The sequence below is a fragment of the Lentisalinibacter orientalis genome, assembly GCF_040706535.1.
In the GTDB taxonomy this organism is placed as follows: domain Bacteria; phylum Pseudomonadota; class Gammaproteobacteria; order Steroidobacterales; family Woeseiaceae; genus Lentisalinibacter; species Lentisalinibacter orientalis.
Genome location: NZ_JAPDRJ010000007.1, coordinates 1 through 56,855, shown reverse-complemented (window position 1 = coordinate 56,855; position 56,855 = coordinate 1). Strand labels below are relative to the sequence as shown.

51 protein-coding genes, 2 tRNA genes and 1 riboswitch (1 of these 54 running past the window's edge) are annotated in these 56,855 nt (G+C 58.1%); of the genes, 39 read left to right on the top strand and 14 right to left on the bottom strand.

Annotation, left to right across the window (positions count from 1 at the left end):
• Window positions 1-415, bottom strand: the 5' portion of a protein-coding gene (locus ACJMK0_RS19015; protein WP_405240834.1) for an acyltransferase family protein. Its footprint begins 599 nt before the window's first position; only the first 415 of its 1,014 coding nucleotides appear in the window; the start codon lies at window positions 413-415; its stop codon lies beyond the left edge, outside the window.
• Window positions 416-493: 78 nt separating this feature from the next.
• On the opposite strand from ACJMK0_RS19015, the gene ACJMK0_RS19010 reads away from it, so the two are divergent.
• Window positions 494-2,011 carry a lipopolysaccharide biosynthesis protein gene (locus tag ACJMK0_RS19010; RefSeq protein ID WP_405240832.1) on the top strand — a complete coding sequence of 506 codons (1,518 nt, stop codon included), beginning with the start codon at window positions 494-496 and terminating at the stop codon, window positions 2,009-2,011.
• A gap of 28 nt (window positions 2,012-2,039) precedes the next feature.
• On the opposite strand, the gene ACJMK0_RS19005 is transcribed toward ACJMK0_RS19010, so the two are convergent.
• Window positions 2,040-2,765, bottom strand: a complete 726-nt coding sequence (locus ACJMK0_RS19005; RefSeq protein ID WP_405240830.1) for an SDR family NAD(P)-dependent oxidoreductase — start codon at window positions 2,763-2,765, stop codon at window positions 2,040-2,042.
• Between the two features lie 192 nt (window positions 2,766-2,957).
• Here ACJMK0_RS19005 and ACJMK0_RS19000 point away from each other — a divergent pair, with 192 nt between their 5' ends.
• Window positions 2,958-4,205 carry a methyltransferase domain-containing protein gene (locus tag ACJMK0_RS19000; RefSeq protein ID WP_405240828.1) on the top strand — a complete coding sequence of 416 codons (1,248 nt, stop codon included), beginning with the start codon at window positions 2,958-2,960 and terminating at the stop codon, window positions 4,203-4,205.
• Here ACJMK0_RS19000 and ACJMK0_RS18995 read toward each other — a convergent pair.
• Entirely contained in the window at window positions 4,171-5,235 is a 1,065-nt protein-coding gene (locus ACJMK0_RS18995; protein WP_405240826.1) for a hypothetical protein, read from the bottom strand. The two genes, ACJMK0_RS19000 and ACJMK0_RS18995, sit on opposite strands and share 35 nt — an antisense overlap.
• Window positions 5,236-5,420: 185 nt before the next feature.
• Between ACJMK0_RS18995 and ACJMK0_RS18990 the strand changes: the two genes are divergently transcribed.
• From ACJMK0_RS18990 to ACJMK0_RS18965, 6 genes are read left to right on the top strand one after another with little or no spacing between them, the layout of a single operon-like run.
• Window positions 5,421-6,455 carry an NAD-dependent epimerase/dehydratase family protein gene (locus ACJMK0_RS18990; RefSeq protein ID WP_405240873.1) on the top strand — a complete coding sequence of 345 codons (1,035 nt, stop codon included), beginning with the start codon at window positions 5,421-5,423 and terminating at the stop codon, window positions 6,453-6,455.
• On the top strand, window positions 6,455-7,012 hold the full coding sequence (locus tag ACJMK0_RS18985) for a dTDP-4-dehydrorhamnose 3,5-epimerase family protein (protein ID WP_405240824.1): 558 nt from the start codon (window positions 6,455-6,457) through the stop codon (window positions 7,010-7,012). Before ACJMK0_RS18990 ends, ACJMK0_RS18985 begins: the two co-directional genes overlap by 1 nt.
• Before the next feature lie 23 nt (window positions 7,013-7,035).
• Window positions 7,036-8,295: a DUF4910 domain-containing protein gene (locus ACJMK0_RS18980; protein ID WP_405240871.1), complete on the top strand. Its 1,260-nt coding sequence runs from the start codon at window positions 7,036-7,038 to the stop codon at window positions 8,293-8,295.
• Between the two features lie 9 nt (window positions 8,296-8,304).
• Window positions 8,305-9,087, top strand: coding sequence for a sugar phosphate nucleotidyltransferase (locus ACJMK0_RS18975; RefSeq protein ID WP_405240822.1), 783 nt, complete (start codon window positions 8,305-8,307; stop codon window positions 9,085-9,087).
• An 11-nt stretch (window positions 9,088-9,098) separates the two neighbouring features.
• Window positions 9,099-9,764 carry a PIG-L deacetylase family protein gene (locus ACJMK0_RS18970; RefSeq protein ID WP_405240820.1) on the top strand — a complete coding sequence of 222 codons (666 nt, stop codon included), beginning with the start codon at window positions 9,099-9,101 and terminating at the stop codon, window positions 9,762-9,764.
• 19 nt (window positions 9,765-9,783) lie between these two features.
• Window positions 9,784-10,665, top strand: a complete 882-nt coding sequence (locus ACJMK0_RS18965; RefSeq protein WP_405240818.1) for a hypothetical protein — start codon at window positions 9,784-9,786, stop codon at window positions 10,663-10,665.
• 44 nt (window positions 10,666-10,709) lie between these two features.
• Here the strand turns inward: ACJMK0_RS18965 and ACJMK0_RS18960 are convergent, their stop codons facing one another.
• Window positions 10,710-11,933, bottom strand: a complete 1,224-nt coding sequence (locus tag ACJMK0_RS18960; RefSeq protein ID WP_405240816.1) for a pyridoxal-dependent decarboxylase, exosortase A system-associated — start codon at window positions 11,931-11,933, stop codon at window positions 10,710-10,712.
• Window positions 11,934-11,936: 3 nt separating this feature from the next.
• A complete protein-coding gene (locus tag ACJMK0_RS18955) occupies window positions 11,937-13,517 on the bottom strand; it encodes an acyl-CoA ligase (AMP-forming), exosortase A system-associated (RefSeq protein ID WP_405240815.1) in 1,581 nt (526 codons plus the stop codon).
• 193 nt (window positions 13,518-13,710) lie between these two features.
• Here ACJMK0_RS18955 and ACJMK0_RS18950 point away from each other — a divergent pair, with 193 nt between their 5' ends.
• Entirely contained in the window at window positions 13,711-14,829 is a 1,119-nt protein-coding gene (locus ACJMK0_RS18950) for an NAD(P)/FAD-dependent oxidoreductase (protein ID WP_405240813.1), read from the top strand.
• Here ACJMK0_RS18950 and ACJMK0_RS18945 read toward each other — a convergent pair.
• A complete protein-coding gene (locus ACJMK0_RS18945; protein WP_405240811.1) occupies window positions 14,822-15,526 on the bottom strand; it encodes a putative Ig domain-containing protein in 705 nt (234 codons plus the stop codon). The genes ACJMK0_RS18950 and ACJMK0_RS18945 overlap by 8 nt on opposite strands.
• 88 nt (window positions 15,527-15,614) lie before the next feature.
• A riboswitch (cyclic di-GMP riboswitch) is annotated at window positions 15,615-15,699 on the bottom strand.
• Window positions 15,700-16,177: 478 nt separating this feature from the next.
• On the opposite strand from ACJMK0_RS18945, the gene ACJMK0_RS18940 reads away from it, so the two are divergent.
• The 11 genes from ACJMK0_RS18940 (at window position 16,178) to dmpG (ending at window position 27,732) form a co-directional block, all read left to right on the top strand.
• Window positions 16,178-19,066 (top strand): PQQ-dependent sugar dehydrogenase, encoded by a 2,889-nt coding sequence (locus ACJMK0_RS18940; RefSeq protein WP_405240809.1) that lies wholly within the window; start codon window positions 16,178-16,180, stop codon window positions 19,064-19,066.
• Window positions 19,067-19,308: 242 nt separating this feature from the next.
• A complete protein-coding gene (locus ACJMK0_RS18935; RefSeq protein WP_405240808.1) occupies window positions 19,309-19,995 on the top strand; it encodes a PEP-CTERM sorting domain-containing protein in 687 nt (228 codons plus the stop codon).
• A gap of 151 nt (window positions 19,996-20,146) precedes the next feature.
• Window positions 20,147-21,562: a glutamate--tRNA ligase gene (gene gltX, locus ACJMK0_RS18930; RefSeq protein ID WP_405240806.1), complete on the top strand. Its 1,416-nt coding sequence runs from the start codon at window positions 20,147-20,149 to the stop codon at window positions 21,560-21,562.
• Between the two features lie 110 nt (window positions 21,563-21,672).
• Window positions 21,673-21,748 (top strand) — tRNA-Ala (locus ACJMK0_RS18925).
• Window positions 21,749-21,763: 15 nt separating this feature from the next.
• Window positions 21,764-21,839: transfer RNA gene (locus ACJMK0_RS18920), tRNA-Glu, on the top strand.
• Window positions 21,840-22,206: 367 nt separating this feature from the next.
• A complete protein-coding gene (locus ACJMK0_RS18915; protein ID WP_405240804.1) occupies window positions 22,207-22,785 on the top strand; it encodes a hypothetical protein in 579 nt (192 codons plus the stop codon).
• 107 nt (window positions 22,786-22,892) lie between these two features.
• On the top strand, window positions 22,893-23,024 hold the full coding sequence (locus tag ACJMK0_RS18910) for a hypothetical protein (RefSeq protein WP_405240802.1): 132 nt from the start codon (window positions 22,893-22,895) through the stop codon (window positions 23,022-23,024).
• A 757-nt stretch (window positions 23,025-23,781) separates the two neighbouring features.
• On the top strand, window positions 23,782-24,606 hold the full coding sequence (locus ACJMK0_RS18905) for an HAD hydrolase family protein (RefSeq protein WP_405240801.1): 825 nt from the start codon (window positions 23,782-23,784) through the stop codon (window positions 24,604-24,606).
• A gap of 258 nt (window positions 24,607-24,864) precedes the next feature.
• The gene (locus ACJMK0_RS18900; protein WP_405240799.1) at window positions 24,865-25,653 is read left to right on the top strand and encodes a 2-keto-4-pentenoate hydratase; all 789 of its coding nucleotides are present in this window, start codon (window positions 24,865-24,867) and stop codon (window positions 25,651-25,653) included.
• Between the two features lie 28 nt (window positions 25,654-25,681).
• Window positions 25,682-26,644, top strand: a complete 963-nt coding sequence (locus ACJMK0_RS18895) for an acetaldehyde dehydrogenase (acetylating) (protein ID WP_405240797.1) — start codon at window positions 25,682-25,684, stop codon at window positions 26,642-26,644.
• A 17-nt stretch (window positions 26,645-26,661) separates the two neighbouring features.
• Window positions 26,662-27,732 carry a 4-hydroxy-2-oxovalerate aldolase gene (gene dmpG, locus ACJMK0_RS18890; protein ID WP_405240795.1) on the top strand — a complete coding sequence of 357 codons (1,071 nt, stop codon included), beginning with the start codon at window positions 26,662-26,664 and terminating at the stop codon, window positions 27,730-27,732.
• A gap of 87 nt (window positions 27,733-27,819) precedes the next feature.
• Here dmpG and ACJMK0_RS18885 read toward each other — a convergent pair whose 3' ends face one another.
• Window positions 27,820-28,527 (bottom strand): aspartate racemase/maleate isomerase family protein, encoded by a 708-nt coding sequence (locus tag ACJMK0_RS18885; protein WP_405240869.1) that lies wholly within the window; start codon window positions 28,525-28,527, stop codon window positions 27,820-27,822.
• Between the two features lie 218 nt (window positions 28,528-28,745).
• Between ACJMK0_RS18885 and ACJMK0_RS18880 the strand changes: the two genes are divergently transcribed.
• Window positions 28,746-31,022 (top strand): TonB-dependent receptor, encoded by a 2,277-nt coding sequence (locus ACJMK0_RS18880; protein WP_405240793.1) that lies wholly within the window; start codon window positions 28,746-28,748, stop codon window positions 31,020-31,022.
• Window positions 31,023-31,104: 82 nt separating this feature from the next.
• On the top strand, window positions 31,105-32,541 hold the full coding sequence (locus ACJMK0_RS18875) for an amidohydrolase family protein (protein WP_405240791.1): 1,437 nt from the start codon (window positions 31,105-31,107) through the stop codon (window positions 32,539-32,541).
• 59 nt (window positions 32,542-32,600) lie between these two features.
• Here the strand turns inward: ACJMK0_RS18875 and ACJMK0_RS18870 are convergent, their stop codons facing one another.
• Window positions 32,601-32,894 (bottom strand): hypothetical protein, encoded by a 294-nt coding sequence (locus ACJMK0_RS18870; RefSeq protein ID WP_405240875.1) that lies wholly within the window; start codon window positions 32,892-32,894, stop codon window positions 32,601-32,603.
• Between ACJMK0_RS18870 and ACJMK0_RS18865 the strand changes: the two genes are divergently transcribed.
• From ACJMK0_RS18865 to ACJMK0_RS18820, 10 genes are read left to right on the top strand one after another with little or no spacing between them, the layout of a single operon-like run.
• A complete protein-coding gene (locus ACJMK0_RS18865; protein WP_405240867.1) occupies window positions 32,826-33,959 on the top strand; it encodes a metal-dependent hydrolase family protein in 1,134 nt (377 codons plus the stop codon). The two genes, ACJMK0_RS18870 and ACJMK0_RS18865, sit on opposite strands and share 69 nt — an antisense overlap.
• Window positions 33,960-33,975: 16 nt before the next feature.
• On the top strand, window positions 33,976-34,737 hold the full coding sequence (gene fabG / locus ACJMK0_RS18860; protein WP_405240789.1) for a 3-oxoacyl-ACP reductase FabG: 762 nt from the start codon (window positions 33,976-33,978) through the stop codon (window positions 34,735-34,737).
• A 49-nt stretch (window positions 34,738-34,786) separates the two neighbouring features.
• Window positions 34,787-36,061, top strand: coding sequence for a peptidase dimerization domain-containing protein (locus ACJMK0_RS18855; RefSeq protein WP_405240787.1), 1,275 nt, complete (start codon window positions 34,787-34,789; stop codon window positions 36,059-36,061).
• Between the two features lie 16 nt (window positions 36,062-36,077).
• Window positions 36,078-37,193, top strand: coding sequence for a Rieske 2Fe-2S domain-containing protein (locus ACJMK0_RS18850; protein ID WP_405240785.1), 1,116 nt, complete (start codon window positions 36,078-36,080; stop codon window positions 37,191-37,193).
• The gene (locus ACJMK0_RS18845) at window positions 37,190-38,023 is read left to right on the top strand and encodes an alpha/beta fold hydrolase (RefSeq protein ID WP_405240783.1); all 834 of its coding nucleotides are present in this window, start codon (window positions 37,190-37,192) and stop codon (window positions 38,021-38,023) included. Before ACJMK0_RS18850 ends, ACJMK0_RS18845 begins: the two co-directional genes overlap by 4 nt.
• Before the next feature lie 15 nt (window positions 38,024-38,038).
• Window positions 38,039-38,317, top strand: a complete 279-nt coding sequence (locus ACJMK0_RS18840; RefSeq protein ID WP_405240781.1) for a hypothetical protein — start codon at window positions 38,039-38,041, stop codon at window positions 38,315-38,317.
• Between the two features lie 2 nt (window positions 38,318-38,319).
• The gene (locus ACJMK0_RS18835; protein WP_405240779.1) at window positions 38,320-39,138 is read left to right on the top strand and encodes a DODA-type extradiol aromatic ring-opening family dioxygenase; all 819 of its coding nucleotides are present in this window, start codon (window positions 38,320-38,322) and stop codon (window positions 39,136-39,138) included.
• 25 nt (window positions 39,139-39,163) lie between these two features.
• A complete protein-coding gene (locus ACJMK0_RS18830) occupies window positions 39,164-40,252 on the top strand; it encodes an ABC transporter ATP-binding protein (RefSeq protein ID WP_405240777.1) in 1,089 nt (362 codons plus the stop codon).
• A gap of 45 nt (window positions 40,253-40,297) precedes the next feature.
• Entirely contained in the window at window positions 40,298-41,929 is a 1,632-nt protein-coding gene (locus ACJMK0_RS18825) for an ABC transporter permease (protein WP_405240776.1), read from the top strand.
• A gap of 17 nt (window positions 41,930-41,946) precedes the next feature.
• Entirely contained in the window at window positions 41,947-43,089 is a 1,143-nt protein-coding gene (locus ACJMK0_RS18820) for an ABC transporter substrate-binding protein (protein ID WP_405240774.1), read from the top strand.
• A gap of 44 nt (window positions 43,090-43,133) precedes the next feature.
• Here ACJMK0_RS18820 and ACJMK0_RS18815 read toward each other — a convergent pair whose 3' ends face one another.
• Together ACJMK0_RS18815 and ACJMK0_RS18810 are read right to left on the bottom strand one after the other, a co-directional pair.
• Window positions 43,134-44,357 carry a M20 family metallopeptidase gene (locus tag ACJMK0_RS18815; RefSeq protein ID WP_405240772.1) on the bottom strand — a complete coding sequence of 408 codons (1,224 nt, stop codon included), beginning with the start codon at window positions 44,355-44,357 and terminating at the stop codon, window positions 43,134-43,136.
• Between the two features lie 42 nt (window positions 44,358-44,399).
• Complete coding sequence (locus ACJMK0_RS18810; protein WP_405240770.1) at window positions 44,400-44,798, bottom strand: cupin domain-containing protein; 399 nt, start codon at window positions 44,796-44,798, stop codon at window positions 44,400-44,402.
• 101 nt (window positions 44,799-44,899) lie between these two features.
• On the opposite strand from ACJMK0_RS18810, the gene ACJMK0_RS18805 reads away from it, so the two are divergent.
• Genes ACJMK0_RS18805 through ACJMK0_RS18795 form a run of 3 tightly spaced genes read left to right on the top strand, consistent with a single transcriptional unit; the run spans window position 44,900 to window position 47,507 of the window.
• Entirely contained in the window at window positions 44,900-46,057 is a 1,158-nt protein-coding gene (locus ACJMK0_RS18805) for a DUF2817 domain-containing protein (RefSeq protein ID WP_405240769.1), read from the top strand.
• A 24-nt stretch (window positions 46,058-46,081) separates the two neighbouring features.
• Window positions 46,082-46,462 (top strand): RidA family protein, encoded by a 381-nt coding sequence (locus ACJMK0_RS18800; protein ID WP_405240767.1) that lies wholly within the window; start codon window positions 46,082-46,084, stop codon window positions 46,460-46,462.
• Between the two features lie 34 nt (window positions 46,463-46,496).
• Complete coding sequence (locus tag ACJMK0_RS18795; protein WP_405240765.1) at window positions 46,497-47,507, top strand: ornithine cyclodeaminase family protein; 1,011 nt, start codon at window positions 46,497-46,499, stop codon at window positions 47,505-47,507.
• A gap of 24 nt (window positions 47,508-47,531) precedes the next feature.
• Here ACJMK0_RS18795 and ACJMK0_RS18790 read toward each other — a convergent pair whose 3' ends face one another.
• Window positions 47,532-48,299, bottom strand: a complete 768-nt coding sequence (locus tag ACJMK0_RS18790; RefSeq protein WP_405240763.1) for an IclR family transcriptional regulator — start codon at window positions 48,297-48,299, stop codon at window positions 47,532-47,534.
• Between the two features lie 265 nt (window positions 48,300-48,564).
• Between ACJMK0_RS18790 and ACJMK0_RS18785 the strand changes: the two genes are divergently transcribed.
• The 3 genes from ACJMK0_RS18785 (at window position 48,565) to ACJMK0_RS18775 (ending at window position 51,750) form a co-directional block, all read left to right on the top strand.
• Complete coding sequence (locus tag ACJMK0_RS18785; protein ID WP_405240759.1) at window positions 48,565-49,152, top strand: RNA polymerase sigma factor; 588 nt, start codon at window positions 48,565-48,567, stop codon at window positions 49,150-49,152.
• A 28-nt stretch (window positions 49,153-49,180) separates the two neighbouring features.
• A complete protein-coding gene (locus tag ACJMK0_RS18780) occupies window positions 49,181-50,392 on the top strand; it encodes a CaiB/BaiF CoA transferase family protein (protein WP_405240757.1) in 1,212 nt (403 codons plus the stop codon).
• Between the two features lie 119 nt (window positions 50,393-50,511).
• A complete protein-coding gene (locus ACJMK0_RS18775; RefSeq protein ID WP_405240755.1) occupies window positions 50,512-51,750 on the top strand; it encodes an NAD(P)/FAD-dependent oxidoreductase in 1,239 nt (412 codons plus the stop codon).
• 625 nt (window positions 51,751-52,375) lie between these two features.
• Here the strand turns inward: ACJMK0_RS18775 and ACJMK0_RS18770 are convergent.
• Together ACJMK0_RS18770 and ACJMK0_RS18765 are read right to left on the bottom strand one after the other, a co-directional pair.
• The gene (locus tag ACJMK0_RS18770; RefSeq protein ID WP_405240753.1) at window positions 52,376-53,281 is read right to left on the bottom strand and encodes an alpha/beta fold hydrolase; all 906 of its coding nucleotides are present in this window, start codon (window positions 53,279-53,281) and stop codon (window positions 52,376-52,378) included.
• A gap of 457 nt (window positions 53,282-53,738) precedes the next feature.
• The gene (locus tag ACJMK0_RS18765; RefSeq protein WP_405240751.1) at window positions 53,739-55,022 is read right to left on the bottom strand and encodes an MFS transporter; all 1,284 of its coding nucleotides are present in this window, start codon (window positions 55,020-55,022) and stop codon (window positions 53,739-53,741) included.
• A 431-nt stretch (window positions 55,023-55,453) separates the two neighbouring features.
• Here ACJMK0_RS18765 and ACJMK0_RS18760 point away from each other — a divergent pair, with 431 nt between their 5' ends.
• Complete coding sequence (locus ACJMK0_RS18760; RefSeq protein WP_405240749.1) at window positions 55,454-55,684, top strand: hypothetical protein; 231 nt, start codon at window positions 55,454-55,456, stop codon at window positions 55,682-55,684.
• A 979-nt stretch (window positions 55,685-56,663) separates the two neighbouring features.
• Here the strand turns inward: ACJMK0_RS18760 and ACJMK0_RS18755 are convergent.
• Window positions 56,664-56,855: hypothetical protein (locus ACJMK0_RS18755; protein WP_405240747.1), on the bottom strand; the 192-nt coding region annotated here is incomplete at its 5' end.

The window sequence follows — 56,855 nt, the reverse complement described above, 5'->3', positions numbered from 1 at the left end:
TATCGAAATGCTCATAGCCCAGAAACTCCTGCAGCATTGTGGCGTTCACAGCGACGCCTGTGAGCCATACGTCATTTCCGAATGCGAAGACAGTGATCAGGGTCACTCCGAATAGTGCCGCCCAATAGGTAGGATAGAGGCGAGTGAAGCGCAAATACAGGAAATGGAAGCTCGACTTGCACTTGTTCAATGTATTGAAAATGACGATGCCGGAAATGACGAAGAAGAGCTGCACCGCGTAATAGCCATATTCACCGGGAGCGATCAGCGGGATATCCGCAACATATCGGTCCCACCAATTCAGATAATGACTGAAGACCACGGCCAGAGCGGCGAAGCCGCGCAGTACGTCGATACCGGCGATACGAGCCGAACGCTCGCCGTGTTTTGGCGTTGGCAAGCTGGACCGTGACATGGCCTTGTTATTTGTAGCAGAAGTTCGATGGTCTAGACGGCACCCTGCGCCGATTATACGGCCTGCACAGGAATCGATGTGAGCATCAACCGGCAGATGGCGAAAAATGCGGTATGGACCGTCGGGCTGCGGATGTTCGATCGGGGTGTCGGGGTCATGAGCACGCTGATCCTCGTCCGGCTACTCATGCCCGAGGACTTCGGGCTCGTGGCGATGGCGACGGTGTTTTTTCACCTGCTAAGCGCAGTTAGTGATTTCAGCGTCCACGTGCCGCTGATCCAGAGGGCGGAGATCGATCGGCAAGATATGGACAGCGCGTGGACGCTTCAGTGCCTGGTCGGCTTTGGCCAGGCCGTGATCCTGGTGGCCGTGGCGCATCCCGTTTCGGTCTTCTACCAGGAGCCCCGGCTCGTCTCGGTGATGTATGTACTCGCACTGACCGCGGCTATTACCGGGATCGCCAACATCGGCGTTGTGATGTTCCAGCGTGAGATGGCCTTTGACCGTGAATTCGTGCTCAAGGCGACTCAGCGATTGGTCGGTTTGGTCGTCACGGTGGCTGCTGCATGGGTCTGGAAAAGTTACTGGGCGCTATTGGTGGGGATGCTCTCGAACAGTATGGTTGGCGCAATTCTTAGCTACGGAATGCATCCTTATCGCCCACGAGTCTCGGTTAGCAAGGCTCGGGAGCTGATCCATTTCTCCAAGTGGATGCTGCTGAATAATCTCTTCACCTTTCTCGGGACCAGGGCGCCGGACTTCTTGCTGGGCAGATTGTACGGAGCCCGGTCAGTGGGCCTGTACTCGGTGAGTTACGAAGTGGCCATGCTGCCGACCACCGAATTGGTCGCGCCGATCAATCGGGTGGCGCTGCCAGGCTATTCTCGGATGCGAGATACCGAAGGCGGACTGCAGCATGGTTTTCTCGATGTCATAGGGCTGATCGCGTTAATCGCGTTGCCTGCAGCGATGGGTATTGCGGCGACGGCGGATGTGGTCGTACCGATCCTCCTCGGAGACAAATGGCGAGATGCGATCCCGGTGATTCACTATCTTGCCATCGGGGGAGCACTCGGTGCGCTAATTACGAACTCCTGGTCGGTGATGCTCGCGCTGGGGCGGCCGGCATTATTGACAGTGCAGCAGTTCGGCCGGATGGTACTGCTATTGCCGGCCATCTATTTCGGCGCTGTATGGGCAGAGGTTGAAGGCATTGCTATCGCCTATTTGATCGTGACGGCGGTAATGCTGTCGGTGAACGTGGCTATCACTCTGGGCGTGCTTGCGCTCTCGTTCTGGGCTTATCTCCAAGTGGTCTACCGGCCCCTTGTGGGCGTGATCGTCATGTATCCCCTGGTACGAATGGTGTTCCTGCCATGGCTTTCCGATACCTGGGGGGAATGGGAGATCGTCGTCGCGCTATGTGCCGTGGGGCTCGGTGCCGCGGTGTTCGTGGTCTGTGAACTTCTCTTATGGGTTCTGGCGGGGCGACCGACGGGTGCCGAGACGCGCTTCCTGGAGCTGATGAGTCAAGCGTCAGGTAATCGTCTGCCCTGGTTGAGCGCATGGGTTCGGAAGCAGAAGGAGAGCGCATGACTCCCGATCTGCTCCGCTGCCGCAGTCCTCAGGTTTTCAGCCTGGGGCGGATGTATAGATCGGTGATTTCGGCCGTCGCAGGCATCGACAGGCAGGAGAGGACGGCGTCGGCGACGTCCTCGGGCTGCAGCAGGCGTTCGGGACGGTAGTCACGACCCTCGTCACGGTAGATTTCCTGCTGTCGGGGTGTGGCCGTTCGGCCGGGATAAATCGACAGCACGCGGAGTCCCTGCGCATTCAGTTCCGTGCGAAACGTATCAGCCAGTGCCTGAAGGGCGTGTTGGGTCACCTTGAAGTGACTGGCGTGCATTCCCTGGGAGCGCGTGACGGTGGAGTTGACGAACACGACGTCTCCTCGCGCGACAACCAGTCGCGGCAGCAGCTGGCGGGTCAGCGTGTAGGGGCCGATGACGTTTGTGTCCAGCAGGTTGCTGAAAGCCGGGGGATCGAGTTCGTCCCAGTCGCCCCGCAGGTAGGCGCCGCCGCAGTGGATCAGGATGTCGACTCCCGGCAGGACCTCCGAGATCTTGTCGGTGGCGGCTTGCAGACTACCGGGGTCACCAAGGTCCGCCTGGAGCATGTGCGGAGGGGGCGCTTGTGTACCGAACGAAGAAACTGCGCTCTGCAACCGGTCCAGGTCGCGACCGATAAGGACGAGATTCACCCCCGCAGCGTGCAGCGCACCCGCAATAGCTTGACCGATGCCTTGCGATGCCCCGGTGATGACAGCCGATTTGCCGACGAGATTCGCCATATATGTATCCAGTCAGAAGTTGATGGCAGGATTCTCCGCGGCTTCCGCGGAAAACCCAATTGTGATTCCCGGTTCAGCTATTGCACCAGAAACCGGGGAGAAGAACTGTGAAGCGGTTATCGACTGCGCCGCCAGATCCCCGTTACGATTCGGATTCCCGGCTGAATCTGGATCGCAGGACCCTGAAAGACCATGAGTAGTACCGATCGTGGCAGTCTCTGCCGCTTCTGCAAAGCGCCGCTTCATCATAGCTTCGTCGATCTCGGCGTCACGCCCCTCTGCCAGACGCATATTTCTCCCGGGCAATTGAATGCGATGGAGCCATTCTATCCGCTGCATGCGCTCGTATGCGCCGAGTGCTTTCTGGTGCAGCTCGACGAGTACGTGGCGCCCGACGATATCTTCTCGGAGTACGCCTATTTCTCGTCTTATTCTGATTCCTGGTTGCGGCATGCTGCAGACTATTGCGCGATGATTGCCGACCGACGTGGACTCGGTCCGGACAGCCTGGTTGTCGAACTGGCCAGCAATGACGGTTATCTCTTGAGGAATTTCGTTTCGGCCGGTATTCCGTGCATCGGGATTGAGCCTGCAGCGAACGTCGCGGAAGCTGCGCGTGCCAGGGGCATCACGACGATTACCGAGTTCTTTGGCGCCGAGACGGCAGAGCGTGTAAGAACCGAACACGGTGCCGCCGATCTGATCGTGGGCAACAACGTCCTCGCCCATGTGCCGGATATCAATGATTTCGTGGCGGGAATATCAGTGCTCCTTTCTCCGGATGGTGCGGTAACGATGGAGTTTCCTCACCTTCTCCGGCTGATTGCAGAGAACCAGTTCGACACGATTTACCACGAGCATTTCTCCTATCTATCGTTGCTGACCGTGACGGAGATATTCCGTCATCATGGCATGTGCATCTTCGACGTCGAGGAACTCCCGACCCACGGCGGATCGTTGCGTATCTACGCTGCGCACGAGGGCCGGGAGGAAATCAGCGACAGAGTCAGGGAGTTGCTCGAAGCTGAGCGCGACGCCGGACTCGACGGCCTGGAAGGGTATAGTGGCTTCCAGCCCCGGGTGGATGCCGTCAAGCGAGACGTCCTCGCGTTTCTCATCGAAGCGAAGCGCGCCGGTAAGACAGTGGTCGGATATGGCGCGCCGGGCAAGGGCAACACGCTACTGAATTACTGCGGCATCGGCCGTGACTTCCTCGACTATACGGTCGATCGGAATCCCTACAAACAAGGAAAGTACACGCCGGGGTCCCGGATACCCATTCTGGCACCAGAACACATTGACGAGACGCGCCCCGATTATGTCCTGATTTTGCCATGGAACCTGCGCGACGAAATCGTCACCGCAAATTCCCGTGTTTTCGATTGGGGCGGCCGCTTCGCCGTGCCTATCCCGGGGCTTGAGGTGATCGATCGGGTGTAGGGCTGGCATCCTCGGCCCCGACTCGTTCCAGCCAGATCTCGCGCCAGTAGGAGGGGATGGCTCGGGGGCAGAAGAGGCGGCACGAGCTCATTTCGGAGCGGCATACGACGCCGTCCAGGATCACGCTCGGCGTCTTTATCTCGATCATCCGGCCGGTGGTCTCGTGGATAATCCGGTCTACCCTGCGCCTGACGGTATAGGTCTTGCCGCAGTAAGGCACCATCTCCACGTCGAAGTACATGCCGCGGTTCTTGTTGGCGCGATTCAACGTTGCAAGAATCTCCTGGTGGGAGCGTATCCGGACTTTTTCGCCCGGCACTAGATCGAGCTGCCGAGCCGGTGTCTTTTCGCCCTCAGGGATGGAGCCGCTGCGGAAAGGATTTTCGTATCCGCCGATACGTCGCTGGAAGAAATCATAGACCCGCACCGAGAGACCGTAGCCCACCCCGAGGCCCATGAGTTTACGAAGCCCGTTGAAGAACCAGACGCGCAGCATGTGCCGCAGACCCGTGTTTCCGCTGGTCAAGTCCTCTGCATACTGGCGCACGTCATACCACGCGAGGGGCCGGGATGCATCGTATAGGGCGGTTGCCTGGCAGCGGTAGACGATGTCTTCGCTGCGCGCATCGTTCCTTTTCGTCCCCTTTGAGACGAGAGAACGGAGGGCGGTAAGCTCCTCTACGGAGCCGCCTGGCGTGGAACCGTCCAAAGCGGATCCGGCCGGGACAGGACGGAGCCATGCGGTCTTCCAGAAAAGCAGGCAGGATGCCTTGCAGCCGTCATGACCGTCGCCGTCACAGCGCAGGTCTTCCAGATGCACGCAATTGCCCAGCCATCGGCCACCGGTCTGGTGTACGGTATCGCAGGTCTTGTGCGCCCGCCGGGAAACGCGGAACCGTTTCCCGACGTAGGGGAGCATCTCCGGCATGAACGGCAGGTTTTCCAGGGAACCTTCCTCGTCCAGTGTCGCAAGAATCTCGCCAGCGGGCCGTACTTCGACCAGGTCGCCGGCCTTGAATTTATTGGACATAAATCAGGGTATTAGCTCGGGCACATCAAAAGCGAAGCATGGCAGGCATCGCCCATCCTGGCAATGACCGGTGTCACGGCCGGCGCTCGGCACTCAGTGCACGCCGGCAAGTGTGAGTCAGCGCATGGATCGATCCTGTTTCTGGCATTAGAGTATTGAGTTGGCGAATGGAAGGGGCGAAGGCAATGCGTGTACTGGTGACCGGTACGGATGGTTATATCGGTTCGGTGCTGGCTCCGCGGCTGATGCGGGAAGGGCATGACGTGACAGGCCTGGATACCGGCTATTACCGCAATGGCTGGCTGTTTACGGATCCCACGCAGCCCGCAGTAATGCCTCGCCTGATCTGCGCGGACATTCGGCGTGTGACGCCGGAGATGCTCGAGGGTTTCGATGCGGTCGTCCACATGGCGGAGCTCTCCAATGACCCTCTCGGTGAATCCAACCGGGAAGTGACTTTCGACATCAACCATCGGGGCTCCGTTATCCTGGCGGAAGCGGCAAAGGCGGCCGGCGTGCCCCGGTTCGTCTACACCTCGTCCTGCAGCGTCTACGGGGTGGCCGAGGAAGACGTCGTCGACGAGTCCTCACCCGTCAATCCCCAGACCGCCTATGCAGAATGCAAGGTCCGTGTCGAGCAGGACGTGGGTTCGATGGCGGATGACGGTTTCGCGCCGGTGTTTCTGCGCAATGCGACGGCCTACGGCGCTTCGCCGCGGATGCGATTCGATATCGTTCTCAACAACCTCGCCGGACTGGCGTGGACCACCGGCAAGATCGCGATGATCAGCGACGGCACGCCCTGGCGGCCCATCGTACATATTGAAGACATTGGCACTGCCATCAGTCACTGCTTGACGGCGCCGATCGAGGCGATCTCCGGTGAGATTTTCAACGTGGGGGCTAATGACGAGAATTACCGCATCCGTGAGATCGCCGAGATCGTGAAGGAAGTCTTCCCTGAGTGCGAACTCACGTTCGGGCCGAGCGGCGGGGACAATCGCAGCTATCGGGTGGCCTTCGACAAGATCGACAAGGGACTGCCGGGGTTCAGCTGTCGCTGGACGGCACGCGAGGGGGCACGTCAGCTTCGCCGGGTCTTCGAGCGTATCCGAATGCAGCCGGAGGACTTCGAGGCACCGCCTTACACCCGTCTGCGTCGTCTGAAGCAACTGATCGCCACGGGACAGATTGACGAGAATTACTACTGGGCGGTCTGATGCGTTTCGTCGAGACGGAGCTCGTGGGAGCCTGGGTCCTGGAGCCGGACAAGAAGGCGGATGAGCGCGGGTATTTCACGCGTCTGCGCTGTGCTCGCGAGTTTGCCGAACGGGGACTGCCGCGGGAGTTCGTACAAACCAATCTGTCCTACAACCGCGCGGCCGGGACTTTCCGTGGCCTGCACTACCAGTTGCCGCCATCGAGGGAGGGCAAGCTCGTGCGGTGCATCCGCGGGGCGATCGACGATATCATCGTGGACCTGCGGCCGGGGTCCCGCAGTTTTCTGCGTCACCAGTGGTTCCGGCTGGATGCGGAGGGCCTGAAGGCGCTGTTCGTTCCCGCCGGCTTCGCCCATGGTTTCCGCACCCTGGAGGATGGTTCGGAAGTGCTCTACGAGATGAGCGACTATTACGCCCCGGACCTCGCCTGCGGCATTCGCTGGGATGATCCCGCACTCGGCATTACGATGCCGGGCGAAGTGGTTTGCATCAATCCCCGGGATGCCGCTTATCCCGACCTGGATACCGCCGGTCTGGCGGTATTCGACGAACGATAGCCGTGACTGCCAACCGCAAACTCATGCCGCTGGTGGAGTCGCTCTATCCCCTCTGCCGCAGTATCACGGGCAACGGAGTGAGACAGAGCCTGGATATCCTGGGTAGCCGGGTACCACTGGAGCTGACGGAGGTACCGAGCGGCACGCAGGTTTTCGACTGGACCGTCCCCGACGAGTGGAACGTGCGCGAGGCGTGGATCGAAGATCCGCAGGGTCGGCGTATCGTGGATTTCCGGGACTCGAATCTCCACGTGCTCAATTACAGTATGCCGGTGGATGCGGAGGTGAGCCGCTCGACGCTGGACGAGCACCTGCATTCCCTGCCTGAGCACCCCGACTGGATTCCCTACCGCACGAGCTATTACGCCGAACAATGGGGCTTTTGTGTGCCGCACCGCCTGCGCGAGTCGCTGCCGGAGGGCCGGTACCGCGTGCGCATCGACGCCGAACGCGCAGCCGGAAGCCTGACCTACGCCGAGTGCCGGGTGCCCGGCGAACTGGACCGGGAGATATTGCTCTATACGCATACCTGTCATCCTTCGCTCTGTAACGACAACCTGAGCGGCATGGCGGTGGCCGCGGCTGTCGGCGCACGCCTGCTCGCCGGTGAGAAGCCGCGGCACAGCATACGGTTCGTGTTCGGGCCGGGGACCATTGGTTCGATAGCCTGGCTGAGCCGAAACAGGGAGCAGCTGGACCGCATCGCGCACGGGTTCGTGATCGGACTGCTCGGGGACGACGCCCCGTTTACCTGGAAGCGTTCGCGACGGGGCACGGCGGAAGTCGACCGGGTTGCCGAACACATCCTGGGCCGGCGATCGCCGGAGAATCGCGTCATCGGGTTCTCACCCTACGGCTACGACGAACGGCAGTTCGGCTCGCCGGGCATCGATCTGCCGGTGGGCAGACTCACGCGGTCCGTGAATGGCGGGTATCCCGAGTATCACAGCTCCGCGGACAATCTGGATCTCGTCACGGAAGAGCGGCTGGCGGAATCGGTGGAAGTTGTGACGGAAATCGTGCGTACGCTCGATGCAAACCGTTATTTTGTCAATCAGGAGCCCTATTGCGAACCGCAGCTGGGACGGCGGGGCCTTTATCGGACCACCGGCGGGAGTGGAATACCTGACCGGGAATCGGCGATGCTCTGGTTGCTGAATCAGTCGGATGGCGACAATTCCTTACTGGACATCGCCGAAAAATCGGGGATCGGCTTTGATTCCATTGCCGCGACGGCGGAAGAATTGCGCGAAGCAGGCCTGCTCGCGGAGAAGACGGGTTAAGGTGACAGTATGAAGGTCGTTTTATTCTGCGGCGGATTCGGCACGCGATTGCGCGAGCACTCCGACGTCATTCCGAAGCCCCTGGTCGACGTCGGTAACCGGCCGATACTCTGGCACCTCATGAAGTATTACGCGCATTTCGGGCACAAGGATTTCATCCTCTGCCTGGGCTACAAGGGGGAGATGATCAAGAAGTTCTTCCTCGATTACGACAGCTATTTGTATCGGGATTTCGTGATGCAGCAGGGCGGGCGTGCGCTGATGCCGTCAGAGAGCGATATCGCCGACTGGACCATCCGTTTCGTGGATACCGGACTGCACTCGAATATCGGTGAGCGATTGCTGAAGGTGCGCCACCTGCTGGAGGGGGAAGAGGCCTTTCTCGCCAATTACAGCGATCAGCTATCGGATTTTCCGCTCCCGGAACTGATCGACTTTCACCGTGAGAAAAACATGGCTGCCAGTTTCCTCAGCGCCAGACCCGCTCATTCGTTCCACCAGCTCGAAGTCGACGATGACGGGCTGGTGACCCGCTTCGGGCCGGCCTCGGAAACGGATCACTGGATAAACGGCGGCTACATGGTTCTGAATCGCGAGATATTCGACTATATCGAGGAGGGAGACGAACTGGTGGAGGCGCCGTTTGCGCGGCTCATTGCCGAGCGCCGGCTGGGCTCGATGAAGTACACCGGCTTCTGGGCCGCCATGGACACGTTCAAGGACAAGATCATGTTCGACCGGATGCACGGTCGCGGCGAGCGGCCATGGGAAGTCTGGCCGAACGGGACCTAGAGACAGCCAGGATGATCGGACTGGACTTCAGCGGCTCGCCTGATCGGGAACTCGGCATACTCTGTCTGGGGGCTCACAGCGACGACATCGAGATCGGCGCGGGCGGGACCGTCCTGGAGCTCGCGCGGCGATATCCCGGTGCGCGGATTGCATGGCACGTCTTGTCCGCGGAGGGGAGGCGAGAAGACGAGGCGCGGGAGAGCGCCGGGTTCTTCACGAAAGGTTTCGCGAGCGTCGAGGTGCACGTGCACGGTTTTGCCGACGGTACCTTCCCGTCGCAACTTCCCGGCATAAAGCAGGCCTTGCAGGAGATCAAAGAGCACTTCGACGCGGACATCGTCATCACGCATAACCGTGAAGATCTGCACCAGGACCACCGCACCGTTGGTGAGGTCACCTTGCAGACATTTCGCGATCACCTGATTCTCGAGTATGAGATTCTCAAATACGACGGCGATATCGGCAGACCCAACGCGTTCTTCCCGCTGTCCGACTCGGTCAGGAGGGAGAAGCTCGAGGCCTTGCAGAGATATTTCGGCAGTCAGCGTGCCAAGGACTGGTTCAGCGAGGAGGCGTTCTCAGCCCTGATGCGCATACGCGGTGTAGAGTGCCGCTCCCCGAGCGGATATGCGGAAGCTTTCTATTGCCGCAAGGCGCTCTTGTCCCAACTGTTTTAGCTGCAGGATTGACGCTCAAATGGCAGAGATATATTTCGATTCGCCAATGACGGACGCGGAGCGCAGGGAGGCTCTCTACGCGGGGGCTATATTCGTATACCGACCGACGGCGGTAGCGCGAGAGTTCTGCGCATTCGCGGACGGGCTGATCAGGGAGGCGTTCGGGGGTCTGGATCCGGAGACGGCCCAGTACGAGCTGCCAGTCGAGCGCTACATCGGCATTCTTCAAGAGTTGAAGCCGCACTTTATTCATCATCCGGAATCGAAGCGGCTTGTTGCCGAGATTCTCGCCGAGCGCGGCTGCAATTCGACCGATACTTACTTCGACGTGCCGCGGATGCGATCCTCTACCAGCGATGGTTACCTGACCTCCGGGATCGCCTATGCGTGGCACCCGCATCGTGATACCTGGTACTCGGCGCCGGGCTGTCAGATCAATTGGTGGACGCCGATTTATCCGATAACTCCGCGCAACGGCATGTCTTTCTATCTGGAATTTTTCGATAAGGTGGTTCCCAACGACAGTGATGGCTACGACTATGCTGTCTGGAACGCCAGGCATCGATTCGCCGCTGCGAGCCAGGTCAAGAAGGATACCCGGCCGCTACCAGGGCCGAAGAACGAGATCGACGAAGGAAAGGGGACAATCCTGGTCTGTGAAGTCGGAGGACTCATCGTATTCTCTGCGGCCCAGCTGCATGCGAGCGTTCCGAACGACTCCGGTAAGACCCGTTTCAGCATCGATTTCCGTACGGTGAATCTGGGCGATTGCCGCAAGGGGGTTGGTGCGCCGGCGCAGGATGTGGCCTGTACGGGGTCCTCGATACGGGACTTCAAGCGAGCCCGGGACCTCGAGGATATTCCCGACGAAGTTGCTCTGGCCCTGGAAGGTGGCGCCTAGAGCGGAAGCATGCCCCCATGCGGCCCCGATGGTCCCGCGCCGATCTACAGGAGAATTTCGCTGCAGGCGGGGTGCGACAGGAAACGCTCCGGGCTGGCGGTTTTTCCGTAGGCGCCTGACTGCAGGATCCCCACGAGCGACCCGGCCTCCAGTTTATCGATCGACACTTTGTCGCCGAGCAGGTCCAGCGGCGTGCAGAGAGGGCCTACGACAGTGACCGGTTCCATGGCGTCACACCGCTCGATCGCGACGACAGGGTAATTCTTCCGAATGATCTGACCGAAATTGCCGGAAGCGGCCAGATGATGGTGGAGGCCGCCGTCGGTGATGGCGTAGCGGGTGCCCCGTGATTCCTTGATGTCGATGACCCGGCAGACGTAGATGCCCGCCTCGCCGACCAGGTACCGGCCCAGTTCCATGAGAATCTCGGGGTCTCCAAGCGCCTTCCTGAGCCGGGAGACCGCCTCGTCGGCAGGCGTGGAGATTGCCGCCAGATCGAGCGGCTGCTCCTTCGGGAAATACGGGATGCCGAGGCCTCCCCCCAGGTTCACGAAGGAGATTTCCAGGTCCGTCGAGTCGGCGAGCTGTAACACTAGGTCGACCGTGCTGGTCATCGACTCGATGATGGCCTCCGCCCGCAGGTTCTGGGAGCCCGAGTAGATGTGGAACCCGCGGAAATGCAGGCCGAGTGACTTGAGTTCCGCGAGCATGGCGGGCACTCGCTCGGCGTCGACACCGAACGGCGACGGCCGCCCGCCCATCTTCATGCCCGAGGTCTTCAATTCGAACGGCGAATTCACCCGGATGGCGACGTGCGGGCGGCTGCCGTGCTTGCCGGCCAGGGCCGCGATGCGGCGCATCTCGCCCTCGGATTCCATGTTGATGGTAATGCCCGCACGGATGGCTGCCTCGAGTTCGAAGTCCTGCTTGCCGGGGCCGGCGAAGCTGACATCGGCGGGGTTCACACCAGTGGCCAGTGCCACCTCGAGTTCACCGGCCGAAGCCACATCGAGGCCGTCGACGAGCCCGACCATGTGCCGGACGACCTCCGGCATCGGATTGGCCTTCATCGCGTAGTGGAGGTGCAGCCCCTCGGGCAGGGCTTCCCTGAGCTCGGCGACCCGCGCGGACATGCGCGCGCAGTCGTAAGCATAGAACGGCGTGCCGGTCTCGTCCGCGATATCGGTCAGCTTGCGGCCACCCCACAGGAGGATGTCATCCTCGTACCGGAGGCTGGCTAAAGCCGGGTGTTCTTGCGTATCGGTCATCGGTCAATCGGTTTCCTGAAACAGATCCTCGAGCTCGGTCGCGAGCCGCTTTCGATCGATCTTGCCATTGGGGTTGCGCGGCAGAGCTTCGCGGAAGACGATCTCCGCCGGCACCATGTAGTTTGGCAGGGACTGGCGGCAGGCCGCCAGTATCGCCTCTTTCGTCTCGTCCCCGGCGGCTTCCGAGTGGCAGGCGATGACGACCGCCTGTCCCAGATCGAAGTGGGGTATGCCCAGTGCCGCGCACTCGTTCACGCGTCCCGTGCCATAGATCACTTCCTCCACTTCCGTCGGGCTGATGCGGTAGCCGGAGGACTTGATCATGTCGTCCTTCCTGCCGACGAAGTAGAGGAATCCGTCCTCGTCCTTCACGACCGTGTCGCCGGACCAGACGGCGATTTCCCTGAAGGGCAGACCGGCCGGCTGATTGGGCGCGGGGCGGAAGCGGGCTGCGGTGCGCTCCGGGTCGTTCCAGTAGCCCAGGGAGACCAGGGCGCCGCGATGCACGAGTTCCCCGGGTTCGCCGGGTGCGCAGGGCGAACCGTCCTCGCGCACGACCATGATCTCGGCGTTGGGAATGGCCTTGCCCATCGAGGTGGGCCGTGCGTCCAGTTCTTCAGGCGGCAGATAAGTGGATCTGAAAGCCTCGGTGAGACCGTACATGAGGTAGACGCGGGTGCCCGGCAGCCGCTGCCGCAATTCTCCGAGCGTGGCCGTGGGCATGGCGCCGCCGGTGTTGGTGATGTAGCGCAGGCTCTGTACGGCCTCTTCCGGCCAGTCGAGTCGCGCGAGCTGGGTCCAGAGAGGCGGCACCCCCGCCAGGCCGGTCGCGCGGTGGCGGGCGGCGGCCTTCAGGACGTCGCGCGGCAGCAGGTAGTCCATGAGAACCACCGAGGCGCCCACCGAGAAGGCCGTGGTCATCTGGCTGAAGCCGGCATCGAAGGAGAAGGGTAGTACGGCGAGGATGACGTCGTCCGCCGTGTTCTCGAGGTATTCCGCCACGCTGAGCGCGCCCGCCACCATATTCCGGTGGGACAGCACCACGCCCTTGGGTTTGCCCGTGCTGCCGGAGGTATAGAGGATCGCTGCCATGTCGGTGTCGATGCGGCGCACAGGGGTGCCGGGTTCGGCGGCCGTCAGATGTTCCCATGCCAGGGTCTGGACGTGCGGCGGCGCTTTCAAGCCATCTGCACTGGCGTCCAGGACGACGAGATGCCGCAGGTCGGTGCACTCGCCGAGTACTTCTGTAACGCTGCGGGCCTGGGCCTCGGTCGTCACGAGCGCCGCGACGTTGCAGTCGCGCAGGATATGAGCTACCTGGGCGGGTTTGAGCGACGGGTTGATGGGAACGAACACACCGCCAGCGTGCAGGGTACCGAAGTAAGCCTGTACGGCTTCCAGGCGTTTGTTGAGGTACACGCCGACGCGCTCGCCGGGGCGGATGCCCAGGGCGCACAGACCAGCGGCCGTGCGCGTAACGCCGCTGGCCAGCTGGCGGTAACTGAGTTCATCGCGGCCCCGAACGAGGGCAGGCGCGTCTGGCGTCCGCTCGGCAGCGGAGAAGATAAGGTCGTGCAGAAGCATGGTGACTGATTGCCCTGGAGCAGGCCCATGGAACGATGCGAAAAGATTAGCAGAACGATCCGTATTGTACGTGACGCCCTCCGCAGAATCCGCTGTGCACCACGTCCTGCGGCTGCGGGCGTGAACCGCGCACTTGATCCGGAGTGCGGCTCAGCCGAGACTGACTCGCGCAAGGGATGGTTGGCATTTGAGCATGGCAGAAAAACTCGATTGCGTCGTCATTGGGGCAGGGGTCATCGGGTTGGGCGTTGCGCGGGCGCTGGCGATGCGCGGCCGCCAGGTCCTGGTGCTGGAGGCAGAGGAGGAGATCGCCGCGCACACCAGCAGCCGTAACTCCGAGGTGATCCACGCGGGTATCTATTATCCCCGCGGCTCGCTGAAGGCTGCCGCCTGCGTTGCCGGCAAACATGCCCTCTACGCCTATTGCGAGGAGCGGGGTATCCCCCACCACCGCCTCGGCAAGCTGATTGTTGCGACCGCCGATGACGAACTGGCGCTATTGGAGCGCTACCTGGCCAGTGCCCGGGGCAACGGTGTCCATGACCTGGAGATGCTGAGCGCGCAGGAAGTCCGGGCGCTGGAGCCCGCGGTGCGGGCGGTCGGGGGCCTGCTGTCGCCCTCCACGGGTATCGTGGACTCCCATGCCCTCATGCTTGCGTTGCGAGCCGATCTGGAGGCCTGCGACGGCCTGGTGGTGTGCCGCAGCCGCGTGACCCGCGTGGATCGTGGCGCCGCCGGCTTTACCGTGTACCTGGATGATGACGCCGGGTTCTCCGTCGAGTGCGAGAGTCTGGTCAATGCTGCGGGGCTCTGGGCGACCCGGGTCGCCGCCACCATCGGCGGCTTCCCGCGCGAGGCAATCCCGCGCCTGTACCTGGCCAAGGGTCACTACTTCACGCTGCAGGGGCGCTCGCCTTTCAGCCGGCTGGTCTATCCGGTGGCCGCGGGCGGCGGCCTCGGTATTCACGTGACGCTGGATCTGGGGGGGCAGGCGAAGTTCGGCCCCGATGTGGCCTGGATAGAGAGCGTCGATTACAGCTTCGACGAGAGCCGGCGAACCGCCTTTGCCGCCGCCATCCGGCGCTATTTCCCGGATCTGCGGGATGAGGCGCTGGCGCCCGGCTACACCGGCATCCGCCCGAAGCTGAGCGGGCCCGGAGAGGCCGCAGCAGATTTCCTGATCCAGGGACCGGGCGACCACGGGATCCCGGGTCTGGTGAACCTCTTCGGCATCGAATCGCCGGGGCTGACGGCGGTGTTCCCGCTGGCGGAGCGGGCGGCCGCTGCGCTCCTGGGCCCCGCCGTCAGTTGACGGACTTGACCGCTTCGCCGGAGAAGTCGCTCTCGATACCCGTTGAATTGAACGCCGTTGCCGAGAAGTAGTAGGTGTTCGGGCTCAGGTTGTCCACCACGTAGGTGGTCAGTCCCGGATTATCGATTGTGACCGAATTGCCGTAGTTTCCGGAACTCGTGCCGTAGTAGATCTTGTAGCCGGCGAGGTCGGTCAGCGCCGAACCGTCGGTGTTCTCTGCGGGCGGCGTCCAGGACAGCGTCACCGAGCCGGTGGCCACCTGGCTCACCGTCACCGAGAAGCTGAGCGAATCGGTGTCAGAGCCGTCGCTCGCGGTGATGCGGATGTTGCCGTAGGTGCCTTCGTCGCCAGACCGGGGTGTCCCGCTCAGGGCTCCGCTGGAGGTATTGAAATCAGCCCAGGACGGTTTGTTCTGGACCGTAAAGGTGATGGTGTCGCCGTCCGGGTCCGAGGCATTCGGCTGGAAAGAATAGGTCTCGTCCACCTTGACGGAGGAGGGCGGGTTGCCGCTGATCGTCGGCGGGTTGTTGGCCGAAGAGCCACCGCTTGGCGGGGGCGTCTGACCCGATCCGTCTGCGGGTGCGTCGGAGCCGCCGGACGAGCAGGCGGCCAGCCACATTGCCGCTGCGACGATGGCAGCGGTTCGCGAAATTGTCCCTTTCGCCTGAGTGCGTCTGTGCACGGTCTCGATCTCCACCTGAGTTCAGATCCAAAGCCGGTCCTGGCTGAGCTGAAGGGAGTCGGTGGAAACCGAGTCGGCCGGCGGGTATGCCCGGCCCGAGCAATTCGGTAACCCCGCTATCCTAGGCGTTCGCCCTTAGACCGGAAGCTTTGCGTCCCCGCCTTTCGGCGGGTTTGCCCTTTTCGGGTTCCCAGTCTCCCTGACATAACCCGATTCGGCAATCGGCATGCGACATAAGCGGGACCCCAGTTGCCGGAGTGTGACGAGGGTCACAGCTGACTTCTCGAACCCGGTCCGTTGCGCAAAGGGGGCACCTGTCCCAGCCGGGTGCGATTAAACCCCAGTCAACTTCTTGGCACAAGGGATGGGGTAAAAATTTTCTTATATAAATCAGCGCCTTGGTGTCGCTGATTGGCGACACCACAGCTAGAATCTACATTAAGTCACAATCGCAAGAATGGGCCGATGCTCGTCAAAGAGGAGGTTAGTGCCCGGTGGTGAATTGACTCACCAGAACCACTCTGACGAACAGCCTGGGGATGTTGCGCGGAGGGGCGTCATCGCGGTCCTGCGAGCCGGCGCGGGCGTTCTGCGCAGGCACGGCTTGCAACGGTGCCGATCCGGGCATAGTTTCGATGCACTGACACGGTAGTCGAGGGTGACGTGATGATGGATATCGGCGGAGTGCGGCATACATGGCTCGTCATCGGCTGCCTGCTGGTGGCGGCCTGCGGCGGAAGTTCCGGCTCGGATTCGGGCGCGCCGGACCCCGACCCGGATCCCGGCCTGCCCTCGGCGAGCATCGACGGCCCGACGGTACAGGAAGGGGATGCCGGCACGGTCGACGCCACCTTCACGATCACACTCTCGGAGAGCGCGCCCGGCGCCGCCTCCGTTCGTTATGAGACCGCGGGCGGCACTGCCACCGCCGGAGAGGATTACACCGCCGTGTCCGGCACGCTCGACATCGGCGCCGGGGCGACCAGCGCCACGGTGACCGTGCCGGTGCTCGGCGATAGCCTGGACGAGCCGGACGAGACGTTTACGCTGCAGTTGAGCGATGCGACCGGTGTGAGCCTGGCCAGCGCCACCGCCCAGGCGACCATCCTGGACGACGACGATCCGCCGGCGCTCGGCATCGCGGATGCTTCACTGGCCGAGGGTGACGCCGGCTCTGCGCCGATGGTTTTCACTGTCTCGCTGGACGCCGAATCCGGGCGCACCGTGACGGTGGACTATGCAACGGCGGACGGCTCCGCCGTTGCCGGTGAGGATTACACGGCCAGCTCCGGCTCGTTGAACTTCAGCCCGGGCACCACGGAACTCACGATCGAGGTGCCCGTGCTCGGCGACACCGCCGACGAGGGCGACGAGACCTTCACGGTGACGCTATCGAACCCGGGGAACGCGACGCTGGCGGACGCCGAGGCTACCGGTACGATCCAGGACGATGACGACGGCAGCGGCGGACCGGTCTCCGGCCTCAACCAGCGCCCCTCGAACACCACCTGCCTCGCCGGCGATGCACCCACCGAGGTCACCGGCATCGACACTGCCGTGGCGTTCCCCGATCTGCCGTCCGTGAGTCAGCCGATCGCACTCCGGCAGGTGCCGGGAGATGCCAGCCACTGGTACCTGGCGGAGAAGGGCGGGCGCATCGTGCGGTTCGAAAACCGGGCGGATGTGGATGCTTATACGACATTCGTGGACATCAGTGCGCGGGTGAATGCCGGACCCAGCGAGGCGGGCCTGCTAGGAATCGACTTCCACCCGGACTTCGCGACCAATGGCGAGGTGTACCTCTCGTACACGACCGGCAGCCTCACCTCCCGCATCTCCCGCTTCACCAGTCCGGATGGCGGCGTAACGCTGGACCCGGCCAGCGAGGAGATCCTGCTGACTCTCGATCAGCCCTACAGCAACCACAACGGCGGCAATATCCTCTTTGGACCTGACGGGTATCTTTACATCGGCTTCGGCGACGGCGGCAGCGCCGGTGACCCCCAGGACCTGGCACAGAACACCACCACCCTGCATGGCGCCATGCTGCGTATCGACGTGGACAACGGCAGTCCCTACGGCATTCCGTCCAACAATCCCTTTGCACCGAATGCCCTGTGTGCCGACGGCGATGGACTGGCCGACTGCCCCGAGATCTACGCCTGGGGGCTCAGGAATCCCTGGCGCTGGAGCTTCGACTCGGCCAACGGGGAGCTGTGGGTGGGCGACGTCGGCCAGAACTCGTGGGAGGAGGTGGACATCGTCGAGCTGGGCGGCAACTACGGCTGGCGCTGCCGGGAAGGGGCGCATGACTTCGACACTTCCGGTAACTGCCCGGCGGGGCTGATCGATCCCGTGATCGAGTATAGCCACACTGTCGGGAATTCGATCACGGGCGGCTACGTGTACCGGGGCTCGGCAATCCCCGAGCTGGCGGGCCGCTACGTTTTTGCCGACCTCAACGGGAAGATCTTCGCGTCGGTCGATGATGGCGCCGGCGGCTTGGATTTCGAGACGCTGCTCAATACCGGCAACACCATCGTGTCGTTCGCGCAAGACCAGGACGGCGAGCTGCTGTATCTGTACTTCGGTGCGGAAAGCGTGCGCCGGATCGTGCAGGCCGGGGGCAGCTCCAGCGGTTCCGTGGCAGACGCCCTCTCCGAGACGGGGTGTGTCGATCCCGCCGATCCAACACAACCGGCCGCGGGCCTCATTCCGTATGAGCCCATCGCCCCGTTCTGGTCCGACGGGGCGGCCAAGGAGCGCTGGTACGCGCTCCCGGATGGCGCCACCGTGGACGTGGACGGCGAGGACGACTGGGTGTTCCCCTCCGGCACGGTGCTGGTCAAGAATTTCCGCCTGGGTGGGGATCTCATCGAGACCCGCCTCTTCATGCGCCACAACGACGGCGACTGGGCGGGCTACACGTACGAGTGGAATGACGCCCAGACCGAGGCCACCCGCGTGGTCGGTGGCAAGACCAAGGATATTGGCGGGCAGGAATGGATCTATCCGAGCGGTCCGCAGTGTCTGGAGTGCCACACCGAGGTGGCCGGCTTCTCGCTGGGCCTGGAGCATGCGCAGCTCAACAGTGAGCTGCAGTATCCCTCCACGGGTATTACGGCCAACCAGCTGGTGACGGCGGACGAGATCGACGTGCTGACGGCACCGCTGGCCGATACGCCGGTCAACCTGCCGCGGCTGGCTGACCCGGCCGATACCTCGGCGTCGCTGGAGGAGCGGGCGAGGGCGTATCTGCATACGAACTGCGCCAATTGTCATCAGCCGAACAACGGCATACCGTCCAACATCGATCTGAGGTACTCGATTGCCCTGGCGGACACCAATACCTGCGACGAGGTGCCACAGCAGGGTGACCTCGGCATAACCGACGCACGGATCATCGCGCCGGGGGATGCGGCGCGCTCGCTCTTGGTCGTGCGGCCGAATCGGCGGGATGTGCACGGGATGCCGCCGTTGGGGAGTAATCTGGTGGATAGCACCGGCGTCCAGCTGATATCCGAATGGATTAACTCGCTGGCCGGGTGTCCCTGAGCGTTACAAGCCTGTGCAGGGAGCGATCTCGCCACCAGTTGGTACCAGGCTGTCGAAGATTTTTACAGGCAGCGTATGTGAGACAATACGTCTCAGAGGTAAAATCTTTTTAGATCAGTAAGTTGTGATCTTGGCATGGCATTTGCTTTATTCCGCATGAGAGTCAGCAGGGCACGGATCGATGGTCAAAGCCGCTGGCAGGGAAAACAGAGAATATAAACATAATGTTAGGAATTGGAACCATGGGCAAGACATTCAGAAACCTGGCGGCCTTGGCTGCCTTCGCGTTTGCCGGTACGGCTTTCGCGGACCCGATCTCAATAAGCGCCGGATGCCCGGGCGATACGGATTGCGATGCGACCGTAGATGACACCTACAGCTTCTTGTGGACCGTGGCCGGTGGTACGGGTAACGAGACGGATGGATTTACAACGTTCGACGTCACGCTCGAAAACACCTCGCCGGACACCACGCCGGAGGCGCTCATAGACGCGTTTGCCTTTAATCTGGCGGAGGACTTCCTCGAGACGGAACTTACGTTCAGTGACGTTACGCCTGACTCATGGGAGGTCACGTACGCGACGGGCGGAATCAAGTTCGATTATGTAGGCGACACTCAGGGCACGCCTGCTAATCGTTTGGGCTCTGGTGACATATTGTCGTTCACCATGAATTTCACCAGCGCACAGACGTACGACCTGTTCCTGAACGCAGGAGCATCGTCCGGTTCCGGTTTTGGCGGCGGTGAAGACTCCGGACAAGTCTGCGTGAGTTTCCAGCAGCTTGGTGGCGGTGGTGGACAGAGTGACCTGGTTTGCGGTGAGTACGGAGACACCCCGACGAAGGTGTCGGAGCCCGCAACGCTCGGTCTGCTCGGACTTGGCCTCCTCGGCGTTGGATTCGTCCGTCGCCGTCGGCTTGCCGCCTGACGTCTGACAGCCCTTTTCCGGCCTGCCTCAAGCCCCGGTCTTTGACCGGGGCTTTTTCTTGTCCGTAGGAGGGCCTTCAGGCCCGATTCTCCATTCAATCGGGCCTGAAGGCCCTCCTACATGTCGTGCAGGCGTGTAAAATCTCCGCCCCATGAACGTACGCACCCGCTTCGCCCCCAGCCCTACCGGCACCCTGCACATCGGCAGCGTCCGCACGGCCCTCTTCAGCTGGCTCTATGCCCGCCACCACGCCGGCCAGTTCGTCCTGCGCATCGAGGACACGGACAAGGAGCGCTCCACGCCCGAGAACGTGGACGCCATCCTCGATGGGATGGCCTGGCTCGGCCTGGACGCCGACGAGGGGCCTTACTTCCAGAGCCAGCGCATGGAGCGCTACGAGGCCGTCATCGAGCGCTTCCTCGAAGAAGGCCACGCTTACCGTTGCTACTGCACGAAGGAGGAACTGGAGGAGCTCAGGGCGGAGCAGATGCGCAACGGCGTCAAGACCCGGTACGACGGCCGCTGCCGGTCGCGCACCGAGCCGCGGGAGGGTGTAAACCCGGTCGTCCGGTTCAGGAATCCGCAGGACGGCGTCGTCGTGGTCGACGACAAGGTCCGCGGCCGGGTCGTCTTCCAGAATGCCGAACTGGACGACCTCATCATCGCCCGCTCCGACGGCAGCCCCACCTACAACTTCACCGTGATCGTGGACGATCACGATATGGAGATCACCCACGTCATCCGCGGGGACGACCACCTGAACAACACGCCTCGGCAGATGAACATGCTGCGGGCTATGGGCGTGGAGCCGCCGGTCTATGCCCACTTGCCGATGATTCTCGGTGAGGACGGAGCGAAGCTCTCCAAGCGCCACGGGGCGGTGGATGTGCGCGAGTACCGGGCGGAGGGCTACCTGCCCGAGGCGTTGCTGAATTATCTCGTGCGCCTGGGCTGGTCCCACGGCGACCAGGAGGTGTTCACGATCGACGAGATGATCGAACTCTTCGACATCGCCGACGTGAACCACTCGGCCTCCGCCTTCAACCCGGAGAAGCTCCGCTGGCTCGACCAGCAGCACATCATCGCCATGCGGTCGGAGGAGCTGGGGCATCGGCTGCTGCCGTATCTCCGCCAGGCGGGGCTGGACGTCGAAAATGGTCCGGATCCGGTGGAGGTCGCCCGGGCCTACCGTGAGCGGGCGGACACGTTGCTGCACATGGCGGCGAGCGCCCGCTATTGCTACGAGGACTTCGACGAAATCGAGCCGACATCGGCCAAAAAGCACCTGCGGCCGGTCGTGCTCGAGCCGATGAAAGAGGCCCGCAACCGCCTGGCGGAGCTGCTGGACTGGACCGCGGACGCCATCAACCGGGTCATCAACGAGAGCGCCGAGGCCTATGGCATCAACATGGGCAAGCTGGGGCAGCCTATCAGGGTGGCCGTGACCGGCGGACCGGTGTCACCGCCCATCGACGTGACCGCGGCGCTCATAGGCCAGGAGCGGACGCTGGCGCGGCTGGATCATGCCATCAATCTCATTGAGGCCCGGGCGGCGGCGCAGGGGTAGCCATCCCGACCGATGGAGCCTGATTTTGCAGCGTTTTTTCAGGCTAAGGTGTTGATTCGGCGGCTTTCCTTGACACCCTGTGAGGGGTGCCTTAAAGTTCCGCGCTTCGTGGGGCCATAGCTCAGCTGGGAGAGCGCTTGCATGGCATGCAAGAGGTCGGCGGTTCGATCCCGCCTGGCTCCACCAAAGTCACTTCCGAGTGTCCCCATCGTCTAGAGGCCTAGGACACCGCCCTTTCACGGCGGCAACCGGGGTTCGAATCCCCGTGGGGACGCCATTGATTCTAAAGGGATTTTTCCAAATCCCCGGACCGCAAGAAGACCTCATGTCTCCGCATTGTTCCGAACCGTGGTGATCTAATTAGCCGTAAGGACCCAGCGATGTCCGAACCGCCGGTCCCATATCGACAGTATTACCACCCGAAAGAACAGGTGGATCAGGACAGTGTCCGCGCCCGGCGACGAATTACGGCGTACTTGGCTGGCCTGGAAAGCAGCACCTCAGCCAGCCTTGCGCGGGCCTGCGAGCTCAATCTTGGGGAGCGGCCAGGTTCGATTGGCATGGGTGCGATTGACTGACGCCAGTTTGTGCTTTCTCTGGATGTTTCAGACCTCCTGAGTATACCGACCTACCTGGTCCGGATTATGACGGAAGGCGGTACTAATCCTTCCCAATACGCAGATGCCCAAAGGCTGGTTGCATCCCTGAACCGCATTTTTCGCGATGAAGGGCTGGCCTATTCAGTTGACGAATTTGGTCAGGTCCGAAACATTGTTGATCGAGAGTTTGCAGCCGCAACGGAGTCAACCGCTAAAGCGTTGGATCGTCCCGCGTATGAAACGGCGCGTCAGCATTTTGAGATTGCCCTAAGCGAGTTTGCTGCCATCGAAGGTGACGCCCGCAAGACGGTACGAGAATCGTTCGAGGCTGTGGAGTGCCTCTTCAAGCAAGTCTTTTCAGTCGACCGATTGAATGCTGAAAAGATTCGGAACGCAAAGCCAATGGTAATTGGACTTGGGAAGGACGACTCTCAGCGAGACTTCCTCGAAAATATCCTCGATGCGTTCAGGTCTTGGGTCGATGCGGCGCACAACTACAGGCATTCAAACCCGGAATCGGTTAGAGCGCCGGATCGCGGTGACGTTGTGATTGTAGTCAGCCAAGCTGTTGCATACCTGCGTTGGCTTGTAGACGTGGGTGATCGAATGGCGGAGGCAGAGTGACCGGTTGCCACTTGCTGACTTCGACTCGCGAATTGCAATTTGGCTCCACTTTAGTTTCCTCCGTGATAGAACTTGATAGACACATCACAAGCACGGAGGAAGACACGATGGCGACCACGGACCAATGCATCGACGCGATCCGGAATCTGCCGACGCGGGGCCGGATCGCCCTCGGCGAGATCGTTCGCATCATGCGAGGCCACCCCGACGAAGCAGAGCGCATCGAGCAGGAAATGTGAGCGCGTCACAAGCCGATGGAGATTCTCGAAGGGGCCATACCCGCGGCTCGGCTGAGATCGCATCCTGTCGGCGCACACGCTCGCCGTAGTCAGTGCACCGACTCAGCGAACAGCCGCCAGAGAATCGCCGCCCGGATCATCGCGTCTCCGTCGATCTGGCCGGCGTCCAGTGCCCGCAGGATGATGTCGTTCATGCTGGCAATTTGCGCTCCAGGTGGACGGTCAGCGGTTCGGTAAACTGGAGAAAGGCGGCAGAAATTCGGGGTGAGGTGCGGAATGGCGTTAAAAGGGGTTTATTGAATTCTCCTAAGTCTAGGCCACAAACGCACCGTTTCAGTTTTGGTCCATGTGTTGCGAGCGGCGGTGGTGCGCGCGGTACGGCGGACCAGTGCCAGCCGACCATTCACTCTCCCGGCGAAACATCGAGGGTGTGGCGGATTCATGCACTCTGACCTACTGCAGACTGCGTCGGCGCAAGCGCGATCAGAGTTGGCTGGTGCGTGGCGTCCGCCAAGAGAAAGTCCGGGGCACTGTTGACGCCTTGCTAGACATGTGCGTAAACGCTTGGGGGCGGGGGATATCGACGAGCCCGTTACCGGTCGGCAGTAGCAACTTTGCCAGCGGCGGCGGGACTCGAAACCGAGCAGCGATTTAGGCGCAACGCTGACGACGCAATTGTGACAGGCGTTAGATTAGAATAACGCAAGACAAAAATGGCTGGAAACGCACTCAAACCGACCGAGCAGATGATTTAGAGATGGAGCTCATTGTCTTCGACCTCGACGGCACCCTACTTAATCGGGCGTCCATAATCTCAGACTTCACCAGTGAGACACTGAAGCTCCTGGCCGATCGGGACATCGCGTATACGGTCGCGACGGGGCGTACGTTACACGGCGCCCGGGCGGTGCTCCACGGACACAGTTTCAGGCTGCCGCAGATCTACAAGAATGGGGTGGTGATCTGGCATCCCGACACCCGGCGGCTCTTGAGCGTTGCCACGCTGACGCCTGCCGATCTGGAGCACGTCACGAGCGCCAGCAGAGAACAGGGCTTGACCCCATTCGTATTCGCACTGGGAGAGGGGGACGAGAGCGCCGTGTACCATCCGCCAGCACGGACGCGGGCCGAACGCGAAGTCGTCGCGCAGGTGCGAGTGGAACCGCAGCTGACCGTGCGCGGACTGGACGAGCTGCCGTCGGACGCAATCGTGACACACGTGAATGCTATTGGCGACGCGAACGCCGTCGCCGCTGTGATCGCGAGTATTGAGGATGAGCGACACCTTGTGGGTTACTCCGGAGTCGCTCTAGAAGGCGAGCAGTGGTCCTGGCTGGATATTCATCACAGCCATGCCAGCAAGGGGGGCGCGGTGCAGACGCTGAAAGACCTCCTAGGGCTTGAGCGGGTGATTTGTTTCGGTGATAGCGACAACGACCTCAGTATGTTCGAGGCGGCTGACGAGTGTTATGCACCGGCGAACGCCAACGAACGGATCAAGTCGGTCGCCACGACCGTGATCGGCCATCACGATGACGAGGGCATCGCTCGTTTTTTGCGCGAGCGCTTCTCGCTCAACTAGATTGACCTGACAGCTGCCTGAGCGAGTTGAATCGTTTCAGGATAGTGACACGCCGGTCTCGGGAATCCTGGCCCGTAATGATCATGCACTGCATGCCGGCGGGAGGCAGGGGAGGTCGGAAAGTTGATCTCGATGACGCGTTACGCCGAGTTGGGCGTCTTTCCCGTATACAGGGTGCTTTGTTGCTCCCTCCGCATACATTATGTGTTCGAAGAGCCGCATTTCGCGGCGCTATTGCACTGTTGTTGAGGAGCAGTGATGAGAGTAGATGTTCTGGATCAGCTGGCCGAGGAGCTCTTCGCTGCCGTCACAGAAAGGACAGTTGTTTCCCCCATTAGCCAGCGGTATCCAGAGTGCACAGTGGAGGACGCATACCGCATTTCTCGCACGCTGCTGGACAAGCGCCTTGCGACTGGCGATGAACTCGTTGGCAAAAAGATTGGGGTGACGTCGAAAGGGGTTCAGAAGCAGCTCAACGTCTTTCAACCGGACTTCGGATTCCTGACAAAGAAGATGCAGGTGCCTAGCGGTGCCGAGCTTTCGCATGGACAACGCTTTATCCAACCGCGCGCGGAAGGAGAGATTGCGGTGCGGCTGTCGACCACGCTTCGAGGTCCAGGTGTGACCGACGAAGAGGTCAGAGAGTCTATCGGCTACGTATTCCCTTGCATCGAGTTAGTTGATTCGCGAATCCGTGACTGGCAAATAACGATCATAGACACGGTAGCGGACAACGCGTCATGCGGTGCTTTTGTTCTGGGCGACGCGATCCCTGTGGCCGACGATACGGACTTCGCATCAATGACCGCAATCTTTGAAAAGAATGGCGCACGTATTGCTGCAGGATCCGGGCGGGACGTCATCGGCACACCGATTGGGTCGCTTGCATGGCTGGCCAATACCTTGGGCAGCTATGGTATCGCGCTTGAGCAAGACGACATTGTGCTGACGGGTGCATTGGTTCCCCTCGAGCCGGTGGATGTTGGAGATGAGTTTCACTGGATCGTCGAAGGCCTCGGAGATTGCAGAGTGTCCTTTGGATCGTGAATATCACTGCCGGAGAAAGGTGAGCGGGATGATAGAAGGCAAGCGGCGAGGGGGTGCCGTGGAAGTAGCGATCCTTGGTTCGGGCAATATTGGTACGGACCTACTTCTCAAGCTCCTTCGGTATTCGAAATTGCTTCGACCCACTGTTATGGCGGGTATAGATCCTACGTCCGATGGTCTCGCAAGAGCGGCTAACCATGGGGTGAAAGTTACGGCTGGAGGGATCGACGGCCTGCAGAGCATGGAAGAGTTCAAGAGTGTCGAACTAGTATTCGATGCGACGTCGGCGTCTGCCCATCCTCGACACGCTGAGCTACTCCAAGCAGCCGGTAAGCAGGTTATAGACCTTACGCCAGCGGCACTAGGTCCGTTTGTCGTCCCGGTGGTGAACCTAGGCGAGCATGCAGATGCTCCGAATGTCAATCTTGTGAGTTGCGGCGGACAGGCGACGATCCCGATCGTTAGTGCTATTGCGTCCGTGTCAGAGGTCTATTACGCGGAGATCGTTGCTTCGATCTCATCCAGATCGGCGGGGCCGGGTACTCGGGCAAACATCGATGAGTTCACTGCCACAACAGCGAGAGGGCTGGAAATTGTTGGAAAAGCCCAAAAGGCCAAAGCGATTATCATCCTCAATCCGGCAGAACCACCATTGACGATGCGTGACACGGTGCTAACGATAAGCGCAGGAAAGAACCACCGAGCCATTGAGGCCGCGATCAAGGAAAAGGTGGAACAAGTTCAGACTTATGTGCCGGGTTTCAGGCTGAAGCAGGAAATCCAGTTTGATCATTTTGATGACGAGCATCCTATTGAGATACCGGGTTACGGTACGTATTCAGGGACAAAGACATCAGTGTTTCTTGAAATAGAAGGCAGAGGAGACTATCTGCCTACCTACTCGGGCAATCTCGATATAATGACTGCATCTGCCATGGCGACAGCGGAAAGAATTGCCAGGTCGCGATTCTTGCGCGCGCAGCAGCATTAAGTAAGAGGAGAAAAGAGATGGAAGGCGAGATTGCGGGGCAAAAGCTTTATATACAGGACGTAACCCTCCGAGATGGCATGCATGCTATTCGGCACAGCTACACGATAAAACAGGTTCGAGCGATCACTCGTGCACTGGATCGCGCCCGGGTTGACGCGATTGAGGTAGCGCATGGGGATGGCTTGTCGGGTAGCAGTTTCAACTACGGGTTTGGTGCGGCAACAGACTGGGAGTGGATTGAGGCGGCAGCGGAAGAAATCGAGCACTCTCGGCTTGCGACGTTGATCTTGCCAGGTATCGGTACTATTGATGACCTTCGCCAGGCGTATCGGCTGGGAGTCCGCTCCGTGCGAATTGCGACTCATTGTACGGAAGCGGATATTGCGCGGCAGCATATCGAGACGGCTCGCGAATTGGGCATGGATACTGTGGGATTTTTGATGATGGCTCACATGAGCGAGCCAGCGGAATTGGCTGAGCAGGCCTCTCTGATGGAGAGCTATGGCGCTCACTGTGTCTACGTAACAGATTCTGCAGGTGCCCTTGACATGGATGGTGTTGCCGCGCGATTCCGTGCTTTTGATGAAGTGTTGGACAAACATACGGAGCGTGGCATCCATGCTCACAATAATCTGGGCCTAGGAGTTGCTAATACTATCGTTGCAGTCCAGAACGGTGCGATACGTATCGACGCATCGTTGACCGGAATGGGTGCGGGTGCTGGAAACGCGGCTCTGGAGACTACGATTGCGGCCATTGATCGCAAATCGTGGAATCACGGTACGCGGCTTTTTGATCTGATGGACGCCGCGGAGGAGTTGGTACGTCCTCTTCAGGACCGGCCAGTTCGGGTAGATAGGGAGACACTGTCTCTCGGTTACGCGGGTGTCTATTCGTCGTTCCTTCGGCACGCAGAAGCAGCGTCCAGTCGTTACGGTGTCGACGCCCGGGATATTCTGATCGAAGTGGGCCGGAGAAAGCTAGTCGGCGGGCAGGAGGATATGATCGTGGATATCGCGCTCGACTTGCTCCGCGACAGGAGATCTCCGCTATCGGCAGGCGAGTCGGACGCCGTTGCCCTCAGTTGAGTCGAAGCAAAAGGCTCGCTGTGTTCGCTACCGACTTAAGAGCATCCGCTGCGAGACGCGAACGAGACTTCCGGTAGAAACCATTGCTCAGGGCGTAGCTAAAAGGCGCCCGAAGGACGGGATAGTACGACTGTCCCCGAGTTCTCTGAGGCAGTACCTGATCCAGGCGGGGGTATTTGCGACAATCGTGATAGCGAGTTCATCCTCTAGCTTCTGGATCAAAGGTGTTACGCGCCACTGATTGTTTGGAAGGTAGAGGCAAGCGACTCCGGGGTGAGCGCGAACGGAGTCCAAGATGAAACGGTAGCTCTCCTCTGCAGGCAATTCCCAGCATGCTGTTGAATTCGTTAGGCCGAGGGAAGTCGCACCGATGACCGTCAGCCCAAATTCATCAAGGTGGTCGGACAGTCGAGTTGTTTGATCTGCGGTGAACGGTGCTGCTACGAGTAGGTGCGAGGCACCTACGGTCTTAAATGCCGCGCCGAGGGCATCAAGAATGGTCGCAACCCGACAGGCGACCCGGTCAGAAAGGCGTTTTAGGATCGCGGATCTGTCCGTTTTGTCCGCGTGGGCAAGAAAGAGCTCACCGGTGACCATTAACATGTCGAGATCATCATCGACCGCCACTCCCTCTTCCTGAATCAAGCGTCGCAGCACGCGCTCGAACTCCTCAGAGGTGTAACGAGGCACGCTGAAACCATAGCCCGCCAGCGATATGTCCGCAGGAAGTATGGAGCGAGCGTCCACAAGGCGGGCGGGTATTAGATTCGGAGAGAGTAACCCCAAAGACACCATGGGCATTTGTCCATCGCCATGAACGTACACTGATCGTAGCGTACTTCAAAGAGGGAGACGAATCTGTGTCGTGCCGGAACCAAAGGAACGACATGGCCATTCTTCCAGGCGTGAGCGTCGGGCAGGATGGGAACAACTGCGGAATCCTGTCGTCTTTCTAATACAGGGGGATAACCTGTCTTTGCCTTCCATGGGCAATTTTGAAGCGGGGAGTGACAATGAGCGAAATCGAGAATCGTCTTTTTGCAACAGTAGCCGGCGCAGCTCTCGTGCTATTGGCGTCTGGTGCGATCGCACAAACACCTACGGACGAAGCAGCGTCGGGTGAGGAAGACGCTACGGACCGGGAGCTGACAGAGATTGTCGTAACGGGCGTCCGCCGGCGAGAGACTGTAGCGATCGACACAGGTGCTTCCTTGCAAGTACTGGATGGCGAGCTTTTCAAAGAGATGAACATCCAGGATGTTGAGCAGCTTACATTTTACGCACCCGGCACGACCGTAAATGGCGGCCAAGTGGGTTTCCTGTCCATACGTGGCGTAGGTAATGATTCGTTCTCGGCGGGCACTGAGGGAAGTAGCGCCTTCTTCGTAAACGGTGTCTACAGACCGAGAATCACATCTGTCCTGACAGATGTCATAGATGTTGGGAGGGCGGAAATACTGCGCGGGCCACAGGGCACCCAATTCGGCCGGAATGCTCTTGGCGGTGCAGTAAGTATTACGCAGCGCGCACCCACCGATCAATTTGAAGCGGAATTCGATGCCTCAGCCGGCAATTATGATTTATTCCGCATGCAGGGTGGAATCAGCGGCCCACTGGCTAATACGGGCGCGAAGGGTCGAATTTATGCCATGAAGGAAGAACGCGATGGCTATATCGACAATATCTCACCCGTTGGTGAGGCGCCTCGCGATCTTGATAACAAAGATGTAACTGCCGTCCGCGGCCAACTCGATTTGCCTCTCGCTGAGACAGTTGATCTGGCGCTGCGGGCGGATTGGCTGAAATCACGTGACACGGGTCGGGTTCAGCCAATTACCTCTGGTGATCTGCGGCTTCTGAACCAGGGCGCGATAATTCCATACGATGATATTCGCGCGACCGCACTTGATGTCGAGCCGTTTCAGCGTATCGACGATTGGGGCCTCAGCGCCACAGTCGATGTCGATCTACAGGGTTGGATGGATGGTCTGACGTTAACGTCGCTTTCGTCGTACCGGGAATTTGACAATTTGTTCCAGCTTGACGGCGACCTTACGCAGTTGCCGGCCTCTACGCTGCTCTTCGACCTGACGTCTGAGTACGCCCAGCAGGAGTTTCTCTTCTCGTATGACAGCGGAGGCGCCTGGCAGGGCGTATTCGGGCTGTTCTACTTCTATGAAAATGCCGACTTTGTGTTTGATATTGGGGCGCCCGTAGTTGCCAATACGCCGCCGGAAAACGTGCAAGTCTTGCAAACCGAGTCAGTGCAAACCAATGCGTCGGCTGTATTCACGGATTGGAGCTATGAATTCTCGGAGAAACTCTCCTTCAATTTCGGTGCCCGGTACACCTACGAAGAAAAGAAGCATACGACTCGAGTATTCGTTGGATTGATTAATCCTCCGATCCCGTTCAATGATACCGGTCAGTTGCCGGATGAGGACAGTTGGACTGATGTATCACCGCGGGTCGGCCTAGAATTTAAACCAACCGATAATCAGCTCATCTACGGCCTGGTTTCAAAGGGTTTTACAGCCGGAAACTATTCGCTCGGCCAGCGTGAGCCGGTAGAGCCAGAAACTGGTTACAACTACGAGATTGGTCACAAGGGTGAGTTCCTCGACGGCCGTGTGCAGACGAGCGTGACCCTGTTCTGGATGGAACTGGAAGACTTGCAGGTCGAACTGATCGGCGAAAATGAATTCGACGTCACAACGCCCGTGACGGCGAATATCGGCGAAGCAAGAAACCGCGGTGTGGAGTTCGAGATCCGTGCCTTACCGGCGCCATGGCTATCATTTTCATCGGCTATTACGTATCTTGATGCCGAGTTTCTGAAAGGCTCCGCTGTCATCGAAGTACCTGATGGCTTCCAGGAACTCAGTCTCGATGGTAAGACGCAAACTCAGAGTCCGGAATTATCAGCTAGCACCCGGTTTGAATTTGACCTAGACCCATCTGCAGTCGGTATACCAGGCAGCGCGCGGTTGCGATTGGAGCATCAGTACGTCGACGAATATTTTGCCGGTGGTAATAATCTAGGCGTTCTCAATCGAGAAGCGGACATTATCGAGTCTGTAAATTTGATAAATGTCCGACTTGCTTACACGTTTCCGAACGAGCGGTGGACTGTCGCTGTGGTGGGCAAGAACATTACGGATGAGTTGGTCATATCGCGTCTCACAGGCACTGAAGCAGACTTCCAAACGCAGCCGCCAGATTTGGTGGCGCAGAGTAAGCTACCGCTGGATCCACGGACCTGGCAGATCGCTCTAAGCTACCGATACTAGGTGTTGCCACTGGTCCGCACGCCGTTGCGTACACGGCAGCGGGCGGCGAATACGGCAAAGTCAACTCGTGTGGAGACATCTCATGACAGCCTATAAGTACCCGGCGGCGGTCTTCTCGGTGCCGTTTGGCCGGAGGCGGCGGGTGGTTGTCGTCCCGTTATTGCTAGCATTGATGGGGGCGTCAGTCGCTGGGGCGCATTCATCCGATGAGCCGGCTGCGGCGGTTTCGGCTCGTGCAGATTCTCTGGTGATCCACGTGGGTCGTTTGCTGTCGGTACCGGGAGAGGGTGTTCGAGAACAGCAAACCATTATTGTGGAGGACGGGCGAATAGCAGCGATAGAGGATGGGTACATCTCGCCCGCCGATGCGGGACGCGATGGTGCTGACGTAATCGATCTTTCTACGCGATTCGTTCTACCAGGTTTGATCGATTCGCATGTTCACATTACCAGTACGCCATCTTCCTCCTTCCAGTTGGATCGTGTGACACAGTCCGACGCGCACCGCGCGATTTGGGGCGCCTATAACGCGAAAGTAACTCTTCTAGCCGGTTTCACGACCGTGCGGGACCCCGCTGGATTTCGGGGTGATAGTTTTGACTCAGTGTTCGCTCTGCGTGATGGGATACGCGCAGGGAAGATCCCGGGTCCGCGCTTGCTTGTCGCGGGTCAGGGCGTCGGTTCGCTTGCCTCTCAAGGTGATTTTCTCGGCTACAGACACGAGGTAATGGATCTCTTCGAGGCGCGCTCGATGTGCTCTGGCCCCTACCAGTGCCGCGACGCAGTGCGTTATTTGGTAAAACGGGGAGCAGACTTTATCAAGATGGTGCCTACCGGGTGGGCCACTGGAAGTGAGTCACTGGGAGATCAGATGCACATGTTTCCAGATGAGTTGGAGGCTGTCGTCCAAACGGCGCATCGTTTCGGGCGACGGGTTACCGCTCACGCAACTGGTCTTGAGGGCGCCAAAGCGGCTATTCGGGCGGGTACCGACGCAATTGAGCACGGAAGAGTGCTCGATGCCGAAGCGGTCCGGATGATGGTGGACAATGATGTCTATCTGGTGCCCACGCTGCTCGTCACTACAACCTTTGAGCGCGCATCCTCGAACCGACTCCCTGGATCGGCAAGGAACGTTAGCGCCTCAGAGGGACCGTCCCTTGCGCCGATCGTAGCCAAGTGGTTCGAATCTGTTCGCCTTGCGCATAAGGCGGGCGTCAAGATCGCCTTCGGCACAGATTCCGCTATCACGCCTCATGGGCAGAATGCCGGGGAATTTGCCTTGCTCGTCGAGCGAGTTGGCATGTCGCCGGAAGAGGCAATCATGACGGCGACAGTGCATGCGGCCGCGAATCTCGGACTATCCGATCAGGTCGGAAGGCTCGAGGAGGGTATGTGGGCCGATATTATCGCCGTTGAAGGCAATCCGCTGGAGGATGTTCGATTGCTCGAAGATGTCGATTTCGTTATGCGAGAAGGCATTGCCTACAAAATAGCGGGCCGAGAGCTAGTCCGGTGACTGGCCGATTTGCAGTCGGTGCTGCGGGCGCACCCCGCGCCCATCGGTGTCAACTCAGTCTACGCGCCCGGGTCATAACTGGTGCGTTGCTCATTTTCTTCGGATCGATTGTCGCGGGTAACGTGCGGGCCGAGTGGACGAAGCACGATGACTACATCATCCATGCGGGCCACCTTCTCGCAACGCCGGGCGAAGCCGTCGCTCGAGAGAGAACAATCGTGGTGCTGGACGGAGAGGTCGTATCCGTTGAAACGGGCTATAGGGATCCGCGACAGATAGCGCACGTGCCGACGGACGTGCGCGTCCTGGATCTTAGGGAACATTTCGTGTTGCCTGGCCTCATTGATGCGCATGTGCACATAACCTCGGAGTCCGGTCCCGGGTTTAAGCTCCGGAGAGTGGTGCAGAGTGGGCATGATCAGGTCATCAGCGGCGTGATGAATGCCAGAACGACGTTATTGGCGGGTTTCACAACCGTACGCGATACAGCGGGTTTCCGCGGAAATGATTTCGAGGCAGTGTTCGCCCTTCGTGATGGCATTGCCGACGGAAAGGTTGCGGGCCCCAGGCTATTAGTCGCCGGTCAAGGAATCGGTCCGACGGCTGGGCATGGCGACTTTCTTGGTTATCGGCCGGACATCCTGAAGTTATTGCGCCCACCCAGCCTTTGCGATGGCGCAGATGAATGCAGGAAGGCCACCCGTTACATGGTCAAGCGAGGCGCAGACTTCATCAAGATCGCCGTGACAGGTGGTGTGACGAGCGAGATCAACGCGGGTCTGGATCAGCAGATGACCGATGACGAAATATCTGCGGTAGTAGAGACGGCACATGCCCTTGGCCGCAAGGTCGCCGCTCATGCCCACGGAAAGAATGGTATCGAAACAGCATTGCGACTGGGTGTGGATTCTATTGAACATGGCACCTTCATGGACGAAAGAACAGCCAAGCTTTTTCGAGAGAAAGGTGTCTTTCTGGTGCCGACTCTTTTGGCACAGAAGGCCGCCGCTGAGCGCGTGGCCAATGACTCGTCCTTGCCGGAGGCAGTCAGGGAGAAGAGCAAGAACCGGAGCGCGACGAAGCGAGATCAGGTCAGGATGGCCTATCGTGAGGGGGTAAAGATGGCATTCGGTACGGACTCCGCTATAAGCCCGCATGGACGTAACGCTGAGGAGTTTGCGTTGCTTGTTGAGGCGGGTGTCCAGCCAATGGATGCGATCAAGATGGCAACGCTGAATGCCGCAGATCTCCTCGGCGTAGAAGCAGTTACCGGATCCATCGTTGAAGGCAAGTCCGCTGACATAATCGCAGTGAAGCGCAATCCGCTAGAAGATATCCGCGCTCTGGAGGATGTGGCATTCGTTATGAAGGAGGGGATCGTCTACAAACCGTGCGATTGCGGGGATCCCTCAGAGTGAAGCGCGGAAACGACCAGTGAACCTCGTCGGGAAAGTTGCTCTGGTGACTGGAGGAGGCCGCGGTATTGGCCGGCAAATCGCCGTGGATCTCGCCTGCGCGGGTGCTGAGGTAGTCGTCAACTATCGCGCGTCGGAGATAGCGGCGCAGGAGACCGCAGCCCAGGTTGCGCGACAATCTGGCAAGAAGTCGGGGGCCATGTGTGTCCAGGCTGACGTTAGGGATTCGGCGCAGGTAGATCAAATGTTTCGCGCCGTCGAGCAGTCTCTGGGGACGGTAGATATCTTGGTGAACAACGCTGGCGTTACCGGGCCACGTATGTTGTTCGAGGACATGAGTCTGAGCGATTTTCAGCGTGTGCTGATGGACAACCTGAATGGCGTTTATCTCTGCACGCAGCGCGCTTTGCCAGGTATGAAATCCAAGGGACTAGGACGCATCATTAATCTCTCTTCCAGTGCGGCTCGTACCGGTGGAAACCCCGGGATTGCTGGCTATGCAGCTGCGAAGGCAGCGATTAGTAGCTTGACGCGTACGTTAGCCAAGGAGCTAGCCGCTCACGGCGTAACCGTGAATGCCGTCGCCCCGGGTGTTATCGCTACGGATATGCATGCGAATACTAGTCCCGATCTCATGGAACGTTTAAAGGCGAAGATCCCGGTTGGACGGATTGGCAAGCCAGAAGATATCGGCCCGGCTGTGGCACTGCTCGCCAGTGAAGGTGCAGCGTATATCACTGGAGAGGTCCTGGAGATCAATGGCGGACTTGTTATGGACTGACACCAAGGTCCGGACGGAAATAATGACAGACAGGGTAAAGAGACAGGAGGTGGATGAGCTGGCCGAACGCGTTTGGCAGACCGTTCGCCCCCAAGAGTTGATAGAACTGCTAATGGGAATGGTCGATATCCCGAGTCCCTCGGGCGATGAACTGCCCTTGGCTCATTTCCTAGTTGACCACATGCGCCAAAATGATATCGAAGCCACAGTGCAAGCGATTGGCGAGAATCAGGCCAATGCCATTGGCAGGATTCGAGGTGGCGGCGACGGCCAGAGCCTCCTCTTCTACTCGCCGATCGACACGGCCTTCAGCGGTGACCCCGCGGAGGACGGTGACAATATCGATCTCGAAAAACGACAGGATCAGATTCCGAAGGCACGACTTGTCGATAATGTCGTATCTGGACTTGGCGCACACAACCCGAAGGGCCATGCGGCGAGCGCCGTCATGGCGGCAGTCGCTCTGCGCCGAGCCAATATCGGGCTAGCAGGGGATCTGAGTCTGGGGATGTGCGGAGGCGGTATGCCAACGGCACCGCGACCATCCCAGCCACCAGATATCGAGGTAGGGCATGGAATCGGTTGTCATCGCTTACTCCAATACGGCGGGATACCGGACCGGGCGATTGTGGCCAAACCCGGTCCGGTGGCATTTGAGGAGGTCGGTGTCACCTGGTTCCGGATTCGTGTGCGGGGGATCCTCGGTTATGCAGGCACGAGGCATGTCGTCAAGCACCGGAATCCGATCATCGAGGCAGCTCGAGTGGTGGAAAGGCTCGAGAACTGGTTTAGCGAGTACTCTGAACGACATCGATCCGGATCCGTCGCTCCCCAAGGGAGCATCGGGGCAGTGCGCTCAGGGTGGCAGTACAAGCCAACCTTCATTGGAGAGTGGTGTGATCTCTATATAGACCTTCGCGTCAGTCCCCGGACGAGTCTGCAACAAGTGCGACGCGAGGTCGAGCAGGCGGTGAGCAAGATTGCTGAGGAATTGGGTGACATAGAGATCGTACCGGAGATGCTGTTCGGAATTCCGGGCAGCCATACGGACGCCAACGATTCGGTCGTAAAGGCCACCATTGCCGCGTGGGAGTATGCGAATGAGAAGGGCTACGAGGCGCCCAAGGGCGGTAGCGGGGCGACTGAAGCGAATGTATTGCGTCTCTGGGGAGTGCCGACCGCGCGTGTCGGCATGCCTCCCCCACCACACCCGCTAGAGTACTCTGGGCAGTTCTCCATGGGTGAAGCTCATTTGAGCAGTCTGGAAACGCTATGTCGGACGCTCATCCATGCGGCGCTCACTTTGTGTGTGGCGAATCACTGAGATCTCGGGAGGATATATGTCGCAGCCGGTTCTGGACGAAGAAGAGCTGTACGAGCACCAGGTAACAGGGTTCAAGAAAGGAAGAACCCGTTTCCCGCGTTACGATTCGGCAGCGCTTGGTTTTAGAGAATATTGGTATCCGGTCATGTTCGGCCGCTCGCTGAAAGAGAGCAAGGGCCAAGGCATCACGTTATTGGGCCGACGGATCGCGTTCTTCCGCAGCGAGGGCAAAGCCTACGCAATCGAAAATCGCTGTGCTCATCGAGGCGTCCCGCTCGATGGCAGTTTTTGCGACTTTGCGGGAACTATTAGCTGTCCGTACCACGGCTGGGTCTACGAATTGGAATCCGGCAAGGTGGTCGCTGCCCTGACTGACGGGCCAGATTCAAGGGTCGCTAAGGCCGACGTCAGTGTGCGCACGTACCCAGTCAAAGAGCTAGGCGGTCTCATCTGGGTGTTTTTGGGAGATGGGGATCCACACCCGCTATCCGAAGATATACCGGAGGAGTTTCTGGCTAAAGACGCCAGGATTGTCGGTCGTGTTACAGAGCGACCTGGTGACTGGCGACACGCTGCAGAGAACGGCTATGACGAAGGGCACGTGAAATATCTGCACCGCAGGGGAGTTTGGACGTTTTGGAGACGCGCGCCTGCCTGGGGCTATTCGGAACCGGTGGTAGACGAGAACAGCAAGTGGCTCACCCGGACGGTCAAGGAGCTTGGGTGGGAGGGTGAGTACCCGGGCCTCGGGCGTTGGCCGAAACGCAATTTCTGGCGCTGGCGACCAGGCGCCAGAGGGATTCGGATTCGGTTACCTGGCACCCTCCGCGTGCAATACGCCAACTGGGCTCACTATGAGTGGTATGTGCCGACTACGGAAGGAAATCATCGTTACCTTCAATTCATCGTCAAGCGTACTGGAGGCGTGGGAGCGCTCTGGCTAAAGATGAAGTACGCTTTGTACATCAAACCTTTCTTTCACACGCAATTCAACAACCAAGATGCCTGGATGGTTGAGGGAATGGAAACACCGCCGGAGATACTTTATCGGCCGGACCAATCGATTGTGAGTTGGCGGCGTTTCGTAGAGAAAAACGCCAGATTAGATCCGGAGACTGAGGGGCAAAAATGACGTATACGGAAGAGGCGACCAGTAAGTTCGTAAACGCCGGCGGAGTAAAGCTGCACTACCATGACGTCGGCGCAGGGGAGCCGGTGATCTGCCTGCACGGCGGTGGTCCCGGCGCGGCCGGGTGGAGCAATTTTTCGAAAAACATTGATGCGATCGCGAGTGAGTTTCGAATGTTGATCATCGATATGCCTCAGTTCGGCCGCAGTGAGATGGTCGTCAACGAGACAGAGGGTCGCCTCAGCTTCACCGCTCGGATAGTAGCAGCGTTCATGGATGAGCTCGGTATAGAGCAGGCCGACTTCATTGGCAATTCGATCGGTGCGCAGAGCATCATGCGCCTCTGCATTGATTCGCCCGAACGGGTAAAGAAGCATATTGCGGTGGGTAACAATGCGGCGGCACCATTGAGTTTTTTTCAACCCCGTCCCCAGGAAGGCATCAAGCTGATCATTGACTACTACAACGACGAGGGCCCATCAATGGAGAAGATGGAGCGAATATTACGCACCCTCGTTTATGATCAACGGCATATATCTCCGGAGATCGTCAAGGAGCGTTACGAGATGAGCGCACGGCCGGAGACAGTGGAGTTATGGACCAAACATCATCCTCCGCGGGAAGAAGTGGCTCATGAGTTGCGGAAGGTGGAAGCGGAGACACTTATGATCTGGGGCAGCGAAGATCGTTTCTCTTCTCTTGACAGCGGTTTGATCCAGCTCAAGCTGCTCCAGAATTCGCGATTGCACATATTTCCGCGGTGCGGGCACTGGGCTCAGATAGAGAGAGCAGACGAGTTCAATGAATTGTCGCTCGCCTTCCTGAAGCGCTGAATTCGTGGAGAATTTGTGAGCGAATATCAGCTGAACAAAGTCGTGTTCGAACTCACCAAGCGGGTAGATCGCGAGCATCTGCTCGCGAATCTCGATGAGTTCCTACGCGATTATTCTTTGACTGAAGAGGAAAGGCGGGCGCTGCTGGCGCAGCAGTTCGGGGAATTGCGCAAGCTCGGCCTATTGCCGAACCTGGTGTTTCGCTATTTCCGACTGTGTGGTCATCCCGTGAGCGAATTCCGTGACCGGATGGTTCGGACGGTGGTTAGCGCGACCGGCGACGAGCGAAGCTGAGGATGGCAAATCTAGTTTTCGGCGCCGCCACGTCTCATCTCGCAATGGTTCTGAATGAGCCGACCGGGGAAGAGACGGAACGCATTGCGAGATTTCGGGCCGGCTTCACCCGGCTCCGCGAGGGAATCCACGATCAAGCAGTAGATGTACTGGTCGTCGTCTCAGGGGAGCACATCAATAAGTTCTTTCTCGACAATATGCCGGCGTTCGCCGTGGGGATGGCAGACTCCTACTGGGGACCGGTCGAGGAGCTTCCAATAGAGAAACGCGTCGCGCGAGGCACGCCGTCCCTATCGCGTGTCATTCTGGAGACGGGGCTGGCTGGCCAGATCGACTGGGCGCGTGTGGAAGAGTGGGATCTGGATCACGGAATCATGGTTCCATTGCATTTCCTGGACCCCTCAGCGGATATGTCGATAGTACCGATATTCGTCAATACCTCTATTCCGCCTTACCCCACTCTACGCCGATGTCGTGAGGTAGGCAGAAGTCTGCGAGATGCTGTTACGGCGTGGCCGGAGCACGTGAACGTGGCTATCGTCGCGTGCGGTGGGTTATCGCATTCCCCGGGCGACTTCCGAATGGGCTACATTGACGAAGCGTTCGATATGAACTTTCTGCGCCTGCTAGAAAAGCCAGACTTGGAGGCTGTGGTCAATATGCCCGAAGAACGAATAGAGGCGGCAGGTTCATCGGCGGGGGAAATCCGTGCATGGGTGATATTGGCAGCGGCTTTCGAAGGCACTCCACTGCAGAATCTCCTCTACGAACCGATTTCCCGATTTGGTACCGGATGCGCCCAAGGGCTTTACCGGCCTTGAGACAACTAATTCCGCGGACAGCACCATGAAGCCGATTCTGGAAGTCACGGGCGTGTCAAAGAGTTACGGATCGGCGACTGCAGTCAAAGATGTTTCGTTTGGCGTTGGGGCCGGCGAGGTCCTTACCCTACTCGGGCGGAGCGGCTGCGGAAAGAGCACGACCCTGCGGCTCGTGGCAGGTCTGGAGAGTCCAGATACCGGGTCGATCTCACTCAGGGATCGTGTTGTCGCAGATGTAGCGTCGAATACCTTTGTTCCTGCCGAGAAGCGCAGGATTGGCTTGGTCTTCCAGTCGTATGCGGTCTGGCCGCATATGACCGTAGCTGAGAATATTGCGTATCCCCTTAAGGTCCGTCGGACTTCGCGAGCGGAGATAGCGGACAAGGTTTCGTCGGTGGCGAATCTGGTGGGCCTGCATGATTACTTGCACCGACCGGGAACGAAACTGAGCGGGGGGCAGCAACAACGAGTCGCACTGGCTCGGGCGTTGGTTGGTGAGCCTGATTTGCTGCTGTTGGATGAGCCGTTTTCGAATCTTGATACGGAGTTGCGCGAGGAACTCCGCCATCAGATGAAGGCGATCCAGAAGAGGCTGAACATGTCCGTGCTCTACGTGACGCACGATCAGACTGAAGCAATGGATTTGTCTGATACCGTAGTGGTCATGTACAACGGCGACATCCAGCAGATTGGTACGCCTCGTCAAATATACGAGGAGCCCGCGAATTTTTTCATTCAGCGGTTTGTTGGAAGAATAATATTACTTGAAGGCACTGTTACTTCGCCAGGTAATGACCACGTAATCATCCGCCTCTTAGAGGGGATTGATATCGCACTTCCTGAGTCTCGCAGTGACCTGACCGTGGGCGAATCTGTGCGTGTAGCAGTGCGGCCGGAAGACTCGCGAGTATCCTCGGAACCTTCGAAGACGCTGGTGTCGATACCGGCGACAGTGTCGGAGGTTAGTTACGTAGGTCACAGTAAAGAATGCAAGGTGGAGACTGGCGGGAACACGAACACCGTACCCCTCGGAAAGAACGAGCGAGTCAAGCCCGGTGACCGGTTCTTCATCTTGGCAGAGCCGGAGTATGTAACGGTCTGGCCAAAGCGCTAGTCGCCTTTAGTGATTGTCATGCGGATCCAACAGCAAACTCTTGGCTTGACGACTCTCGCCTTGGTCGGTTTGGTCACCTTGGGTCCAATAGCGGTAGTCATCGGAGGTGGAGCCGATCTGGCGGCGCTCGCGGGGGTTTTCACTGGCGCAGAATCTCGCGAGGCACTCGGATACAGTCTCTTGCTCGCTCTGCGAGCACCTTTCGCCGCGATCATAGGTTTTGCGATCGCATGGGCGCTTATCCGCTTCCCGATACCCGGCGCCCGGTTTCTCGAAGGGTCGTTCTGGCTCGCTTTTATGCTCCCCGTTCTTCCGCTTACCCTCGGATGGACCATGCTGCTGGATGGCTATGATGGGTTGGTGAATACATGGCTCATGCGCCTGCCTCTGATTTCCGAGCCAGTATTCGATATCCAGTCACTGGAAGGTATTCTGTGGGTTCACATGACGGCGAGCACGGTGCCTGTGATGATCATTTTACTGGGCCCGGCAATCCGTCAGCTGGACGGATCTCTGGAAGAAGCGGCACGCGTAAGCGGGGCCTCACCTCGCAGAGTCTTGGGTAGTATAACGATTCCGCTGCTTTCGTCTGCGATCCTGACGGGGACCATACTCGGATTCATCAGGGGCCTTGAGGCTTTTGAAGTGGAGCAATTTCTGGGTGCGCCGGCCGGTATCAGTGTCTATACAACACGCGTATTCGATCTAGCAAACTGGCAACCTCCGCGATTCGAGGAGGCGATGGCCTTGAGCACTGTAGTTCTGGTCTTTCTTGCAGGGCTTGCTTTATTGCATCGTCGGATCGTCGAGAGGAATACCTATGCGACCGTTCTGGGCCGTGGCGGCGGATCCGGGCAGTTATCCTTGGGACGATTAGGTCGCTATGCGATTACCGGCGCGTTATTTTTGACCGTTGGTCTGTCGTCGCTAGTCCCTACCGGTGTGTTGTTGCTCGGCTCCTTCATGACACTTTTCGGATTCTTTGGTATCGAAGATCCTCTCACGCTTGATAACTGGCGTGCGATTTTCTCGGACCCGACTTTCTTCAGCGCACTCGGTAACTCGCTGGTCATAGCGTTTGGTGCGGGTTTCCTTGGCATCCTCATCTACTCGGTGCTCGCCTACCTAATCGCTCGGAGTCAGTTGAGTTTCAGGGGTACTCTCGATTTCCTAACCTGGCTTCCGTGGTGTATACCGGGCATCCTTTTGGGGCTCGGTTTCCTTGCGTTGGTGCTGGAAGCTCCCTTCCTTGGCGTACTTTACGGCAGTTTAGGGCTCTTGGTAATCGCCATTGTGATCAGCCAGCTCCCATTGGGAGTGAGCATGATGAAGACGGCTATTGGCCAAATTGATCAGGAATTGGAGGAGGCCGCAAGTATTGCAGGCGCGAATCGCCTCCGCACCTTCGCCGGTATTGTGATTCCGCTCGTAAGACCTATGCTCGTCAGCGTTTTCGTGCTGGTAGTTATAGCGGGGTTGCGTGACATAAGTACATTGGTTCTGCTGGCGCAACCGAGATCCTTGCCCCTCTCGGTTTTGTTGTTCGAGTATGCGATCAGCGGCTCCAAAGAGGCGGCAGCCGTTGTTGGCATCGTGATTACCGCGATTGTGTTTGTCGCGGCAGCGCTCGCGCGACTATTGGGGTTGGAGGTAACTACGCAGCGTGTCAAAGGTTAAAGTATCGGAGGTGTACGATGTCATCTGCTAGCAATAGGGTTTTGATGCGATTGAACGCAGCGATAGCTGCTAGCGTAATGTGGTGTGCGCTGTCGCCTGCGGCCGCCGATATTGATGTCAGGGATTGGGATGAGGTGCAGCAGAAGGCAAAGGGCGAGGGCACGGTCGTTGTTGCAGGCCCAGCCTTTCCGAACCTCCGCGATGCGATTGTCGAGCAGTTCGAAAAGGACACAGGTATCAAAGTCGAGTGGCGGCCGCTCACTCGTGGGCCGGGCCCGTTTATTGCACAGTTCGCACGTGAGGCGGAAGCGGATCGTGTGCAGACGGATGTATACATCGGGGGCAGTACCAATTGCTACACTATGAATCGACTTGCGGATGCAACCGTCGATCTTAGAAATATACTGATGGATCCATCCGTTACAGACCCGTCTGCATGGCGCCACGGTGAACTATCTCTTACACGCGGTGGACCGAACAGGCCTCATTATCATTGGTGTGCCCTCAATACCGCTGAGTGGGTAATGGGGGATCTATTCGTGAATACTCGGTACGTAGACCCAGCCGACATCACGTCCTGGCGCGATCTTTTGCGCCCGGAGTACAGAGGGAAAATTGCGGCGCATGATCCGCGGCATCCTGGTGGTGGAAGAGGTACAGCCGCTTACCTCTTCCAGCTTTTTGGGGAGAAGTTCCTGAACGATCTGTTCATCGGTCAGGATGTAACGATGTATAGAAACTACACACAGGCAGCGGAAGATGTTGCGCGAGGCAAGGCATGGATAGGCATCGCACTAGTGCAGGCGGCTGTCGAGCCACTGCGGGAACGCGGCTTGCCACTCGTTCGGATTTATCCCAAAGACGGGCCGGGGCTCCTGACGGGAGGCTTCGGCGGAATAATGAAGCTGAAAGACAGTCCAAATCCGCACGCAGGAACGGTATTCATCAACTGGTGGGCGTCACGGCAAGGCCAGGAGGTCGCTCAGTGCGAACTCATGGAACTTAGTTTGCGGACCGATGTAAACCAGCGCGACTGTGTACCAGAATGGATTATCCCTCGAGATGACGTGGAATACGAAGTCCACAGCTACGCGCCCGACCACTATTTTCGCTACTACCTAGATTACGTTGACCGGGTCGGAGAGATTTACGCGGACTAAAGGCGAACGCTTCCACGCCGCGCGAAGGCGAGATCGAAAGTTTCCTAATCGCCAAGATAGCGGACCAGCATCCGGGCCACGATCCGAGCAGCGTCGTATGTCCTTTGAACTGAGGCCATGTCCAAGTCGGTATGGGCGAACTCATCTTCTCCGGGCCCGAAGTTTGCCGTCTCAATACCTATGTGATTGAGATAGCCTTGGTCAAAAGCGCTCTTGCCGTAATGCGTCTCTGGTTCTCGGCCGAGAACGTCTGCTGCGCATGCTTTTATCAGGCGGACAATCTGGGAATCCTCAGCCACAAGTGACGGATACATAAATGGCCCTTTCTGAACATTGACCTTGAAGGGCAAGCCGCTGACAGGATCCGTGGTCTCTTCTACGGTCTTTACGATACGAGCGAACTCCTCGAATATCTCGTCCGGGTCTTCACCAGGTAGCAGCCGACGATCGAACGTCAATTCGCAACTGCCTTGAAGCGTATGGGTGGCGTCCGGGAAGCTGCGAATATGCGTGCACGTTAGTGTGCACTCTCCGACATCGGTGTGAGCCGGTGGCAATCGGACGTGTTCCTCCACCGCATCTAGAACCAGACGCGCTCCTGTGATGGCGTTGGCTCCGGCGTGGGGAGATCCGCTGTGGGATACCTTACCTTCGACCGTTACGAATATATCGAGCCGGCCGCGATTCCCCAGCCTTATCTTCAGGCTAGAGCCATCAATGAGTCCGAGGTCGGCCTGCAAAGACTTCTCCTCAATCAGATTTCGCAAGGCGTCGTGCTTGCCTGTCTCGCCAGAGGTGCATGTCAAGAACAGAAATTCGCCGGGCAGCCTTACGCCAGCTTGCAGTACAGCGCGGGTGGCAGCGAGCATCGCCGCCATCCCGGCTTTTTGCTCGCAAAGTCCGCGACCCAATATCGCCTCGCCCGGAAGGCCGTGTTCTTCTCCATCTATGACCTTGGCCTTATAGGGGTCAGGCATGGTTGCCGGAGGATGATTCATTGCATGCGTGACAAGCATAAGGCGCTTTCCGGACCTATTCTCGCCAAATCGACCCACAAGGTTTCCCATGGAATCATAGTCGAGATCGGATAAGCCCATTTCCCGGAGCAAAGGCTCAATCGTCTTGCGGATGAATTCCCGGACCTGAGGCTCTTCCTCAAGCCGTTCTGTCTGGGGACTTGGGGACTCTACGAGATCGATCATGAGCCGTTTCACCGCTGCGTAATCGATACTCTCATCGATACTCTTGAGAACGTTATTGTCCATCATGCTCCCCCCTTTTTGCTCTGCCATAGCCTTCGAAAGCCCCGTCTACTCAGGTGCTTTGACTACATGAAAATCCTTACCGGCAGGTGCGTAGATCTCGATCACTTTAGTAACGCCGTGACCACCGAGGCTGCCGGCTGTGTGATGTACGCCGGGCGGAATAAACCCGACGGTACCAGGATGTAAGAGATACTGCGTCCCCTCCACTACGACCTCCAGGACCCCTTCCAAGACGATATAGACGTTTTCTGTGTGGGCATGATAGTGGAGTTCACCGGGCCCTGAATCATCGTTGATATGGTTGATGTGAACATCGACCTTCTTTGCACCAGTATCCTCGTTAATTAGTCGTTGTGTCCATCCCCTATCCAGCTTCAACTTTCCAGTCGGTGCGTCGTCTATATTGATTGAGAAGAAGCGTGCATTGTTATCGTTTTCGGACATTTTGTTCCTCGCTTTTTTGCCTATATGTCTGCGGTTTGATCACGGTGCCAATTACGTTGAGGGGCGGCGCGAACAATGTCAACCGCTAATGAAGTGTGAACATGAGAGGGCCTTCTGGTGATGGGTGTACTGCCGAGGTGACTGTGCAGGATTGTTTTTCGGAAACCTACAGTGAGGCGCGCGGCAAGTTCCGTGCAGCGGCGAAAGCGTGTAACGCGCGAACCTGGAATGAAGTCTCCGCGGAGCGAGGGCCTTCCGGCGAAACGCTCACTATGGACTTTGCGTACCGCGGTTCCGACAGGCCCGACAAACTTCTTGTGCTTGTGTCAGGCACCCACGGTCCCGAGGGCTATGCGGGGTCAGCAGTGCAAGTCTTCATGCTCCGGCATGCTAGCGATTGGCTGCCCGTATCGAAAACGGGTGTCCTTTTGGTGCACGCACATAACCCTTTTGGATTCGCGTGGGGAGTGCGCGTCACTGAGGAAGGCGTCGATCTAAATAGAAACTACCTCGACCACGCCGTTCCACCTGAGAATCCAGTATATGATCGCTTCGCGGAGCATCTCGGAGATTGGCCGGAGCAGTGGTCGGAGGATTTCCTGGATCATTACTACGAGGCCCGGTCGCGAACTAGAGAGGAATTCAGTGAGACCACAGAAAGAGAGGCGTTCGGGGCTGGCCAGTATAAGCACGAGCACGGATTCTTCTTTGGGGGATTTGAGCCAACGTGGTCGAATCGAACGCTGAGCGCGACATTATCGGATTGGGCTGGGAAGTGCGGTCAGATTGTTGCGATCGACATCCATACGGGACTCGGGCCGACCGGGAGCGGAGAACTGCTGAGCCTGAGCCCGCAGGACAGTGATCGGTTCAGGCGGAGCAGGAGCATATTCGGTGAAATTGTACAGTCCATGCCCGATGGCCATTCTGTCGCCGCCTACAGTACGGGGAACTTCAGTGGTGGACTGACAGATATGCTGACGGATCGGGTACTGGCCGCGCACGCCTTGGAGTTCGGTACTCGCGCCGACAAAGAGGATGAAGCTACGAAGGTTCGCTGCCAGTGGCTAATCGCATGCGGAGACATGCAAAGTGATCAGGGAATAGCGATACGAGAAGCTTACCGATCGATATTTTATCCAGCCGGCGAGAGTTGGAGAAAGAAGGTCATGAGCTGCGCGTTGAACGTAGTAGCACAGGCTCGTTCAGCCCTTAACTCATATTCACCGGTAGATCAGTCGCGATCTGGCAGCAGCTAAGGTGGACGATGTGGAGGAAAACGAATGGCGTTTGAATCAATAGAAGTCCCCGGTATTCCTGAGCCGGGGCAGTTCAGTCACGTAGTTCGCAAAGGCAACTTCGTATTTATTTCCGGGCAGACGGCTGGCGAGGATGCCAAGAGAGGCGATCTGGATCCCATGACGCAGGCAGACAGTTGCTTTAGGTATCTCAGGAAAGCCATAGAAGCGGCGGGCGGCACCATGGACGACATCGTAAAGGTCAATATCTACCTCACGGACGGGTCGCAGTTCCCATCAATAACTGAATTGAGGCCAAGGTACTTCTCTAAGCCCTATCCAGCGGCAACGACCATCATCGTGAACTCAATGGTACGCCGCGCTCTTATCATGGAAATCGAGGCCATCGCGATATTGGACGACTGAGCGAAACGCAGCGATTTACGAAGCGGGAGAAAGTATGAATAGCAAAGGCTCTTTTCTTTTCGTGCCTTACACGGAGACACTGGAGCTCTTCGGAGCCAAGGATGCACTCGAAATCTGTGAGGAAGTGTATCGGATGCACGCGAGAGGCAGTGTGGTGTTTTCGGATCCGCCGAGCTTCCGGATGGATACGGCGGAGTTCAATAATTTCTGGCACGTTAAGGGCTGTCTGTTGAGTGAAATTCCCGTGTCTGGTGTGCGCATGTATTCCTACTTCGACGATGGCGATAGGACCACTGTTGGGACACTTGAGTCGACGCGCTTCGTAGTATTGAACGACCCCGTCACCAGCCTGCCGATTGCCATCATCGATGAGCATTGGAGTTACGGGCTCAGAAGCTCTGCGGCCGCTGTGGTGGGGTGTAAGTGGCTCGCGCCGAAGGCGCCGCGAAGTGTTGCACTGATAGGGGTCGGCACCATGTGCTCGACGGCGCTTCAGTGTCTGACAACGATGTACGATTTTGAAGAGGTGCGCTGTACTTCCAGACGTCCAGAGACGCGGAGAGAGTTCGCGGAAAAGTGGCAAGACGAGCTTGGGGTACCGGTGGTCGCGTGCCAGACGGTAGAGGAGGCTGTTGCCGATGCCGACATCGTAGTAGGGGGGACCACCTCCAAAGAAGTGACTTGCCAAGCGGAGTGGTTGAAACCCGGTGTGACATTCATCTCGTTGGCCGCCAGAGAGATTAACGACGAGGGCTGGGCGCAGATGGATAAGGTAGTGCTGGATGACTGGACACTAAACTACAAAGTGCCGTGGTTTCAGCAGATTGCCGATAAAGGATTGCTTTCGAGGGATATGGTGCATGGCGAGATGTGGCAGATCGTCACCGGAGAGAAAGAGGGCAGAACGGCGTCCGACGAAAAAATCATGATCCACACGACAGGTCTGGTATCGCAAGATGTCGCGATCGCCCATCGTATCTACGAGCGGGCGCAACAAGAAGGTGAGGGCATTTCCTTGCCGCGGGCAGCTGAGCCGGCGTCGTAGAGTCTCATGGGCAGTGTGACCATGCTAGGCTGCGTGCGATCCTGCCAGTTGTCTGGATATGGCGTCCGCGGCATCGTCCAGAGACCTTCGCAGTTTCGGAATCGTCTTGTTGGTCAAGTGGAGCGTCGAGCCGGAGATCGATATCGCGGTGACCAACTGTCCGGTGTGATCGTAGACCGGGACCGCAACGCAACGAAGACCCGGCATGATCTCTTCGTTGTCGATAGCGGCTTTCTGATCAAAAATTGTAGCCAGCTCACGCCGGAGCGCCCGTAGAGACGTAATGCTCTTTTCGGTGTGCCGCATCAGCGGTCGTTTGCTGTAGAGAGCTTCGAGGTCCTCGTTGTTCAGGTGCGAAAGCAGAACTTTCCCTATAGCCGACACATGGGCATCTAAACGGACGCCTACGGCAGATGCAATGCTGATGCTGTGTGTAGACTCGTATTTCGCATGGTAGACGACTTGCGAGCCTTCCAGCGTGCCCATGTGAACCGTTAGTCGGGTCCTTCTGGCTAATTCGGCAAGTACTTGATGGGCCGCACGTTTCAGGTGCGTTAGCTCACTTGCCTGGGTCCCGAGCTTGTATAAGCGATAACCAAGTCGGTACTTGTCGTGGCTGGTCTTTTCTATATATCCCAGCGATACCAATATCGACAGAAATCGGAAAGCCGTCGAGACGGGCAGCTGCAGCGCGGTGGCCACATCATTTGAGGCTTGCTCTTCTTGGCAGTTCGCCAGATGTTCAAGTATCGAGAACGCCCGCTCTATTGACTGATTCCTGTATTTCGCCATGTTCTACCGCTTCCCCTGAAAATCGCTCGACCGGCGACTTAGATTTCCAGCAACGTGTCCGTGTGCTGGTCCTGGATCACACAGTATATTCTAAATTTAAGATTTCACTTATTGAAAGTGACTTTCAAAAAAATTGACGTTGCAGCCAGAACATTTGATACTCGCTTCACACTCTGCTGCCGGTTGCCGCTTCTGCGCATAGGGCGGTCAGAAGAACGATTCATCGATCGATCGGCGTGTAACAAAGCGCGAAGGAGCGGGGAGCATGTTCCAAGAGTCGCAGCTGGAATCACCGCAAGAAGTAGGAGGGCAGTCACATCCGTGCGACGGCTTCGGCCATCGCGACGTGTGCCGACAGGAATATATTGTCGGGGCCTGCTCTTTTTACGGAAAGCGCCTTTACCAGTACTTCAAGAGTCGTGGTTACCCGGTGGAGGATTGCGAAGACCTAGTGCAGGAAACGCTCTGCCGATTATGCACCGTGGAGGATGTCAGGGAGATCAGAAACCTCGAAGCATTCCTTTTCACTACAGCCTACCGATTATCGGTGGACTGGATTCGGAAAGAACACCGGCTGCCCGGAAAGAACCTCGTTCATGTTGATCCCGACGAGGCAGGTAGCGAGGAGGCCCGAAGCGAGGATTATTGCGTGGCGCTCGAGCAGTTGAGGTTTGTGACGGCCAAAATTCGAGCACTGCCCGCTCAGAGGAAAAAGGTCCTGATGTTGCGCAAGCTTGGCGAGATGTCCTACCAAGACATCGCCGACGAAATGGGCATTACGATAGGGTCTGTTCGCAAACATTTATCAGCAGCTGTCAAGGATTGCCGAGACCATCTTGCCAGTTACCAATAGTCTCGCCGCAAACCTACGTGAACAGCCAGTGACGGATCGAGCCTCTCGCCAGTGGGCCGGCCCCCTTGAAGGGGTAAGAATCCTGGACCTGACAAGGGTGCTCGCGGGCCCTTTCGCGACACAGGTTCTGGGCGACCTTGGTGCGGACATCATCAAAGTGGAGCCTCCAGACGGGGACAGCACGCGCGCAATTCCGCCTCGCCGAAACGGTGAGAGTCACTACTTTATCGGTGTTAACCGCAACAAGCGGAGCATAGTCGTCGACCTTAAGAAGGATCGAGGGGTGGGACTAATTAAGCAGTTTGCCGCCCATGTGGATGTGCTGATTGAGAACTACCGACCGGGTGTTATGGACTCGCTTGGATTGGGGTATGAACCGCTTTCCGAGGTGAATCCGAAGTTGATCTACTGTGCGATGTCGGGATTCGGGCAGTATGGACCAATGAGGGATAAGCCCTCCTTCGATATCGTGACCCAAGCGTTAACCGGGGCGATGAGCCTCAACGGAGAGCGTGAAAGCACGCCCGTCAAACTTGGATTGCCAATGGGGGATCTGGTTGGGGGGCTTTTCGGGCCGGTTTCGGTTCTTGCAGCGCTGCTTGAGCGAAACCGCACAGAACGTGGTCGCATGATAGACGTAAGTCTTTATGACGGACTGTTGGGGATGCTCGGATACTTTGCGCAGCTGTTTTTATTCGAAGGGAAGGAGCCCAAGCCTGTGGGGTCCGGTCATCCTAGCATCGCTCCATACGGCGCCTATGAGACGAGCGACGGTCAGATCGTTATCGCATGTCTCACAGAGGGATTCTGGAAAAGGCTTGTGCAGGCGTTGGACGCAAGCGTGCTTCTAGACGATCCGCGATTCGCAAGTATGGAATCGAGAAGGGAAAACCGTGAAGCGCTTGATGGCATTCTTGCATCCACTACGCGGCAAAGAACAACCCGAGAAATGAGTAAACTGCTGGACGAGTTCGATATCCCGAATGCGCCAATCCTTGGTGTAGGTGAGGCGTTGTCAAGTTCACATTCGTCAGCGCGCGAGATGTTAACTACAGCTCATCATGAAGTGTTGGGCCATATACCGCTCGTTGGCCGGTCTGTGAAGTTCCCCGGAAATCAACAGTCCCGTTTACGGGCTCCGCCAGCCCTTGGTCAACATACGGATGAGATTCTCAGTGAAGTGTTAGGCCTCAGGACCTCCGAGATCGATAAGCTACGAGCAGCTGGTGTCGTGACTTAACAGGCACAATGCTGCAGAGGATTGATTGGCCCAAAGAGTACAGGCAGATCACTGTTAGCAAGTCAGGATAGAGTGAGTTCACACTGACATTAGTGTTATCTGGCATGCCAGATGAGTCTATGAAGGGAAGGCATACAGACATATCAAGTGTGGTTGTTATAGGCGGTGGGCAAGCCGGCGCCCAGGCAATCTACTCGTTACGTCAATATGGATACGAAGGCGCTATCAGGCTCATCGGAGATGAAGCCGTCCTACCTTATCAGAGACCGCCACTTTCAAAAGCGTATATGAAAGGAGACTTAGGTCAAGAGAGGCTGTTCTTCCGGCAAGCTAAGTGGTACGCGGAGAACCAAGTCGAGATGTTGCTCTCCGAGACGGCGTCAGTCATCGATAAAGCAAAGAAAGTTGTCCGCTGCGATAGCGGTGCTCAGATCTCCTACGATGCGTTGGTTATAGCGACCGGCGCTCGGCCGCGCGAGCTGTCTGTACAAGGCGCCGATCTAAAAGGGGTCCATTATTTAAGGAGCGTTGCAGACGTTGATGGGATACGAGCAGGCATCGAGGAGGGGACGCATCTGGTTATCGTGGGAGCCGGGTACATTGGTCTCGAGGCAGCTGCGGTTGCCCGCCAGCGAGGCATGGATGTGACTGTGATCGAAGCAACCGAGCGAGTCCTGTCTCGTGTGACTGGCCTTGAAGTTAGCGACTTCTTTGAAAGCCTGCATCGCGCCAAGGGTGTGGATATCCGCCTGTCTGCATGCTTAGCTGCTCTTAATGGTGATGATGGCGTTGTCAGGGAGGCCGTGCTGGAGAACGGCGAGAGTATTGACGCCGATATGGTATTGGTGGGGATCGGGGTTCTGCCAAATGTCGAGCTTGCAGCGAACGCGGGCATCACCGTCGACGACGGGATTGTCGTAGACGAAGATTGCCGAACGAGCGATCCATGGATTTTCGCCGCCGGTGATTGCACTATGCGTCCGGTGGCATGCTACGGTCGAACAGAACGGCTAGAGAGCGTTCATAATGCGATTGAGCAAGGTAAACTAGCGGCTGCGGCAATCTGCGCGCGTGAAAGGCCGGCAATCGATTGCCCGTGGTTTTGGTCTGATCAATACGGGGTGAAGCTTCAGATTGCGGGATTGTCCCGAGGCTATGATCAGACGGTTGTTCGTGGGTCTGGCGCTACTGGCAAGTTCTCGGTCTTCTATCTCCGGGGTGGGGTGGTGATCGGGGCAGATGCCATAAATAGTCCCAGGGATTTTATCCACGCCAAAGAACTGGTCATGTCGTGCGCCAGAATACCGCGAAGTAGCCTGCAGGATATCGCGGTCCCGATAGATGAACTGATAGCCTAGTCGCGCACGCCGGGGGACGACTAATAGGGTTGGCCCTGCTGGCTGTCGTCCCCCTTCGTTTGGATCTGCCTATGGGATTCTTTGACCGTACCCCGCGAGGTAGGCCGCGTGTGATGTGGGAGATTGAAGAAATCTCGCGCGTCGGCGGGAATCCGTCGTCGTTCGCCGGAGGGGAGGATCGTCTCGTATTCACTGCGACACACCTTCGGATCCAGGCAGGCCGCCGGGGTAGATGCCTAGACCCGGAAAGAGTTGATGGGGCCTGCGAACCGCGAGACCACACAGCCCTACTGGAAGTCAGATAGAGACAAAAGGAGGGACACAATATGGATGCTCTGAGATTCGATATGCGTCGAGGAGGCAGACTATATGTAGGGCGGCGTTTTGGGTTCCGTTTGGTCCAATGATGGATTGGACGGATGGAATCGGAATCGCGGTTTAGGATCAGATGCTTACGAATTCAGTGTATCGGCAAGTCGCACTAATGTCGCACCCTGTTTTCTGGGTCGAATACCTAGCTTCTCGACTTGCTCACGGGAGGATGAGATCGATAAGCGGCTGCACTTGGCCCCAAGGGAAATCCCAGACCGCGGTCGGCCGGAACTACGGCGTGGCGGCCAGTAACTTATTCGACTGAATTATCGAGCCAGTTACGCAGCTCGAGCGCGTATTGCCGCCAACCTGTGTCGAAAACATCATCCACCACCTCAGGTATCTCGATGTAAGCCGCGTTTGGCAATAACTCTCTGTGTACCTTCCGCGTCTCCTCAAGAAGTAGTTCATGGGGTTGAATGATCTTAACTGGATGAGTCAACTTTCTGAGCTTCTTCTCTACCGGGTATGACCACACCGCGTTGTATGCATACCACCATTTGTCTAGGGAATGTATGTCTTCCAGAAAGACTTTTGTTGCGCGACGAAACGACACGCCCTCTGCCCGGTTCACGACGATGAGCGCCCACCTGTCTAAAATCCTGCGACCATCCTCAGGTAGTTCGTAATCCCGAGGTAGCGCATCAAGTAGAGCTTGACGCTCTGCTTCAGACCGAAACGCAACACCACTAAGAACAACACGACGGACCAGATTGGGACGGGATAGGGCAAGCTCTGCAGCAATAAACGCACCAGTATGAAATCCGAACACATCTACCGGGCCTGATTGGTCCTCTCCGTAGCCAAGTGTTACCAAGGCATCGGCCATCGCTCCGGCAAGATCTGACATCATCGGCGGTCCGCTCGGACGATCCGATTCACCGTAACCGGGTGTATCGAAAGCAATGGCCGTTCGATCCCGGCCCATTTCTTTCAATAAGAACTTATACTCGTCACCCGATTTCGGATTCTGGTGAAAGAAAACTATCGGGGTGGGAGACGCAGTTGTGACAGCGGGAGCACATATATGATAGTGCACTTGTCCAAATCGGCTATCGGCGTAGCCTCGTCGGCATTCGCCTTGGGCCACGCTTGCAGCAAGAAGACACAAAGCAATTAACCCACACCGACAAGTCCAGTTTTTCAATCGGAACTTCATACCGCAAATTTCTCCGTATTGTCATCTCGGTCGTCAGCAAAAAACATCCTCGTTTCGGCTACTTCTATTGCCGAGGCGCGTTGACTGACGGGAACTCGAATAACCTCTATGCCAAAATCCGCTAGACAACGCAAAATTGCTGGAAGACGATGGATGGTTGCCCGTCGTAACAATTTGCCTCAGCGTTGCAAGCTTTATTAAGTCAGTGGGCTTGGTAACCATATGGCCCATAACAACAGATCTATGCCTACATCAACACGGCAGTGATAGGGTCTTCTTCGTTTAGAACTCCGGGATCGAAAACGAATTCGGCGGGTGCGCTTGCTTGCTCAATCCAATTCACTGCTTGGTCCCAAGGTAGGTATAGTACATGCCTCCATGAACGTGCCGGATGCCCATGCACGTCCTAAGAGTTTCTACAAAGAGAAGAGGCAGCGCCAGTTGTTTTATGTCCTCATCAACCACCGGTGCGAAGCTCTTGTCGCCCAAATGATGGATATCCGCCGAGTGCGAGTAACAATGCACCCCCCAGAATATAGGTTCCAACGGACGCAGTGAGAACCGTATCGTAACTGCCAGTCGTATCTCGAACGGCCGCATAAATTAGAGGAGAAACGCCAGAGAAAATTCCGAACGGCATGTACAACATGCCGTAGATTTTGCCGTAGTGACGCATGCCAAAATATCTACCCGTTACGTAGGCAATTAGATCGCTTTCGGCGCCTGCCGCCAAACCCAAAAGGAAGCCCGCTAAGACCGCGAGCGAGAGCGTCACGCTATCGTGCAACAGAATCAGGCTCGACAAGGCCGGTAAACACAACAGCGGAAATGCAACAAAGCCGGCCCAAAAGCGATCGAGCAATAGACCAGTCACAATTCGGCCTGTTAACACACCAAATCCAAGTGCAGTTATTACCACGGCCGCCGTGGTTGCCGGAAAGCCTCGGTCCGCGAGTATTGGGACCATGTTTACGAATGCGCCACCAAATGTTCCGGCAATCAACACAACCGACATCCAAATTAGCCAGAATCGATAGTCACGCATAGCCACAGATAGAGAGACCCCGGCGAGATCTCCATCATCGCTTCGAATCTCGGGTGGGCGCTCTTCCGGCGTTGGCTCGCGAAAAAAAAAGACGCCCGCCGGCAACGCGATTCCCAAAGACAGAGCCGCCGTCGTGACGAACATAAAGCGCCATCCCAATTGCTCGATGGACCAGACTGCGACATGGGGGACTACGAGAGCGGAGATACTGGTGCCAAGCAAGAGAATGCCCAAAGCGATTCCACGCGATCGAAAGAACCAAAGGTTTACCGCGCGACTCCAAGTAACAGGGGTTGAACCGATACCTACCAAGCCAACTAGAAACCACAGCCCATAATAGACAAGCAATGATGCCGGAGTCATTGAGATACTGGCGAAAAGCACCCCGAACGCAAATAAAGACCACAGGGCAACCGGTCGGACGCCGAATCGATCCGCAAGCCAACCGTATAATGGTGCGAGCAACGAAGCGACAATCCCGTACAGCATGATAGGAACCATCAGCTGCGTCTTGGTCCATCCAAATTCCGCGTTTAGGGGCTCGACTGTGAATCCGAGAATATTGAATGGTATCGGCGAAGCACCAAATGCCACGCCAAGAACACCAGCAACTAGTACTTTCCAGCCACGTTGAAACTCACCGCGCGCCGATCCGATTGCGCTTGGATGCGGGTCGTTTGCTGATATAGGGGCCATCAGAACCGATTCGCCCACATCAGCGGAGATTGGGCTGATCTCGTGGCGGACGCTATTGCGGGGTAAAGCTCTAATGCCAATATGGATAACGCCATTATCAAATGCAGGCTAAACTTGCGAAGCAGGTATGGGAGCACTTTCCTGTTCTTTCCGTGTATGGCGGCTGCCCAATGGCTCTGCGAACTCGCAGCGTCCGCTGCGTCCTTTCGCCGATAACACTCAGCGATCATGATTGCATGTCCCGTCCACTACTTTATCGGCCCCAAACATTATAAAGATATAGGAATATACGTTGAGTATGCATGACGCTTGGGGGTCTGACAATCAGAGCGTGATCTGTGGGGGGGGTATTCGGACCAGCGGAAACTTGAGGGGATAGCGCCTGCAGTGAGAAGGGGGACCAACCGAATCGCGGGTGATCCGAGGACCAAATGGTCCGGGTCCTGCACGAAGGCCCCGGCGAACCGATTAGCGTTGCTGCCAACCGATACCGGGATTTGAGAGCAGATGCTAGACAACTGGCGAAAGCGCTGCGGGTGCTGGATGTTGCGGTTGTTCGACGACTACGAGAGTTCGAGGCCGGTAATGCGCGGCGGAATAAGGCTCTGGTCCAGCCCCGTCTGGACATCGAAATCATGAATGAGGTCGCCGAAAAGTGGTGAGCATTGCCGCGAGACGCCACAAAGTCGTGTTCCTAGCGGGTCGAAACCCGTCGCGACTCCGCGCGCGTTGGTTGCTGTCAGGCTCCCACCGTCGCTCGCCTACGTCTCAGATCGAGCGAACGGACGTGCCGGGGCTCGGAGCTAGGCGCGAGCTGGCTTGATGGTAGCTTCGGAACCGGTGCTGACGTATTTAGGTTATTCGAGTGCGGCGGGTTTTGAGATAAGCAGGAATCATGCCTACCGGGTCGGGCGCAAAGCCGGATTCTGGTTCCGTCGATGAAGGTCGCGGTGCCGTATCTTCAGTGTCCGCGCGACCGATGCCGCCGATCGTGGACAATCACACCTCGGCGTATGATCTTGCATTCGAGCGCTGCGCTAAAGGGCTTCGCCAGAAGTGATCGGCCGTTGTCGATGAGCGAACGCGCGAAAGCCTGGCAATTGGGGTACGCGTGAGGGTGTGCGCCGCTACGGAATTGACGTCCTCACGCGTGTCGTCACTACCCATGGTGCTCGTTGGTATTGCGCTCAGGCAATAGGGGGATTCGATCCCCTGGTGGTTCTGAAGTGGCTCAGGACAAGCGAGATCCCTACTGGGCGGATCCACCCGAGCAAGCCATAGCAGAATGCCACTGACTAGACCTTTAATGACAAGTGCGGGGACGAGTACCTCAGCCCGTAATGGTCTAGAAGTCGGGTAGGGAGGAGGGACCTGATAGAGAGCGGCGTATGCACTACAACGAGACTTGATATCACGCGAGTCCCCAAAAATTAGGGACCGGACTTATCCATCGACGACGGGCAGTGTTCGGTAATCAGTGGTCAGAAGAAATAAGCCAGGCCGATCCAACCAGCCATTTTCTTCGATCGTGAGAATGTCAGGGCTGTCCTCTCGGACCGAAGTTTCTACCTAATATGAGGCGCTGCTCATCAACGTATGCGGCTAACCTTACCGCCTTGAATAGGGCCGACACTTAGGTTGTCAAAGTCTATCTTTGTCTGTGTGTGTTCCTACATCGGCGTGGGTATGGGTGCCGCGGCGCCGCATCGTGTCCTCGAAGTCCTCCGGCCCGTGGGGATGGTTGTGGGCGTGGTTCACGCACCACTTGTAGAGCACCGGGTCACGCTTGGCGAGGCGGGCGGCGGAGCGCTCCTCGTTCTCCTCCGGCGTGCT

Excerpts from the sequence above, each read along its gene's own strand:
- ACJMK0_RS19005 (WP_405240830.1), bottom strand. The coding sequence starts at position 2,765 with ATGGCGAATCTCGTCGGCAAATCGGCTGTCATCACCGGGGCATCGCAA.
- ACJMK0_RS19000 (WP_405240828.1), top strand. The coding sequence starts at position 2,958 with ATGAGTAGTACCGATCGTGGCAGTCTCTGCCGCTTCTGCAAAGCGCCG.
- ACJMK0_RS18995 (WP_405240826.1), bottom strand. The coding sequence starts at position 5,235 with ATGTCCAATAAATTCAAGGCCGGCGACCTGGTCGAAGTACGGCCCGCT.
- ACJMK0_RS18990 (WP_405240873.1), top strand. The coding sequence starts at position 5,421 with ATGCGTGTACTGGTGACCGGTACGGATGGTTATATCGGTTCGGTGCTG.
- ACJMK0_RS18985 (WP_405240824.1), top strand. The coding sequence starts at position 6,455 with ATGCGTTTCGTCGAGACGGAGCTCGTGGGAGCCTGGGTCCTGGAGCCG.
- ACJMK0_RS18980 (WP_405240871.1), top strand. The coding sequence starts at position 7,036 with ATGCCGCTGGTGGAGTCGCTCTATCCCCTCTGCCGCAGTATCACGGGC.
- ACJMK0_RS18975 (WP_405240822.1), top strand. The coding sequence starts at position 8,305 with ATGAAGGTCGTTTTATTCTGCGGCGGATTCGGCACGCGATTGCGCGAG.
- ACJMK0_RS18970 (WP_405240820.1), top strand. The coding sequence starts at position 9,099 with ATGATCGGACTGGACTTCAGCGGCTCGCCTGATCGGGAACTCGGCATA.
- ACJMK0_RS18965 (WP_405240818.1), top strand. The coding sequence starts at position 9,784 with ATGGCAGAGATATATTTCGATTCGCCAATGACGGACGCGGAGCGCAGG.
- ACJMK0_RS18960 (WP_405240816.1), bottom strand. The coding sequence starts at position 11,933 with ATGACCGATACGCAAGAACACCCGGCTTTAGCCAGCCTCCGGTACGAG.
- ACJMK0_RS18955 (WP_405240815.1), bottom strand. The coding sequence starts at position 13,517 with ATGCTTCTGCACGACCTTATCTTCTCCGCTGCCGAGCGGACGCCAGAC.
- ACJMK0_RS18950 (WP_405240813.1), top strand. The coding sequence starts at position 13,711 with ATGGCAGAAAAACTCGATTGCGTCGTCATTGGGGCAGGGGTCATCGGG.
- ACJMK0_RS18940 (WP_405240809.1), top strand. The coding sequence starts at position 16,178 with ATGATGGATATCGGCGGAGTGCGGCATACATGGCTCGTCATCGGCTGC.
- ACJMK0_RS18935 (WP_405240808.1), top strand. The coding sequence starts at position 19,309 with ATGGGCAAGACATTCAGAAACCTGGCGGCCTTGGCTGCCTTCGCGTTT.
- gltX (WP_405240806.1), top strand. The coding sequence starts at position 20,147 with ATGAACGTACGCACCCGCTTCGCCCCCAGCCCTACCGGCACCCTGCAC.
- ACJMK0_RS18915 (WP_405240804.1), top strand. The coding sequence starts at position 22,207 with ATGACGGAAGGCGGTACTAATCCTTCCCAATACGCAGATGCCCAAAGG.
- ACJMK0_RS18910 (WP_405240802.1), top strand. The coding sequence starts at position 22,893 with ATGGCGACCACGGACCAATGCATCGACGCGATCCGGAATCTGCCGACG.
- ACJMK0_RS18905 (WP_405240801.1), top strand. The coding sequence starts at position 23,782 with ATGGAGCTCATTGTCTTCGACCTCGACGGCACCCTACTTAATCGGGCG.
- ACJMK0_RS18900 (WP_405240799.1), top strand. The coding sequence starts at position 24,865 with ATGAGAGTAGATGTTCTGGATCAGCTGGCCGAGGAGCTCTTCGCTGCC.
- ACJMK0_RS18895 (WP_405240797.1), top strand. The coding sequence starts at position 25,682 with ATGATAGAAGGCAAGCGGCGAGGGGGTGCCGTGGAAGTAGCGATCCTT.
- dmpG (WP_405240795.1), top strand. The coding sequence starts at position 26,662 with ATGGAAGGCGAGATTGCGGGGCAAAAGCTTTATATACAGGACGTAACC.
- ACJMK0_RS18885 (WP_405240869.1), bottom strand. The coding sequence starts at position 28,527 with ATGGTGTCTTTGGGGTTACTCTCTCCGAATCTAATACCCGCCCGCCTT.
- ACJMK0_RS18880 (WP_405240793.1), top strand. The coding sequence starts at position 28,746 with ATGAGCGAAATCGAGAATCGTCTTTTTGCAACAGTAGCCGGCGCAGCT.
- ACJMK0_RS18875 (WP_405240791.1), top strand. The coding sequence starts at position 31,105 with ATGACAGCCTATAAGTACCCGGCGGCGGTCTTCTCGGTGCCGTTTGGC.
- ACJMK0_RS18870 (WP_405240875.1), bottom strand. The coding sequence starts at position 32,894 with ATGCGCATCAATGAGGCCAGGCAACACGAAATGTTCCCTAAGATCCAG.
- ACJMK0_RS18850 (WP_405240785.1), top strand. The coding sequence starts at position 36,078 with ATGTCGCAGCCGGTTCTGGACGAAGAAGAGCTGTACGAGCACCAGGTA.
- ACJMK0_RS18845 (WP_405240783.1), top strand. The coding sequence starts at position 37,190 with ATGACGTATACGGAAGAGGCGACCAGTAAGTTCGTAAACGCCGGCGGA.
- ACJMK0_RS18835 (WP_405240779.1), top strand. The coding sequence starts at position 38,320 with ATGGCAAATCTAGTTTTCGGCGCCGCCACGTCTCATCTCGCAATGGTT.
- ACJMK0_RS18830 (WP_405240777.1), top strand. The coding sequence starts at position 39,164 with ATGAAGCCGATTCTGGAAGTCACGGGCGTGTCAAAGAGTTACGGATCG.
- ACJMK0_RS18820 (WP_405240774.1), top strand. The coding sequence starts at position 41,947 with ATGTCATCTGCTAGCAATAGGGTTTTGATGCGATTGAACGCAGCGATA.
- ACJMK0_RS18815 (WP_405240772.1), bottom strand. The coding sequence starts at position 44,357 with ATGATGGACAATAACGTTCTCAAGAGTATCGATGAGAGTATCGATTAC.
- ACJMK0_RS18810 (WP_405240770.1), bottom strand. The coding sequence starts at position 44,798 with ATGTCCGAAAACGATAACAATGCACGCTTCTTCTCAATCAATATAGAC.
- ACJMK0_RS18805 (WP_405240769.1), top strand. The coding sequence starts at position 44,900 with ATGAGAGGGCCTTCTGGTGATGGGTGTACTGCCGAGGTGACTGTGCAG.
- ACJMK0_RS18800 (WP_405240767.1), top strand. The coding sequence starts at position 46,082 with ATGGCGTTTGAATCAATAGAAGTCCCCGGTATTCCTGAGCCGGGGCAG.
- ACJMK0_RS18795 (WP_405240765.1), top strand. The coding sequence starts at position 46,497 with ATGAATAGCAAAGGCTCTTTTCTTTTCGTGCCTTACACGGAGACACTG.
- ACJMK0_RS18790 (WP_405240763.1), bottom strand. The coding sequence starts at position 48,299 with ATGGCGAAATACAGGAATCAGTCAATAGAGCGGGCGTTCTCGATACTT.
- ACJMK0_RS18785 (WP_405240759.1), top strand. The coding sequence starts at position 48,565 with ATGTTCCAAGAGTCGCAGCTGGAATCACCGCAAGAAGTAGGAGGGCAG.
- ACJMK0_RS18775 (WP_405240755.1), top strand. The coding sequence starts at position 50,512 with ATGAAGGGAAGGCATACAGACATATCAAGTGTGGTTGTTATAGGCGGT.
- ACJMK0_RS18770 (WP_405240753.1), bottom strand. The coding sequence starts at position 53,281 with ATGAAGTTCCGATTGAAAAACTGGACTTGTCGGTGTGGGTTAATTGCT.
- ACJMK0_RS18765 (WP_405240751.1), bottom strand. The coding sequence starts at position 55,022 with ATGGCCCCTATATCAGCAAACGACCCGCATCCAAGCGCAATCGGATCG.
- ACJMK0_RS18760 (WP_405240749.1), top strand. The coding sequence starts at position 55,454 with ATGGTCCGGGTCCTGCACGAAGGCCCCGGCGAACCGATTAGCGTTGCT.